Annotated in this window: 56 protein-coding genes and 1 pseudogene (1 of these 57 cut by a window edge); 23 read left to right on the top strand and 34 right to left on the bottom strand. The window is 72.3% G+C overall.

Features of this window, described 5'->3' with window-relative positions; translation table 11 throughout:
• Together ABZ806_RS25825 and ABZ806_RS25820 are read right to left on the bottom strand one after the other, a co-directional pair.
• On the bottom strand, window positions 1–813 hold the 5' portion of the coding sequence (locus ABZ806_RS25825) for a Gfo/Idh/MocA family protein (protein WP_500219958.1). The gene continues 183 nt to the left of window position 1, outside the view; only the first 813 of its 996 coding nucleotides appear in the window; the start codon lies at window positions 811–813; the stop codon falls past the left edge of the window.
• 231 nt (window positions 814–1,044) lie between these two features.
• Window positions 1,045–1,518 carry a CBS domain-containing protein gene (locus tag ABZ806_RS25820; protein ID WP_500219957.1) on the bottom strand — a complete coding sequence of 158 codons (474 nt, stop codon included), beginning with the start codon at window positions 1,516–1,518 and terminating at the stop codon, window positions 1,045–1,047.
• Between the two features lie 115 nt (window positions 1,519–1,633).
• Here ABZ806_RS25820 and ABZ806_RS25815 point away from each other — a divergent pair, with 115 nt between their 5' ends.
• Window positions 1,634–2,659, top strand: a complete 1,026-nt coding sequence (locus ABZ806_RS25815) for an SDR family oxidoreductase (RefSeq protein ID WP_500219970.1) — start codon at window positions 1,634–1,636, stop codon at window positions 2,657–2,659.
• 34 nt (window positions 2,660–2,693) lie between these two features.
• Entirely contained in the window at window positions 2,694–4,502 is a 1,809-nt protein-coding gene (locus ABZ806_RS25810) for a thiamine pyrophosphate-requiring protein (RefSeq protein ID WP_500219956.1), read from the top strand.
• A gap of 6 nt (window positions 4,503–4,508) precedes the next feature.
• Here ABZ806_RS25810 and ABZ806_RS25805 read toward each other — a convergent pair whose 3' ends face one another.
• The 6 genes and pseudogenes from ABZ806_RS25805 to ABZ806_RS25780 form a co-directional block, all read right to left on the bottom strand.
• Window positions 4,509–5,105, bottom strand: coding sequence for an LOG family protein (locus ABZ806_RS25805; protein WP_500219955.1), 597 nt, complete (start codon window positions 5,103–5,105; stop codon window positions 4,509–4,511).
• Between the two features lie 17 nt (window positions 5,106–5,122).
• Window positions 5,123–6,724, bottom strand: a complete 1,602-nt coding sequence (locus ABZ806_RS25800) for an ABC transporter permease (RefSeq protein WP_500219954.1) — start codon at window positions 6,722–6,724, stop codon at window positions 5,123–5,125.
• On the bottom strand, window positions 6,721–7,170 hold the full coding sequence (locus ABZ806_RS25795; protein ID WP_500219969.1) for an ATP-binding protein DrrA1-3 family domain-containing protein: 450 nt from the start codon (window positions 7,168–7,170) through the stop codon (window positions 6,721–6,723). The genes ABZ806_RS25800 and ABZ806_RS25795 overlap by 4 nt, the downstream gene beginning before the upstream one ends.
• Window positions 7,171–7,203: 33 nt before the next feature.
• Window positions 7,204–7,551, bottom strand: a pseudogene (locus ABZ806_RS25790) (ATP-binding cassette domain-containing protein); the annotation flags it as partial.
• Between the two features lie 67 nt (window positions 7,552–7,618).
• On the bottom strand, window positions 7,619–8,284 hold the full coding sequence (locus tag ABZ806_RS25785; protein ID WP_500219953.1) for a TetR/AcrR family transcriptional regulator: 666 nt from the start codon (window positions 8,282–8,284) through the stop codon (window positions 7,619–7,621).
• 115 nt (window positions 8,285–8,399) lie between these two features.
• A complete protein-coding gene (locus ABZ806_RS25780; protein ID WP_500219952.1) occupies window positions 8,400–9,467 on the bottom strand; it encodes a S1C family serine protease in 1,068 nt (355 codons plus the stop codon).
• Window positions 9,468–9,530: 63 nt separating this feature from the next.
• Here ABZ806_RS25780 and ABZ806_RS25775 point away from each other — a divergent pair, with 63 nt between their 5' ends.
• A complete protein-coding gene (locus ABZ806_RS25775; protein ID WP_500219951.1) occupies window positions 9,531–9,743 on the top strand; it encodes a hypothetical protein in 213 nt (70 codons plus the stop codon).
• 7 nt (window positions 9,744–9,750) lie between these two features.
• On the opposite strand, the gene ABZ806_RS25770 is transcribed toward ABZ806_RS25775, so the two are convergent.
• The 7 genes from ABZ806_RS25770 to ABZ806_RS25740 form a co-directional block, all read right to left on the bottom strand.
• Window positions 9,751–10,422 carry a YoaK family protein gene (locus ABZ806_RS25770; RefSeq protein ID WP_500219950.1) on the bottom strand — a complete coding sequence of 224 codons (672 nt, stop codon included), beginning with the start codon at window positions 10,420–10,422 and terminating at the stop codon, window positions 9,751–9,753.
• A gap of 108 nt (window positions 10,423–10,530) precedes the next feature.
• Complete coding sequence (locus tag ABZ806_RS25765; protein WP_500219949.1) at window positions 10,531–11,664, bottom strand: enolase C-terminal domain-like protein; 1,134 nt, start codon at window positions 11,662–11,664, stop codon at window positions 10,531–10,533.
• 93 nt (window positions 11,665–11,757) lie between these two features.
• Window positions 11,758–12,129 (bottom strand): peptidoglycan-binding domain-containing protein, encoded by a 372-nt coding sequence (locus ABZ806_RS25760; RefSeq protein ID WP_500219948.1) that lies wholly within the window; start codon window positions 12,127–12,129, stop codon window positions 11,758–11,760.
• A 65-nt stretch (window positions 12,130–12,194) separates the two neighbouring features.
• Complete coding sequence (locus tag ABZ806_RS25755; protein WP_500219947.1) at window positions 12,195–12,365, bottom strand: hypothetical protein; 171 nt, start codon at window positions 12,363–12,365, stop codon at window positions 12,195–12,197.
• 154 nt (window positions 12,366–12,519) lie between these two features.
• Window positions 12,520–12,867 carry a hypothetical protein gene (locus ABZ806_RS25750; RefSeq protein ID WP_500219946.1) on the bottom strand — a complete coding sequence of 116 codons (348 nt, stop codon included), beginning with the start codon at window positions 12,865–12,867 and terminating at the stop codon, window positions 12,520–12,522.
• Between the two features lie 10 nt (window positions 12,868–12,877).
• Window positions 12,878–13,798 carry a hypothetical protein gene (locus ABZ806_RS25745; protein WP_500219945.1) on the bottom strand — a complete coding sequence of 307 codons (921 nt, stop codon included), beginning with the start codon at window positions 13,796–13,798 and terminating at the stop codon, window positions 12,878–12,880.
• A 112-nt stretch (window positions 13,799–13,910) separates the two neighbouring features.
• Window positions 13,911–14,123: a helix-turn-helix domain-containing protein gene (locus tag ABZ806_RS25740; protein WP_500219944.1), complete on the bottom strand. Its 213-nt coding sequence runs from the start codon at window positions 14,121–14,123 to the stop codon at window positions 13,911–13,913.
• 237 nt (window positions 14,124–14,360) lie between these two features.
• On the opposite strand from ABZ806_RS25740, the gene ABZ806_RS25735 reads away from it, so the two are divergent.
• Window positions 14,361–14,882 (top strand): helix-turn-helix domain-containing protein, encoded by a 522-nt coding sequence (locus ABZ806_RS25735; RefSeq protein WP_500219943.1) that lies wholly within the window; start codon window positions 14,361–14,363, stop codon window positions 14,880–14,882.
• A 109-nt stretch (window positions 14,883–14,991) separates the two neighbouring features.
• A complete protein-coding gene (locus tag ABZ806_RS25730) occupies window positions 14,992–15,795 on the top strand; it encodes a hypothetical protein (RefSeq protein WP_500219942.1) in 804 nt (267 codons plus the stop codon).
• A 186-nt stretch (window positions 15,796–15,981) separates the two neighbouring features.
• On the opposite strand, the gene ABZ806_RS25725 is transcribed toward ABZ806_RS25730, so the two are convergent.
• Complete coding sequence (locus ABZ806_RS25725; RefSeq protein WP_500219941.1) at window positions 15,982–16,182, bottom strand: hypothetical protein; 201 nt, start codon at window positions 16,180–16,182, stop codon at window positions 15,982–15,984.
• A gap of 209 nt (window positions 16,183–16,391) precedes the next feature.
• Here ABZ806_RS25725 and ABZ806_RS25720 point away from each other — a divergent pair, with 209 nt between their 5' ends.
• From ABZ806_RS25720 to ABZ806_RS25690, 7 genes are all read left to right on the top strand, one after another.
• Entirely contained in the window at window positions 16,392–17,843 is a 1,452-nt protein-coding gene (locus ABZ806_RS25720) for an aminobutyraldehyde dehydrogenase (RefSeq protein WP_500219940.1), read from the top strand.
• 55 nt (window positions 17,844–17,898) lie between these two features.
• Window positions 17,899–18,870, top strand: coding sequence for an agmatinase (gene speB, locus ABZ806_RS25715; protein WP_500219939.1), 972 nt, complete (start codon window positions 17,899–17,901; stop codon window positions 18,868–18,870).
• Window positions 18,870–20,489: a N,N-dimethylformamidase beta subunit family domain-containing protein gene (locus ABZ806_RS25710; RefSeq protein WP_500219938.1), complete on the top strand. Its 1,620-nt coding sequence runs from the start codon at window positions 18,870–18,872 to the stop codon at window positions 20,487–20,489. Before speB ends, ABZ806_RS25710 begins: the two co-directional genes overlap by 1 nt.
• A 13-nt stretch (window positions 20,490–20,502) precedes the next feature.
• Entirely contained in the window at window positions 20,503–20,862 is a 360-nt protein-coding gene (locus ABZ806_RS25705; RefSeq protein ID WP_500219937.1) for a cupin domain-containing protein, read from the top strand.
• Between the two features lie 46 nt (window positions 20,863–20,908).
• Entirely contained in the window at window positions 20,909–22,495 is a 1,587-nt protein-coding gene (locus ABZ806_RS25700; protein WP_500219936.1) for a PucR family transcriptional regulator, read from the top strand.
• A 125-nt stretch (window positions 22,496–22,620) separates the two neighbouring features.
• Window positions 22,621–24,099, top strand: coding sequence for an APC family permease (locus ABZ806_RS25695; RefSeq protein ID WP_500219935.1), 1,479 nt, complete (start codon window positions 22,621–22,623; stop codon window positions 24,097–24,099).
• Window positions 24,100–24,115: 16 nt separating this feature from the next.
• Window positions 24,116–26,617, top strand: a complete 2,502-nt coding sequence (locus ABZ806_RS25690; RefSeq protein WP_500219934.1) for a CehA/McbA family metallohydrolase — start codon at window positions 24,116–24,118, stop codon at window positions 26,615–26,617.
• Window positions 26,618–26,650: 33 nt separating this feature from the next.
• Here the strand turns inward: ABZ806_RS25690 and ABZ806_RS25685 are convergent, their stop codons facing one another.
• Together ABZ806_RS25685 and dapE are read right to left on the bottom strand one after the other, a co-directional pair.
• A complete protein-coding gene (locus ABZ806_RS25685) occupies window positions 26,651–27,406 on the bottom strand; it encodes an LOG family protein (protein WP_500219933.1) in 756 nt (251 codons plus the stop codon).
• 41 nt (window positions 27,407–27,447) lie between these two features.
• Window positions 27,448–28,524 (bottom strand): succinyl-diaminopimelate desuccinylase, encoded by a 1,077-nt coding sequence (dapE, locus tag ABZ806_RS25680; RefSeq protein WP_500219932.1) that lies wholly within the window; start codon window positions 28,522–28,524, stop codon window positions 27,448–27,450.
• Between the two features lie 29 nt (window positions 28,525–28,553).
• Here dapE and ABZ806_RS25675 point away from each other — a divergent pair, with 29 nt between their 5' ends.
• Complete coding sequence (locus ABZ806_RS25675) at window positions 28,554–29,228, top strand: 4'-phosphopantetheinyl transferase family protein (RefSeq protein WP_500219968.1); 675 nt, start codon at window positions 28,554–28,556, stop codon at window positions 29,226–29,228.
• Window positions 29,229–29,231: 3 nt separating this feature from the next.
• On the opposite strand, the gene ABZ806_RS25670 is transcribed toward ABZ806_RS25675, so the two are convergent.
• Window positions 29,232–30,230, bottom strand: a complete 999-nt coding sequence (locus ABZ806_RS25670; protein ID WP_500219931.1) for a DUF1963 domain-containing protein — start codon at window positions 30,228–30,230, stop codon at window positions 29,232–29,234.
• Window positions 30,231–30,278: 48 nt separating this feature from the next.
• Complete coding sequence (locus ABZ806_RS25665) at window positions 30,279–31,115, bottom strand: 2,3,4,5-tetrahydropyridine-2,6-dicarboxylate N-succinyltransferase (protein ID WP_500219930.1); 837 nt, start codon at window positions 31,113–31,115, stop codon at window positions 30,279–30,281.
• Window positions 31,116–31,159: 44 nt separating this feature from the next.
• On the opposite strand from ABZ806_RS25665, the gene ABZ806_RS25660 reads away from it, so the two are divergent.
• From ABZ806_RS25660 to ABZ806_RS25650, 3 genes are all read left to right on the top strand, one after another.
• Window positions 31,160–32,077 (top strand): hypothetical protein, encoded by a 918-nt coding sequence (locus tag ABZ806_RS25660; protein WP_500219929.1) that lies wholly within the window; start codon window positions 31,160–31,162, stop codon window positions 32,075–32,077.
• A gap of 83 nt (window positions 32,078–32,160) precedes the next feature.
• On the top strand, window positions 32,161–33,339 hold the full coding sequence (locus tag ABZ806_RS25655) for a glycosyltransferase family 4 protein (RefSeq protein ID WP_500219928.1): 1,179 nt from the start codon (window positions 32,161–32,163) through the stop codon (window positions 33,337–33,339).
• Window positions 33,318–34,616, top strand: coding sequence for an MFS transporter (locus ABZ806_RS25650; RefSeq protein WP_500219927.1), 1,299 nt, complete (start codon window positions 33,318–33,320; stop codon window positions 34,614–34,616). The genes ABZ806_RS25655 and ABZ806_RS25650 overlap by 22 nt, the downstream gene beginning before the upstream one ends.
• On the opposite strand, the gene ABZ806_RS25645 is transcribed toward ABZ806_RS25650, so the two are convergent.
• The 7 genes from ABZ806_RS25645 to ABZ806_RS25615 all read right to left on the bottom strand — a co-directional run bounded on the left by ABZ806_RS25645 (window position 34,582) and on the right by ABZ806_RS25615 (window position 40,617).
• Window positions 34,582–35,616 carry a sulfate/molybdate ABC transporter ATP-binding protein gene (locus tag ABZ806_RS25645; RefSeq protein ID WP_500219926.1) on the bottom strand — a complete coding sequence of 345 codons (1,035 nt, stop codon included), beginning with the start codon at window positions 35,614–35,616 and terminating at the stop codon, window positions 34,582–34,584. The two genes, ABZ806_RS25650 and ABZ806_RS25645, sit on opposite strands and share 35 nt — an antisense overlap.
• Window positions 35,616–36,434, bottom strand: a complete 819-nt coding sequence (locus tag ABZ806_RS25640) for a sulfate ABC transporter permease subunit (RefSeq protein ID WP_500219925.1) — start codon at window positions 36,432–36,434, stop codon at window positions 35,616–35,618. Before ABZ806_RS25640 ends, ABZ806_RS25645 begins: the two co-directional genes overlap by 1 nt.
• On the bottom strand, window positions 36,427–37,272 hold the full coding sequence (cysT, locus tag ABZ806_RS25635) for a sulfate ABC transporter permease subunit CysT (RefSeq protein WP_500219924.1): 846 nt from the start codon (window positions 37,270–37,272) through the stop codon (window positions 36,427–36,429). Before cysT ends, ABZ806_RS25640 begins: the two co-directional genes overlap by 8 nt.
• 5 nt (window positions 37,273–37,277) lie before the next feature.
• Window positions 37,278–38,279, bottom strand: a complete 1,002-nt coding sequence (locus ABZ806_RS25630) for a sulfate ABC transporter substrate-binding protein (RefSeq protein WP_500219923.1) — start codon at window positions 38,277–38,279, stop codon at window positions 37,278–37,280.
• 61 nt (window positions 38,280–38,340) lie between these two features.
• On the bottom strand, window positions 38,341–39,183 hold the full coding sequence (locus ABZ806_RS25625) for an ABC transporter permease (protein WP_500219922.1): 843 nt from the start codon (window positions 39,181–39,183) through the stop codon (window positions 38,341–38,343).
• Window positions 39,176–40,027, bottom strand: coding sequence for an ABC transporter ATP-binding protein (locus ABZ806_RS25620; protein WP_500219921.1), 852 nt, complete (start codon window positions 40,025–40,027; stop codon window positions 39,176–39,178). The genes ABZ806_RS25625 and ABZ806_RS25620 overlap by 8 nt, the downstream gene beginning before the upstream one ends.
• The gene (locus ABZ806_RS25615; RefSeq protein WP_500219920.1) at window positions 40,024–40,617 is read right to left on the bottom strand and encodes an ABC transporter substrate-binding protein; all 594 of its coding nucleotides are present in this window, start codon (window positions 40,615–40,617) and stop codon (window positions 40,024–40,026) included. Before ABZ806_RS25615 ends, ABZ806_RS25620 begins: the two co-directional genes overlap by 4 nt.
• Window positions 40,618–40,680: 63 nt before the next feature.
• Between ABZ806_RS25615 and ABZ806_RS25610 the strand changes: the two genes are divergently transcribed.
• Window positions 40,681–41,910 (top strand): RNA-guided endonuclease InsQ/TnpB family protein, encoded by a 1,230-nt coding sequence (locus ABZ806_RS25610; protein ID WP_500219919.1) that lies wholly within the window; start codon window positions 40,681–40,683, stop codon window positions 41,908–41,910.
• A gap of 8 nt (window positions 41,911–41,918) precedes the next feature.
• Window positions 41,919–42,257, top strand: coding sequence for a TauD/TfdA dioxygenase family protein (locus tag ABZ806_RS25605; RefSeq protein WP_500219918.1), 339 nt, complete (start codon window positions 41,919–41,921; stop codon window positions 42,255–42,257).
• Between the two features lie 57 nt (window positions 42,258–42,314).
• Here the strand turns inward: ABZ806_RS25605 and ABZ806_RS25600 are convergent, their stop codons facing one another.
• Entirely contained in the window at window positions 42,315–42,794 is a 480-nt protein-coding gene (locus ABZ806_RS25600) for a carboxymuconolactone decarboxylase family protein (protein ID WP_500219917.1), read from the bottom strand.
• Window positions 42,791–43,870, bottom strand: coding sequence for an NAD(P)H-dependent amine dehydrogenase family protein (locus ABZ806_RS25595; RefSeq protein ID WP_500219916.1), 1,080 nt, complete (start codon window positions 43,868–43,870; stop codon window positions 42,791–42,793). The genes ABZ806_RS25600 and ABZ806_RS25595 overlap by 4 nt, the downstream gene beginning before the upstream one ends.
• 212 nt (window positions 43,871–44,082) lie before the next feature.
• Between ABZ806_RS25595 and ABZ806_RS25590 the strand changes: the two genes are divergently transcribed.
• The 3 genes from ABZ806_RS25590 (at window position 44,083) to ABZ806_RS25580 (ending at window position 47,696) form a co-directional block, all read left to right on the top strand.
• Window positions 44,083–45,675 (top strand): GMC oxidoreductase, encoded by a 1,593-nt coding sequence (locus ABZ806_RS25590; RefSeq protein ID WP_500219915.1) that lies wholly within the window; start codon window positions 44,083–44,085, stop codon window positions 45,673–45,675.
• A 261-nt stretch (window positions 45,676–45,936) separates the two neighbouring features.
• Entirely contained in the window at window positions 45,937–46,830 is an 894-nt protein-coding gene (locus tag ABZ806_RS25585; RefSeq protein WP_500219914.1) for a DMT family transporter, read from the top strand.
• Window positions 46,827–47,696, top strand: coding sequence for a DMT family transporter (locus ABZ806_RS25580; RefSeq protein ID WP_500219913.1), 870 nt, complete (start codon window positions 46,827–46,829; stop codon window positions 47,694–47,696). Before ABZ806_RS25585 ends, ABZ806_RS25580 begins: the two co-directional genes overlap by 4 nt.
• On the opposite strand, the gene ABZ806_RS25575 is transcribed toward ABZ806_RS25580, so the two are convergent.
• On the bottom strand, window positions 47,674–48,759 hold the full coding sequence (locus ABZ806_RS25575; protein WP_500219912.1) for an MGDG synthase family glycosyltransferase: 1,086 nt from the start codon (window positions 48,757–48,759) through the stop codon (window positions 47,674–47,676). The genes ABZ806_RS25580 and ABZ806_RS25575 overlap by 23 nt on opposite strands.
• 31 nt (window positions 48,760–48,790) lie before the next feature.
• Here ABZ806_RS25575 and ABZ806_RS25570 point away from each other — a divergent pair, with 31 nt between their 5' ends.
• Window positions 48,791–49,501, top strand: a complete 711-nt coding sequence (locus tag ABZ806_RS25570; RefSeq protein ID WP_500219911.1) for a polysaccharide deacetylase family protein — start codon at window positions 48,791–48,793, stop codon at window positions 49,499–49,501.
• A 42-nt stretch (window positions 49,502–49,543) separates the two neighbouring features.
• Here ABZ806_RS25570 and ABZ806_RS25565 read toward each other — a convergent pair whose 3' ends face one another.
• Together ABZ806_RS25565 and ABZ806_RS25560 are read right to left on the bottom strand one after the other, a co-directional pair.
• Window positions 49,544–52,600, bottom strand: a complete 3,057-nt coding sequence (locus ABZ806_RS25565; protein ID WP_500219910.1) for a hypothetical protein — start codon at window positions 52,598–52,600, stop codon at window positions 49,544–49,546.
• A gap of 51 nt (window positions 52,601–52,651) precedes the next feature.
• Complete coding sequence (locus ABZ806_RS25560; RefSeq protein ID WP_500219909.1) at window positions 52,652–53,122, bottom strand: GNAT family N-acetyltransferase; 471 nt, start codon at window positions 53,120–53,122, stop codon at window positions 52,652–52,654.
• A 107-nt stretch (window positions 53,123–53,229) separates the two neighbouring features.
• Between ABZ806_RS25560 and ABZ806_RS25555 the strand changes: the two genes are divergently transcribed.
• Window positions 53,230–53,898, top strand: a complete 669-nt coding sequence (locus ABZ806_RS25555; RefSeq protein WP_500219908.1) for a hypothetical protein — start codon at window positions 53,230–53,232, stop codon at window positions 53,896–53,898.
• Between the two features lie 417 nt (window positions 53,899–54,315).
• Here the strand turns inward: ABZ806_RS25555 and ABZ806_RS25550 are convergent, their stop codons facing one another.
• Together ABZ806_RS25550 and ABZ806_RS25545 are read right to left on the bottom strand one after the other, a co-directional pair.
• Window positions 54,316–54,468: a DUF397 domain-containing protein gene (locus ABZ806_RS25550; protein ID WP_500219907.1), complete on the bottom strand. Its 153-nt coding sequence runs from the start codon at window positions 54,466–54,468 to the stop codon at window positions 54,316–54,318.
• Between the two features lie 37 nt (window positions 54,469–54,505).
• Entirely contained in the window at window positions 54,506–55,153 is a 648-nt protein-coding gene (locus ABZ806_RS25545) for a DUF5753 domain-containing protein (protein WP_500219906.1), read from the bottom strand.
• Between the last annotated feature and the right edge of the window lie 126 nt (window positions 55,154–55,279).

Below are 55,279 nucleotides of genomic sequence, written 5' to 3'. Positions count from 1 at the left end.
GGTCCACGGGTCGCCGGACGGCCAGTCGACGCCGGGTTCGGCCGACCGGAGCGGAGCGCGCTCGTCCAGCCCGACCACCCAGGTGGCCTCCGTGCCGGCCAGCTCCATGCGGACGTCGTAGCCGGCGCCGTTGTACCGGGAGCCCTGCAGCGTGGCGATCGTCCCGTCGTCCATCTCCAGGACGGCGGCGCTCGTGTCCACGTCGCCGGCCGCCGCGAAGTAGGCGTCGCCGCGGTTGGCGCCGACGGCGGTCACCGCCGCGACCTCGCGGCCGGTGACCCAGCGCAGGATGTCGAAGTCGTGGATGTGGCAGTCGCGGAAGATCCCGCCGGAGGAGCGGACGTACTCGGCGGGCGGCGGCGCCGGGTCCGCGGTGACGAGGTGGACGCGGTGCAGGGTGCCGAGGCGGCCGTCCAGCACGGCCCGGCGCGCCGCCGTGTAGCCCGCGTCGAACCGGCGCTGGAAGCCGATGTGCACCGGGACGCCGGTCTTGGCGGTGCGGTCGCGGACCGCCAGCGTCGTGGTCAGGTCGGGGGCGACGGGCTTCTCGCAGAAGGCGGGGACGCCCGCGTCGCAGGCGCGGCCGAGCAGGTCGGCGTGCGTGGTGGTGGGGGTGGCGATGACGACCGCGTCGAGCCCGGCGCCGAGCACCGCGTCCGGATCGCCGGCGCCGGCGCCCATCGGCCCGGCGAGCGCCGCGGCGCGGCGGACGTCGGCGTCGCCGATGAGCAGGGCGTCCACCTGGGGGTGCCCGCCCAGGAACCGGGCGTGCCATGCCCCGATCCGCCCCGCGCCCAACAGTCCGACCCGCATGGTGCCTCCCAAGACCTGTCCGATCGGATGGCGAGTTCGCCGGGTGGACCGATGGTGGACACCGGCCGTTCACCTTCTCGTCATCTTCATGTGGCTTGAGGCACATTTGTAGCCCGCGCCGGACGGGCAGTCAATACTTTGTTCTTACATCTAGACGTTCTGACTTGAAGTCATCGCTACCTGACACTGTGTCCGGCGGCGCGGCGCGGGAGCGGTCCCGGTGGGCGCGGGTCAGCCGTCCCCGGGCGCGGGAAGGAGGCGGTTCAGCAGGTGGGCAGCGGTGACGACACCGAGCACGGCGCCCTTGGCGGGGTGCCGCGCGTCGTCGGAGACCGCGACCACGGGGCTGCGGGCGCCCGCCATGGCGCTCGCGATCTCCATCACGGTGGCGTCCGGGCCGACGACGGGGAGCGGCATCGGCTCGTCCTCGATCAGCTCGGCGACGGTCCGGCCGGCCAGCCGGGCGGCCAGCCGGTCGGCGTGCCGCTCGTCGTAGACGCGGGCGAGCGTCGGGTCGTCGCGGACGTGCGGCGGGACGATCCGGCGCAGCAGCCGCGAGCCGGGGACCACCGCGACCGCGCGCCGCCGCTCGTCCACCACGACGAGGCCCGGGAGCCCCTGACCTGCCAGGAGGCGGGCGGCGTCCATCGCGGAGTCCGCCGGCGTCACGGTCGGGTACTCGGCGGCGAGATCACGGGCGCGCACCCGACGACGGTATCCGAGGTCCGCCGGCGCGCGCCGGGCGGCGCGGCGCGGCGTTACAGAGCCCTGGACGCGGGCAGTGGGTCCCTGTACCCGATCCGGCCACCGTGGGAGCGTGATGAAGCACAAGATCGGCAGGGACGGCGTCGTCGTCGTCACCGGCGCCAGCGGCGGCATCGGCCGCGCCGCCGCGACGGCCTTCGCCCGGCGCGGCGCCGGGATCGCCCTCCTGGCGCGCGGCGAGAAGGGCCTGGACGGCGCCGCCGCCGACGTGACGGCGGCCGGCGGCCGGGCGCTCCCCCTCAGCGTCGACATGGCCGACACCGGCCGGGTGGAGGAGGCCGCGCGGCGGGCCGAGGACGAGCTCGGCCCCATCGACGTGTGGGTGAACGTGGCGTTCTCCTCGGTGCTGGCGCCGTTCTGGGAGATCGAGCCGGCGGAGTTCGAGCGCACCACCGAGGTCGCCTACCTCGGCTACGTCAACGGCACCCGGACCGCGCTGCGGCGGATGATGCCGCGCGACCGCGGCGTCATCGTCCAGTGCGGGTCGGCGATGGCCTACCGGGGCATCCCCCTGCAGAGCGCCTACTGCGGCGCCAAGCACGCCATCAAGGGCTTCCACGAGTCGCTGCGGACCGAGCTGATGCACGAGGGCAGCGGCGTGAAGGTGACGATGGTGCAGATGCCCGCGGTCAACACCCCCCAGTTCGACTGGGTCCTGTCGCGGCTGCGCAAGCGCCCGCAGCCCGTCCCGCCCATCTACCAGCCGGAGGTCGCGGCGGACGCGCTGCTGTACGCCGCCGAGCACCCCGCGCGCCGCGAGTACTGGGTCGGCGCGAGCTCGGTCGGCACGATCCTCGGCAACAAGCTCGCGGGCGGCCTGCTGGACCGCTACCTCGCCCGGACGGGCTTCGCGTCGCAGCACACCGACGAGGACGCGCGTCCGGACCGTCCGGCGAACCTGTGGGAGCCCGCCGACGGCCCCTCCGGCGAGGACCACGGGAGCCACGGCCGGTTCGACGAGCGGGCGCACGGGACGAGCCCGCAGCTGTGGGCGGGGCGGCACAAGTACCTGGTGGGGACCGCGACGGCCGGCGCCGCCGCCGGTGCGGCGGTCGGCGCGGCGAGGCTGCTGCGGCGCTGACGGACACGACGACATCACGACGAAGGAGAGATCAATGGCGCAGCAAGTGGCCGACTACGTCCTCCGGCGGCTGACGGAGTGGGGCGTCGATCGGGTCTACGGATACCCGGGCGACGGCATCAACGGGATGCTCGGCGCGTTCGACCGCGCGGAGGGGAAGCCCGAGTTCATCCAGACGCGGCATGAGGAGATGGCCGCGTTCATGGCGTGCGCGCACGCGAAGTTCACCGGCGAGGTCGGCGTCTGCACGGCGACGTCCGGTCCGGGGGCGATCCACCTGCTGAACGGGCTGTACGACGCCAAGCTGGACCACCAGCCGGTCGTCGCGATCATCGGGCAGCAGAAGCGGCTCTCCCAGGGCACCCACTACCAGCAGGAGGTGAACCTGGAGAACCTGTTCTCCGACGTGTCGGAGTTCTGCCAGATCGTCATGGCGCCGGGGCAGATGCGGCACGTCATCGACCGCGCGTTCAAGACGGCGCTCACCACCCGCGGCGTCGCGACGATCATCGTTCCGGAGGACGTCCAGGAGTCGGAGGCGGTGCCGTCGCCGCCGAAGGAGCACGGCTCGGTGTACTCCAGCGTCGGCTGGAGCCGGCCGCGGGTTCTGCCGAACAAGGAGGAGCTGCACAAGGCGGCGCGGATCCTCAACGAGGGCCAGAAGGTAGCGATGCTGGTCGGCCAGGGCGCGGCGAACGCGCACGCGGAGCTGATCGAGACCGCCGAGCTGCTCGGCGCCGGCGTCGCCAAGGCGCTGCTCGGCCGCGAGGTCCTGCCGGACGACCTGCCGTTCGTCACCGGCCCGATCGGGCTGCTCGGCTCGAAGGCCAGCGACGAGATGATCATGAACTGCGACGTGCTGTTCATGATCGGCACGAGCTTCCCGTACGCCGAGTGGCTGCCGGACGAGGGCAGCTGCAAGGGCGTCGAGATCGACATCGACGGCCGCATGATCGGCATCCGCTACCCGATGGACGCGCACGTCGTCGGGGACGCCAAGGAGACGCTCCGGGAGCTGATCCCGCTGCTCGAACGCAAGAAGGACCGGTCCTGGCGCAAGGAGATCGAGAAGAACGTCCGCGCCTGGGACACGGTCATGGACAAGCGCGCGGGGCAGAACTTCGAGGGGAAGATCAACCCGCAGGCCGTCGCGCACGAGGTGTCCCCGCTGCTGCCGGACGGCGCGATCCTCACCGCCGACTCGGGGTCGGCCACCAACTGGTGGGCCCGGCACATCAAGCTCCGCGACGGGATGCAGGCGTCGCTGTCGGGCACGCTCGCCACGATGGGGCCCGGCGTCCCGTACGCGATCGCGGCCCGGTTCGCGTTCCCGGACCGCCCGGTGATCTGCTTCGTCGGCGACGGCGCGTTCCAGATGAACGGCATGAACGAGATGCTCACCGTCAAGCGGTACGCCGACCGGCTGGCCGGCTCCCCGCCGCTGGTCTTCGCCGTGTTCAACAACCAGGACCTCAACCAGGTCACGTGGGAGCAGCGCGCGATGGGCGGCGACCCGAAGTTCAAGGGCTCGCAGAACATCCCGGACTTCGCGTACGCCGAGTTCGCCGAGATGTGCGGCCTCAAGGGCATCTACTGCGACAAGCCGAAGAAGGTCACCGACGCCTGGAAAGAGGCCCTCGCCAGCGACCGGCCCGTCGTGGTCGAGTTCGTGGTGGACGACGAGATCGCCCCCATCCCGCCGCACATCATGAAGGACCAGGCGAAGAAGGCGGTCAAGGCGGGCCTCAAGGACCCGCAGAAGGTCGGCATGGCGGCCCGCGGCTTCCGGCAGAAGCTCACCGACATGTACGAGAACATGCCGGGCCGCAGGCACGACTCCTAACTACTCCTAGAGCTGGGTCTCGGCGTAGTCCTCCGGGGAGAACTCGATGCGGGGCTGCGCCCGCTCCAGGAGGTCGAACGCCTCGGGGACGGTGGCCGCCCAGCCGATGGCGTCCCAGATCCGGGGGCGGGCGAAGCCCTGCTCGGTGAGCCCGACCATCAGTTCGCGCAGCGGGTCGTACACGCCGGTCGGGTCGAGGATGACGACGGGCTTCTCGTGCATCGCGAGGACCCGGGCCGTCCACACCTCGAACAGCTCCTCCAGCGTGCCGATGCCGCCGGGCAGGACGAGGAACGCGTCGCTGCGCCGGTCCATCTCGCCCTTGCGGGCGCGCATGTCGGGCGTGATGATCAGCTCGTCGTTGTCCTCGTCGGAGATCTCGACGTCGACCAGGCCCTCGGGGATCACCCCGACGGTCCGGGCGCCGCCGGCCCGCGCGGCGCGGGCGACGGCGCCCATGCACGACACCCGGGCGCCGCCGCTGACCAGGCTGTGGCCGCGCCGGGCCAGTTCGGCGCCGGCCTCGGCGGCGAGGTCGACGTGGCGGCGGTCGATCGTGCCGCTGGACGAGCAGAACACGCAGATGGCAAGGGGCTTCGTCACCGGGCCAATCTAACCGCTCAGCGGGTCGCGAGGTCGCGGCGCCGGAAGCCCGCCATGCCGAGCGCGGCCAGGACGGCGGCGAGCGCGGCGAGCCAGACCAGCGGCGCGACGGTGAAGTCCCGCCCGATCTTCGGGACGTGGGTGAACGGCGAGACGTCCATCGCCCACTGGTCCAGGCCGAGCGCGGCGCCGAAGAGCGTGATCAGCGCGCACACCGCGACCGCCGCCCACGCACCGCCGGACACCCCGGGGAGCAGCCCGAACAGCGCGACCGCGAGCGCGGCGACCAGCCAGACGGCGGGCAGCTGCGCCAGCGCGGCGCCGAGGACGCGCGGCACCTCGCGGCCGGGGTCGCCGGTGTCGACGCCGTGCGCCGTCCCCGCGGCGAGCCCCGCGACGGCGAGGACGGCGGCCGAGCCGAGCAGCGGGAACAGCAGGTGGCTCACCGCCCAGCGCAGCCGCCCGGTCGCGGTGGCGAGCAGCGGTTCGGCGCGCTGCGCGGCCTCCTCGGTGCGCAGCCGCAGCGTGGCCGACACCGCGTAGGCGGCCGCGATGAGGCCGAGCATGCTCATCACCGACGCGAAGTAGGCGTCGGTGATTCCGCTCTCGCCACCGATCTGGGTGAAGATCCGCGCGAGGTCGGGGTTGTCCTTCAGCATGTCCTGAACCCCGCCCGCGACCGCGCCGTAGACGATGCCGAGCGCGAGGAAGCCGGCGAGCCACCCGTAGAGGGCGTGGCTCTGCAGCCGCCAGGCGAGCCCGAACGGCCCGGACAGCCGGGCCGGGGCGTCGGCCCGGCCGAGTTTCGGCGGCAGCACGCCCGCGCCGACGTCCCGGCGCGCCGACAGCGTCCCGGCGGCGGCCACCAGGACCGCGACGAGGACGACGACCAGCGCGAGCGTCCACCAGCGCTCGCCGCCGTAGGCGCGGATCCGGTTGATCCAGCCGAACGGCGACAGCCAGCCGAGCCACGACAGCGAGTTCCCGGCGCCGCCGACGTCGGCGGCCATCCGGACCGCGAACGCGCCGCCGAGCGCGGCGAGCGCCGTTCCGCGCGCGGCGCCCGCGCCCTCGCTGAGCTGCGCGGTGACGCCCGCGACCGCCGCGAAGACGCAGCCGCCCGCGGCCATCTGCAGGCCGAACGCCAGCGACCCGGCCAACGGCAGGCCCTGCGCGGCCATCCCGGCGGTGAGCAGGGCGGCGAGGACGAGGTTCGCCGCGAACGTGACCAGGAGCGCGGCGGCCAGCCCGGCGCCGCGCCCGGTGACGGTGGCGCCGAGCAGCTCGCGGCGGCCCGCCTCCTCCTCGGTGCGGGTGTGCCGGACGACGGTGAGCGCGCTGATCAGCCCGACCACGACCGGGATGAACCCGGACCGCTGCGCGATGATGCTGCCGAGGTCGGTGTCGTACATCGGCCCGTAGAGGGCCAGGAACGTCGGGTTCGTCCCGGTGGTCAGCGCGTACTGGAGCCGGTCGGCGGCCTCCGGGTAGAGGCCGTCGGTGGCGCCGACGAAGCCGAGCGGGATCACCGCGATCCAGACCACCCAGGCGGGCAGCAGGACCCGGTCGCGGCGCAGGATCAGCCGGATCAGCCCGCCGGTCCCGGTGAGCGCGTTCACAGGCCCGCCTCCTGCAGCTCGTCCTTGTAGTGGCGCAGGAACAGCTCCTCCAGCGTCGGCGGGCGGCTGACCAGGCTGCGGACGCCGATGCCGGTGAGCACGCGGAGCGCCGCGTCGAGCTGCGGCGTGTCCACCTCGAACGTGACGCTGGTCCCGTCGATCCGGACGTCGTGGGCGCCGGGCAGCGCGAGGCCGTCCGGCGGCGCGGCCAGTTCCGCGTGGATCGAGGTGCGCGTCAGGTGCCGCAGCTCGTCGAGCGTCCCCGACTCGACCGCCACGCCGTTGCGGATGATCGTGACGCGGTCGCAGAGCGCCTCGACCTCGGACAGGATGTGGCTGGACAGCAGGACGGTCCGGCCCGCGCGCCGCTCCTCGCGGACGCACTCCTGGAAGACCTCCTCCATGAGCGGGTCGAGGCCGGAGGTCGGCTCGTCCAGCAGCAGCAGCTCGGCGTCGGACGCGAGCGCCGCGACCAGCCCGACCTTCTGCCGGTTGCCCTTGGAGTAGGCGCGGCCCTTCTTGCGCGGGTCCAGCTCGAAGCGGTCGAGCAGGTCGCTCTTGCGGCGCGGGTCCAGGCCGCCGCGCATCCGGCCGAGCAGGTCGATGACCTCGCCGCCGGACAGGCTCGGCCACAGCGTCACGTCGCCGGGCACGTAGGCGAGCCGGCGGTGCAGCCGCGTCGCGTCCCGCCAGGGGTCGCCGCCGAGCAGCCGCACGGTGCCCGCGTCGGCGCGCAGCAGGCCGAGCAGGACCCGGATCGCGGTCGACTTCCCGGCGCCGTTCGGGCCGAGGAAGCCGTGCACCTCGCCGGGCCGGACGGTCAGGTCGAGACCGTCCAGCGCGCGCGTCCGGCCGAAGCTCTTGACCAGGCCGGATACGGATATCGGGGGCGTGTCAGCGGTCACCGGTACTCCTTGTGGGGGGCTGCCCGCCGGCGGCGAGCATGGACTTCAGGGAGGCGCGCGCCTGCTCGACCAGTTCGGGCGACATGAGGTCGTCGTTCAGGACCTCCAGCGCCGCCAGCGCCATCCGGGGGTAGCCCTCGGCGGTGAGCGTGTCGGCGCCGAGGGCCCGGGACAGGTGCTCGTGCAGGACGACCATGCCGACGCTCATCGCCGTCAGGACGGTGGCGTAGGCGTGCAGGTCATCGGTCTTGGGCTCGTTCATGCCGGCGGTGCCGCGCTCGAGGATCTCCGCGGAGAACGCGACCGCGTCGTCGAAGAGGGTGTTGGCCGCCGCCGAGCCGTCGGTGAGGGAGCGGGCCAGGTACCGCTGGACGGGCAGGGCCGTCCGCATGGCGATCGCCAGGAAGCCGGGGTCGCCCAGCCCGCCGTCGAGGGCCTCCTGCTTGGTCTCGCGGATCACCGCGATGACGTGCTCGTCGCACGCCTGGCGCAGCGCCTCCTTCGTCCCGAAGTGGTGCTGCACCAGGGCGGGCGAGACGCCGGCGGCCCCGGCGATGCCGCGGATGGTCGCGCCCTTCACGCCGTGCTCGGCGAACTCCAGCATCGCCGCGTCCCGGATGCGGGCCCGCCCGGTCAGGTCCTCGTTCCGCTCCATCCACCCCGCCTGTACATATGTTCAGTAGCCTGTACAGTCGTACACTGTACCTCTGTACAGGCCCCCGTCAAGCGGTGCGGTCGAGCGGTGCGGTCTAGCGGTGCCGTCGAGCGGGTCAGCCGCCGCCGGGCAGCTCCCCGAGCTTCACCTGGACGGTCTTCTTCGAGCCGTCCTGCTTCTGCACCTCGACCTTGACCGTGTCGCCCGGCTTGAGGTTCGCGAGCACCGACGACAGCGCCGTCTGGTCGGGCGTCGCGGTGCCGTTCACCGACAGGATCAGGTCGCCCGCCGCGATGCCCGCCCCGGCCGCGCCGCCGCCCCGCTGGACCTCCACGACGGCGACCGCGGAGCGCTGCCCGCTCTGCGGGTCGACGATCGTGCGGACCGTCACGCCGAGCGCCGCCCGCCCCGAGTTCGACACCTTCCCGCTCTGCACGAGCTGCGGGACGATCATCTTGACGGTGTTGCTCGGCGTCGCGAACCCGATGCCGGCGGCCTGCCCGCCGACCGACGGGTCCGACGCGGCGGCCGTCGGGACGCCGATCACCTGCCCGCTCAGGGTGACGAGCGCGCCGCCGCTGTTGCCCGGGTTGATCGCCGCGCTCGTCTGGATGGCGTCGGCGATCGTGGACCCCTGGAAGGCACCCTCGCCCTTGGTCGACACCGTCCGGTGCAGCGCGGACACGATCCCGTTCGTCACGCTCCCGGCCAGCCCGAGCGGGTTGCCCATCGCGAGGACGATCTGCCCGACCCGCGCCTTGCCCGAGTCGCCCCACGACGCCGGCTTGAGGTTCCCGCCGTTCACCTTGACGACGGCGAGGTCGTCGGCCGCGAACGCGCCCACGAGGTCGGCGCCCAGCGTGGCGCCGCCGCCGGACGACGTCACCTCGATCTTGCGCGCCCCGGCGACCACGTGCGCGTTCGTGACGATGTGGCCCTGCCCGTCGTAGACGACGCCGGACCCCTCCCCCTGGTCGGTCTGGATCTTCACCACCGACGGCAGGACGGCGTCCACGACCTTCTCGTACTGCTGCTGCAGGTCCGTCGCCGACCCGGACACCGGCGCCGACGTCCGCGCCGACGTCGACGCGGCGTTCTCGGCGTCCCCTCCACTGCACCCCGCCAGCGCCAGCAGCCCCGCCGCCGCCACCGCGCAGGCCCTGACCATCGCGTTCCTGTCCACGCTCCACCTCCAGAGTGGACAGTTCCCCCCGTCCGCGGATCAGCCGCCGAAGAGGTCACGATTTTGCTTCACCGTGGCCGCCCGGCGGGGGCGGCGACCTGCGGGCACGCCGCCGTGTCCGACCAGGAGCGCGCGCGGGAACTGCTCGGCATCCCCGATGACCGGATCTGTGCCCTGCTGATCGCGCTCGGCCGGCCCGCCGACCGTCCGCTGCGGCCCATCCGGCGGCCCGACCGCAGGCCGTTCGGCGAGGTCGTCCACGCGGGCCGCTGGTAGGAGCCGGTCACCCCTCCCGTTCGGGCGGGCGGACGAAGGCCGCCGCCATGACGACCGCCACGATGCCGAGCGGGACGACGGCGGCGGTGCCGCCCCAGTGCCGGAACGCGTAGCCGCCCGCCAGCGCGCCCGCCAGGAAGAACACCACGACCAGGCCCTGGAGCACGTGGTCCGGCGGGTCCTGCCGCGGCGGCGGCCCGCCGCGCAGGCGGCCGGTGAGCCCGACGGTCAGCGAGGTGAGGGTGCCGGTGATGAAGACGGTCGTCACGCCGCGCACGCCGAGCCGGGTCACCGCGCCGCTCTGCAGCCCCATCGCGATCCCGGCCAGCACGATGTAGCCGTAGCGCGGCAGCCCGTGCGCGGGGTCGCCCCCGGCCTGCCACCAGACGAACCAGGCCGCCAGCGGCAGCGTCTCCGCCGCCAGGCAGGACGCGAGCGCGCGGCGGTGGCCGGCGAACACCTGGCTGGCGGCGGCGCCGAGGACGAAGCCGCCGAGCGCGCACACCGAGCGCAGGACCGCGCCGGTCTGCGCGGACGCGATGCCGATGCCGAGCAGCGCGGTGTTCCCCGTCATGTTCGCGGTGAACACGTGCCCGAGGCCCAGGTAGCTGATCACGTCGGTGGATGCGGAGGCCAGCGCGAGCACGGGCAGGATCGTCGCGCGCCCCGCGACGCTCACCCGCGCCTCGTCCCCGGTATCGCCGGCGCCTGCCGCGTCTCGGCCGCACGGGGCTTCGCCATGTACGTCGTCTCCGATCGTCGTTCGCCGGCCCGCGGGACCGGGCCGCTAGGCCGCCGGGCGGGCGCCGTGCACCCGGTACGGCTCCGCGTCGTCCCACTTGACCTCCAGGCCGAGGCCCGGCCGGTCGGCCGCGGGGCGGAGCGCGCCGTCCGCCGGGCTGAGGTTCCCGTCGAAGAGCAGGTGCTCCACGCGGACGTGGTCGTGGAAGTACTCCAGGTGGCGGAGCCGCCGCACGGCACAGAACGCGTGCGCGGACACGGCGGGCGCGCAGTGCGCCGACAGGTCGATCTGCCGCGCCGCCGACAGACCGGCGACCTGCAGCAGGCCGGTGACACCGCCGCAGCGGGTGACGTCGGCCTGGAGGCAGTCGACCGCCGGGCCCTCCAGCAGGTCGGCGAAGTCCTTCAGGACGAACCCGTACTCGCCGGCGGCGATCTCGGTCCGGCCCGGCCCCTGCTCGCGCACCTGCCGCAGCCCGGTGGTGTCGTCGGAGGGCACCGGCTCCTCGAACCAGCGGACGTCCCACTCGTCGCCGAGCCGCCGCGCCCAGTACAGCGCCTCCTTGCGGGTCAGGGCGCCGTTGGCGTCGGTGAACAGCTGCGTCGCGGCGCCGACCGCCTCGCGGACGGCGGTGAGCCGCCGCGGGTCCTGCTCCGGCCGCCGCGAGATCTTCAGCTTGACGCGCGGGATGCCCTGCTCCGCCCAGCCGCCGAGCTGGGCGGTGAGCCGGTCCAGCGGGTAGTTCGTGAAGCCGCCGCTGCCGTAGACCGGCACCCGGTCGTGGAAGGCGGGCAGCACCGCGGCCAGCGGAAGGCCGAGGAGCCTCGCCTTCAGGTCCCACAGCGCGATGTCGACGGCGGACACGGCCATCGCCCCGACGCCGGGACGCCCGGCGTTGCGGATCCCGGCGAACATCCGGGCCCAGGTCGCGGGCGGGTCGAGCGCTCCGGAGCCCCGCACGGCCGGCGCGAGCTTCGACTCGATGAACGCGGCGACGGAGGTGTCGCCGTAGGTGTAGCCGATCCCCGTCTCACCGCCGGCCCGCGCCTCGACGAGCACCATGGTGGTCGAGTCCCAGGTGAGGGTGCCGTCCTCCTCCAGGCCGTCCGGCCCGTCCGTCGGCACCTCGAAGGCGTGGACGGTGATGCTCTCGATCTCCGCGTCGGCGCCCGCTCGCATCGCCCCTCCCTTCCACGAGCGTCTCCTACCGCGGAGGGAGGGGCCGAAACGAACGGGCGGGCGAGGCCGGCCTCCGGGCCGGCCCGCGGCGGATCACTGCCAGCTCGCCGCCCAGGTCGAGGCGTCGATCTCGCCGTCGTCGGGGATGCCCGCGCGCTGCTGCAGCGACTTGGCGACCTTGCTCGACCGCGGCCCGTACCAGCCGTCGACGCGCAGCGTGTACCCCTTCTTGCACGCCTGCCGCTGCCACTGCTCGACGTCCATGCCGTGCATGATCGGCATTCCGGGGCCCGCGTACTTCAGCGTCCGGCGCGGGAACGCCGGCATGCCCCTGACCAGCTGGACGATGGTGCGGCGCGGCCGGCGGTGCTTGCCGCCGAACCCGCGCTGCAGCCAGGGCGCCCACTGGATCGGCGCGGCGTACTCCGGCGCCGCGGCGCCCGTCCCCATCACGTCTTGACTCATTGAATCCACCGTTCGTTTCTCTCTGTGCAGATGTTCGGCGCGGGCCGGGCCGGGCCGCGCCCCGGTCAGCGCGGTGCGAGGCAGGGCCCCGGCACCGCGGCCAGCCGGGACATCTCGACGCCGATCACGATCGCGCCGACCAGGGCCAGCGCGATGACGCACACGATGACCGCCAGCTCCGTCCACACCCGGGAGCGCCCCGGGACGGGCGCGATCTCGGGCTCGTGCAAGGTCATGTCTCTGTTCCGTCCATGTCTCAGGCCGGCGGCCACGCCCGGGTGGCCGGCGTGGCCGCCGGCGGCGGCGGATCTCCTCCCCCATCCGAGACCCGCCTCCGAAGGTCGTCCCCTTCCCCCCACGGCGGGGGACGACGTGGTCCTCAGCGGCGTCTCACCGCCCGTCCCAGCTGTGCAGCCGGACGAGGCGGCGGAGCTGCTCGGCGTGCGCGCCGGAGCCGTCGCGCGACAGCGACTCCCAGCGTTTGGCCAGGTCGTAGCAGGCTTCGGTCAGCGAGCGGTGTTCGCTGAGCGCGGCCGTCCCGAGCGCCTCGGCCCGGTGCCGCGCCGCCACCGCCTCGTCGCGCTGCGAGGCGATGAGCCGGACGGCCTTCTCCGCCCGGCCGAGCCGCGCCAGCGTCTCCGACGCCTTCCAGGCCAGCCGGCGGCGGCGCCGCACGGCGTAGGCCAGCAGCCCCAGCATGATCGCCGCGACCAGTGCGGCGGCCTGCTCCCCGCTCACCGCGTCCACCTCACGTTCCGGCGGCGCTCTTGGACCGTCCGCTCCGCCGCACCAGGGACACCACGCCCCCGGCGCGCGACTGCGCCCGCGCCGGCTCCCGCTGGGGGGCCTGGTGATCGGGGGGCTGCTGGCCGGGGGCCTGCTGGACGGAAGTCTGCTGGCCGGCCGCGTCCAGCGCGTCACCGTCCGGCGGCTCCGCGTCCTGCATGGGCGCGTCCTGCATGGCCGGGGTCTGCGGGTCGGTGTCGGGCAGGGCGGTGTCGGGCAGGGCGGTGTCCGGTTCGGGCGCGTCGCGCGGGTCCGGTTCGCCGGCGGGCGGCCAGGCGCGGACCGCGAGGACCTCGTCCAGCAGCGGCCACGCGCTGGGGACGCCGTCCTCGTCGAGAAGGGTCAGCTGCCCGCCCTCGACGGAGCTGAGCAGGCCGATCTCGCGGGTGCCGTCGGCGTTGTCGACGCGGACCTGGCGGCCCAGCAGCGAGGCGAAGGCGCGGGGCACGCCGACCGGGACGTCCGGCTCCGGCATGCGGGGCGGCGGGGCGCCGGTGCGCGCCCGCTCGTCGGCGTGCAGGGCGACGACGTGCGCGGCCGCGTAGAGGGCGCGCATCGACTCGGCCAGGTGCCCGAACTGGGCGGCGGAGGCGTCCGCCGGCAGCGCCATCCGGATGCTGCCGATCGCCAGGCCGAGCCCCTCCTCCTCGCCGGCGACCTCGCGGATCTCACCGGGCGACGGGATGGGCGCGGCACCGTGCGCGATCGTCAGCAGGAATTTGGCCTCGGCGGCCAGCCCCTGGTGCCGGTGCAGGACCTCCATCACCTGGAAGGCGGCCCTGCGGTGGTTCTCGAGTTCCTCGTGGGCCCGTTCGACGGCGACCTCGTGCTCGGCGACGGACGCGGCGAGGCCGTTGACGGTGCCCTGACTCAGCCAGTTCATCGGACGCCTCCGGGGAGGCCGGTCCCGGATGCGGCATAGGGAGAGGGTGGTGCGGTGTTCATGTGGCTTTCCTTCTGCGGGGCTTCTTACGGGTCTCGGCACCCGTGGGAGATCAGTTCGACCGGTCCCAGCGCTCGGCCGGCTCGACCGGGCACGCGCCCATGTCCTTGATCGCTTCAAGGTCCTCGTGGGCGAACCGGAACAGGCGCTTGCCGTAGCGGCGATGCGGTATCTCTCCCCGGCTCGCCGCCCGGACGAGCCAGTCACGGGTGAACGACGTGATCTCTGCGGCTTCCTGCGGTGTGTACAGAAGCCGTCGGTCCACGGGGATCTCGCTGCTTGGAGAGCTTGACATGACGGGAAGCGTAACGCATCTCAGTGCGTCGTGCAGCTTCAAGACGCGTTTTAACCATGTCATGTGTTGTTCGATGCCCTCCGTTGTGCAGGCATCCGATGGCAGGGCCCCAAAACGCGTTACGACTCGTCAAAGTCCGTTTTGCTCCGCTACACTTACGCACCGTGTCAGGCCGTCACCCCGCGACACGAGAAGGAGCCTGATCACGTGGACGACCTCGACGACATGGACGACATGGACGCCCTCGGCCACCCGCCGGAGGCGTGGCGGAGACTGGGACAGATCGTCCGGCAGCGCCGGATCGAACTGGGCTTCGGCTCCCAGGCCAGCCTCGCCGCGGAGGGCGGCCCGTCGCTGTCGGTGGTGAACAAGATCGAGACGGGACGCGGCCGGGACTACACCGACCGCGTCATCATCCCCCTGGAGGACCGCCTCGGCTGGCGCCGCGGCAGCTTCCGCACCATTCTCGACGGCGGCGACCCCGTATCCGCGGACGCCACCGCTCCCGCCACCGCCGCGCCGGCCACCGAGCACACCCAGGACGGGAACTATCCGGAGGAGGTGGTGGGCGACGCGTTCCTGCGCTTCATCTGGGACGCCCCCGAATCGCTCGCCGACGACGAGGACAAATGGGCGGCGGTGACCGGTGTCCTGTTGAAGCGCATGCGACCGGCGCCGAGATCTCTTGATGTGCAGCCGGACCGCCAGCAGAAGGCCGACAACATATAGCGTCGGTAACTGGGTAGCAGGCGAACCTGCAATCCAGTTTTTCTGTCTGAGCGGTCGTGCTGCCGGGGGCGCGGAACGGACGCGGATGACGTGATCGGGAGACGACGTCATGGATGTTCCTGATGAACAGCGCCTCAAAGAGACCATCGACCGTCTGACCCGCGAGAACGCCAAACTGCGCACACAACTGGCAGTGGCGCAGCAGTGGAACCCGCCCCTCGACCTGGAACGCGCGTTCCGGTCGGCACGGGGCTGGCAGTGCCTCGCGGTACCTCTCATGCCCGAAAAACCGACGCTCATTCTCATCAGCGGAAGCAAAGCCGGAAAGGACGACATCGAGGAGGAGGAGGACGAGGCGGGCGAGGTGTGGCGCCACCTGCAGACCGCCGCCGCTCCGGGCGGCCGCATCGGCCCGTTCGCGCGCGCCAGGATGCCCAGCCGCCTGCTGGGCTACCTGCGCGAACAGAGCGGCCGCACGGTCATCGTGCTGAATCGCGACCTGCGCCGCGGCCAGGTATCGCGGGCCGCGCGAATGCTCCGGGAGGGCTCCAAAAGGAGCCGTCCCGCCCGCCTGCTGGAACTGTCGGCCATTCCGCTCCTGAGCCTGTGCGCGCTGTTCCACGGCGACATGGCCAAGAGCGCGGTCGGAATCTCGGCCGCGGCCGCCGCCGGCCCGGCCGCGACTATCATACTTCCGGCGGCGGTGGCATCCGCAATAAGTCCGAACCTGGACGTCCATACGGTGACCCTGCGGTCGGCGCCGCCATCGCACAGCAGATCCGTCGATAGGCCGCCGATGTGGCCGCCCGATGCCGCCGCTCCGCCGGGCATCATCCCTTCGCCCGTCTATCCGAGTTCCCCGGTCTATCCGAGTGGCCCGGTCTATCCGGACACCAGGGATCCGTCGCGCTGACGGAAAAGCGACCGACCGACCGATCAACCGGGGTGTTCGCTTCTTTCACTCCGCGTGTTTCTCGCACGACGGGGTGTTGACGATAAATCCGACCGAGCCCTGCACGTCCATCCGCGCGTCCAGGAAGAGGCGGACACCCTCGGTTTCGACCACCTCGTCGGTCGCGGCCGGACCGGCCGCCCCGGCCTACTCGAAGTCGTCGGGACTGAGATCCTCCATCTGGCCGCCGCGCCCCTCGGGAGAGTCGGGCCTGAACTCCCCGGGGTGCACCTCCGGGTGCTCCTCCTCGGCCGTCGCCGCCGGCGGCATCGGCCAGGCCCCGTGGACCTGCTCCTCCGGCTCTCGCCGGGCCTCGCCGGCGCTGCCGCCCGGTGTCCGCTCCGTCATGATCTGTCCCCCCTCTCGACCGTTCACCGCCGCCCTACCCGGCCAGGCCGCCGCCACACGCCGCATCCCGGCCCGGACACTGTCGTAACTGCACAACGAGTCGCCGCCGGCGGGCCGGTCGGCACAACGCGCGCAGCGGCCGGCGGTTCCTAGCATGACCGCGGAACGCCGCAGCCGAGCGGCATCGCGACGCGGGACCAGGGGGCGCCATGAGCGGCAGGACGGAGCTGCGGAACTTCGTCGGCGGGGAGTTCGCCGCGGCGGCCGGCGGCGGCGCGATGGAGATCACCGACCCCGCCACCGGCGAGGTGTACGCGACGGCGCCCCGGTCGGACGCGCGGGACGTCGACCTGGCCTGCGCGGCGGCCGAGCGCGCGTTCGCCGGATGGCGGCGGACCACCCCCGGCGAGCGGATGGCCTACCTGCTCCGCATGGCGGACGCGATCGAGCGGCACGCGGACGAGCTGGTCGCGATCGAGTGCCGCGACACCGGCAAGCCGCCCGCGCTGACCCTGCGGGAGGAGATCGTCCCGATCGTGGACCAGATCCGCTTCTTCGCGGGGGCGGCGCGGATGCTGGAGGGGAAGGCGACGGCGGAGTACGTGCGGGGGCACGTCTCGTCCGTCCGCCGGGAGCCGATCGGGGTCGTCGGGGCGATCGCGCCGTGGAACTACCCGGCGATGATGGCGGTCTGGAAGTTCGGTCCCGCGCTGGCGGCGGGCAACACGATCGTGCTGAAGCCGTCCGACACGACTCCGGCGAGCGCCGTCTACCTGGCGGGGCTGTTCGCCGACATCCTGCCGGCCGGGGTGTTCAACGTCGTGTGCGGCGACCGGGAGACCGGCGCCGCGCTGGCCGCGCATCCCGTCCCGGCGATGGTGTCGATCACGGGCAGCACGGCGGCGGGACGGGCGGTCGCCCGGTCCGCGGCCGACACCCTCAAGCGCGCCCACCTGGAGCTGGGCGGCAACGCCCCGGTGGTCGTGTTCGGGGACGCCGCGATCGAGGCGGCCGCCGAGGGCATCGCGTTCGCCGGCCTCTTCAACGCCGGTCAGGACTGCACCGCCGCCACCCGGGTGATCGTGGCGGAGGAGGCGCACGACGCGTTCGTCGACGCGCTCGTCGCGCAGGTCCGGCGGGTGGGCCTGTCCCCGGACGAGTCCGGCGACGGCGCCCTCTACGTCCCGCCGCTCAACAACCCCGGGCAGCTCGCGCACGTCGGCGGGCTCGTCGCGCGGGCGCCGGCGCACGCGAAGGCGCTGGTCGGCGGCGCGCCGGCCGGCCGCCCCGGATACTTCTACCTCCCGACCGTCGTCGACGGCGTGACCGCCGACGACGAGATCAGCCGCACCGAGATCTTCGGCCCGGTCATCACCGTGCAGACGTTCGGCGGCGAGGCCGACGCGATCCGGCAGGCCAACGACTCGCCGTACGGGCTGGCGTCCAGCGTGTGGACGCGCGACCACGGCCGGGCGCTGCGCGTCTCCGCCGCCATCGACGCGGGTCACGTCGGCGTGAACTGCCACCTGCCGCCGGTACACGAGATGCCGCACGGCGGGGTGAAGCAGTCCGGCTACGGCAAGGACCTCTCCCTCTACTCCGTCGAGGAGTACACGCGCGTCAAGCACGTGCTGTCGGCGCTCGGCGAGGACGCCCAGTGACCCGCGTGACCCCGGCGACCCGCCCCACCCATCCAGCACTTGGAGGCTGCACCCCATGACGGACGCACCGAGGATCGGCCCGGTGGACGCGACGAAGATCCCCCGCTACGGCGAACCGGCCACCTTCGCTCGGCTGCCCCGGACCGACCAGGTCGACCACGTGGACGTGGCGATCGTGGGGGTGCCGTTCGACACCGGTGTCTCCTACCGGCCGGGGGCGCGCTTCGGGCCCGGCCACGTCCGCGCGTCCTCCAAGCTGCTCCGGCCCTACCATCCGCCGCTGGACGTCGAGCCGTTCGCCGCCCAGCAGGTCGCCGACGCCGGCGACATCGGGGTGAACCCGTTCGACATCGACGAGGCGATCCGCACCATCCAGCGGCGGTCGGACGAGCTGCGCGCGGACGGCGCCAAGCTCCTCACGATCGGCGGCGACCACACGATCGCGCTCCCGCTGCTGCGGTCGCTGCACCGCGACCACGGGCCGGTCGCGGTGCTGCACTTCGACGCGCACCTGGACACCTGGGACACCTACTTCGGCGCCCCCTACACGCACGGCACCCCGTTCCGGCGGGCCGGCGAGGAGGGCCTGCTGGACCCCGAGCACTGCCTGCACATCGGGATCCGCGGGCCGCTGTACTCCCGCGAGGACCTGGCCGACGACGGGACGCTCGGGTTCCAGATCGTCCGCGCCGACGACTACGAGAGCGGCGGGACGGCCGCGGCCGTCGAGCGGATGCGGGCCCGGCTCGGCGACCGGCCGGTGTACGTGTCGGTCGACATCGACGTCCTCGACCCGGCGCACGCGCCGGGCACCGGCACCCCGGAGGCGGGCGGGCTCACCAGCCGGGAGCTGCTCGGCACGCTGCGCGGCCTCGCCGGGCTGAACGTCGTCGGCGCCGACATCGTCGAGGTCGCGCCCGCCTACGACCACGCCGAGATCACCGGAATCGCCGCAGCTCACGTGGGGTACGAGCTGCTGAGCGTGCTCGCCCTGGACCGGTCCGGCGACGCATCGGAGGAGGACTGATGAGCACCCACACCACCAAGCCCGCGTTCGCGTGGTCGCCCAAGGGGTGGCCGTCGGAGACGGCCTACGCCGTCCCGGACGCCGAGGAGGTGTGGTGCTACACCGACCGCTTCTCCTACTTCCCGGGCGAGACGGTCGCGTTCCACCTGAGCGCGAGCGTCCCGTCCTTCACCATCGAGATCACCCGTGACGGACTCCGCCCGGAGACGGTCTGGACGCGCGGGGGCGTCACCGCCGGGCGCCACGAGGCCCCCGCCGACGCCTACGCCAACGGCTGCGGCTGGCCCGCCGGGCTCACGCTCGACGTCCCGGACGACTGGCGCCCCGGCTTCTACATCGTCACGGTCCGCGCCGTGCGGAGCGACGGCGAACTGTGGGAGCGCGAGCACTTCTTCGTGGTCAAGGCCGCCCCCGCGCGGCGTCCGAAGGCTGCGCTCGTCCTCACCACGGGCACGATGCTGGCCTACAACGACTGGGGCGGCGCCAACCACTACCGGGGCCTCGGCGACGACCCGCGCGACGATGCGGGCAGCGCGGTGTCCTCGACGCTGCGGCCGATCGCCCGCGGCATGATCCGCAAGCCGGCGGGCGCGCCCCGCGAGGCGAACCACATGACGCCGCCGATCGGCGGCGCGCCCCGGTACCCGTCCTACGAGTGGGCGCGGCTGAACGGGTACAGCCGGCACCACGCCGACGCGTTCTGGGCGACCTACGAGCGGCTCTTCGTCCAGTGGGCGGAGGAGCGGGGCTACGAGCTGGACTACCTCGTCCAGCACGACCTGCACGTCGACGAGGCGGTGCTCGACCCCTACCAGTGCGTGATCATGGTGGGGCACGACGAGTACTGGAGCTGGGAGATGCGCGACGCCGTCGACCGGTTCGTGGACGGCGGCGGCGGCCTCGCCCGGTTCGGCGGGAACTACCAGTGGCAGGTCCGGCTGAGCGACGACCTGACCACGCAGTACTGCTACCGGCTGCCCTCGCTCGACCCCGACACGGCGCGGTCGCCGCGCACGGCCACCACCATGTGGGAGGCCAAGTCGGTGGGACGGCCGGGCGCCGCCACGGTCGGGCTGAACGGCCTCGGCGGCGTCTACACCCGCTACGGGGCCGCCACCCCGCGCTCGTCCGGCGGGTTCACGGTCTACCGCCCGCACCACTGGGCCTTCGAGGGGACCGACCTGTACTACGGCGACCAGCTCGGCGCCGCGCCGACCTTCCTGGCCGCGTTCGAGGTGGACTCCGTCGAGTACACCTTCCGCCGGGGCCTGCCGTACCCGACGTTCGAGGACGGCGCGCCGGAGACGCTGGAGATCCTCGCGCTGACCCCGGCGGTCCGCGGCGAGGAGGACCGGTTCGGCGGCCTGCTGCCGATGGGCGGCCCCGAGGAGGAGGTCTACGCCTACAACCGGGAGCTGGGCGCGGACCTGCCCGACTACGTGAACGAGGGCGGAATGCACGGCGCCGGCATGATCGCGGCGTTCACCCGGGGGCGCGGAGAGGTCTTCAACGGCGGCTCCACCGAATGGCCCTACGCGCTGCACGTCGGCGATCCCTTTGTCGACCGCATCGTCCGGAACGTCCTCGACCGGTTCCTCTCCCGCGATTCCGAAAGCTGAGCCACCACCGCATATGGACATCACCGACATCGTCCGGCTCTCCCCGCGGACCGGGCGGCCGAACGTCCCTCCGCTGGACGGCTACGAGGTCCTCTCCCCCGAATGGAAGGAGACCGAGTACCTCGCCTACGGCGGCCCTGCCAGGGAGTACACCGGCGGATACTGGACCGGCGAGCCGGGAACGGTCCGCATCGACCCGTGGCCCTACGACGAGATCTGCGTCATCATCAGCGGCCGTGTCGCGGTCGCCGACCTGGACGGCGGCCGGGAAGAATTCGGCCCCGGCGAGGCGTTCTTCATTCCGCAGGGTTTCGCCGGCGACTGGATCACCGTCGAGCCCACGAACAAGATCTTCGTCGCTGTCACGCGCTGAATCCGGCATTGCCCGCCGGTAGCCGGCGGGTGCATACGGTTGTCACGTGGTTCCTCTCCGCCTTTTCATGACACGGCTGTCGCTGCGGCCGCTCGGCACCGCCGATCCGTCGGACCGGTGGGTGCGCTGGGTGCACGTCAGCGAGCTGGCCGACCCGTCGCCGTTCCTGCGCGGAGGGGAACTGCTGCTGCTCGCCGGGACGGGGTTCCGGCCCGCCGAGAGCCGCGAGTACGTGCGGCGGCTCACCGAGATCGGGGTCGTCGCGGTCGGGTTCGGGGTGACGCCGGTCTTCGACGCGGTGCCGCCCGAACTCGCCGCCGCGTGCGACGAGTTCGGCATGGTGCTGCTTGAGGTGCCGGCGCGGGTGCCGTTCGCCTCGATCGTCGAGCTGCACCACGCCGAACTCGTCCGCGCCGAGACCCGGGACCTGAAGCGGCTGTCGGACGGGCAGGCGGTGCTGATCCGCGCGGCGGCCGGCCCCGGCCCGCTGAAGGCCGTGGTGGAGCGGCTGGCCGAGCTGCTGGACGGCTGGGCCCTCGCCGTCGACCGCAACCGGGACCGGACGTGGCCGGCCGGGCCGGTGCGGCGCAGCCCCGAGCTGAGCCTGGCGCTGGACCGCGCCTGCGCGAGCCGGGCGCCGCTCAGCGCCGCGTTCGCCGCCGCCGACGAGCACATCGAGGTCCAGCGGCTGCTCGGCCCGGCCCCGGCCGGGTACGCGATCGCCGTGGCGCGGCGCCGCCCGTTCACCGTCGCCGACCGGGGCATCGTCGGCGTCGCCGCGTCGGCGCTGTCGCTGCTGTTCACCGCGCCCTCGGCGACCGGTTCGCCGGAGGCGCTCGGCGCCGCCGCCGTGGCCGGCCTGCTGCGGCTGCCCTCGCTCGCGCGCGGCCTCGCCGACCCGCTCGACCTGGCGGAGGACGTCCGCTGGCGGGTCGTGCGGGGGTCGCTCGGCGCCCCGCCCGGCTCACGGGAGACGATCATCCAGCGGCTGTCGGCGCTGCTCGGCACGCCGTTCGTCGAGCAGGACGACGATCGCTTCGTCGCCCTGGTGCCGGACGGCCGTGGTGCCGGAGCCGGGGCCAGAGACGGTGACGGAGCCGGGGCCGGTGACGGAGCCGGGGCCAGAGACGAGGCCGGGGCCGGGGCCGGGGCCGGGGCTAAAGACGGAAACGGGGCCGGGGCCGCCGAGTTGGCGCGCGTGTTGGACGACGCCGGTTACCGCGCGGGCATCAGCCGCCCGCATCCCGCCGCCGGCCTCGACCCCGCGTGGGGCGAGGCCGGTTCCGCTCTGGACGCGGCGCGCGTGCGGGGCGCGAGCGTGATCGCCGGAGCCGATCCGCGCGGTGTGCTGGCGCTGCTCGACTCCGCGCGGGCGTCCCGGTACGCCGACCGGCTGCTGGCGGCCCTGGACGCCGAGCCGTCCAAGGACGCCGCCGTGCTGCCCGGCACGCTGCGCAGCTGGCTCGCCCACCACGGCAACTGGGACCGGACGGCCGCCGACCTCGGCGTGCACCGCAACACCGTCCGGCACCGGATCCGGCAGATCACCCGGCTCCTCGACCGCGACCTCAACGACCCGGACGTGCGGATGGAGCTGTGGTTCGCGCTGCGATGGCGGAGCCAGGTCCACTGAACCGGCCGGGACGATCCGCACAATATGTCCGCCCGCCCGGGGTGGAACGTCCACTTCTACGGCCCGGGACCGGTACATACCTTTGGCGCAGCGAGCTCCCGTGGACTCCCGGAAGGCGAAAGACCATGTCAACCACCCCGACTCCAGGCTCCGGCGGCCGCCTGGCGACGAACGCCATGGGGACGAACGACCTCGTCTTCACGGTCCTGGCGGCGCTGGCGCCGCTGACCCTGATCGTCGCCGTGGCGCCGCTGCACTTCCTGAAGGGCGGCGCCGCGGTCCCGGGCGGCTACCTCGTGGCGGGCGGCGTGATGGCGCTGTTCGCCGTCGGCTTCATGACGATGAGCAAGTACGTCCGCAACGCCGGCGCGTTCTACGCCACGATCACCCGCGGCCTCGGCCGGCCGCTCGGCTCCGGGGCGGCCACGCTGGCCCTCCTCGCCTACAACGGCCTGCAGATCAGCACCTACGGGGCGCTCGGCCTCTACGGCGCGGACTCCTTCGAGAAGTACACCGGCGTGTCCGTCCCCTGGTGGGCGTTCGCGCTGGTGGCGATCGCGCTGGTGGCGCTGCTCGGCTTCCGCGGCATCCAGACCAGCGCCAAGATCCTCGCGGTGCTGCTGGTGCTGGAGGTCGCGGTGCTGGTGGTGCTGGCCGTGTTCGTGCTGGCCAAGGGCGGTGCGGGCGAGACGTCCTTCACCTCCTTCAACCCCGGCACGGTGCTCACGCCGTCCAACGCGGCCATGTTCGCGCTGGTGTTCGGCGCCTTCATGGGGTTCGAGTCCACCGCGATCTTCAGCGAGGAGGCGCGCGGCGGCATCCGCACGGTGCGGCGCGCGACCTACATCGCCGTCGCGTTCATCGGGATCTTCTACGCGTTCATCACCTGGACGATCGTGCAGGCGGTCGGCGCGGACGGCATCAAGGGCGCGGCCGAGCAGGACACCGCCGGCCTCGTCACCGGGATCTTCGACCGGTACACGCCGGGCGCCATCGGCTCGGTGATGGAGATCCTGCTGCTCACGAGCGCGTTCGCGGCGCTGCTGGCGCTGCACAACGCCGCGAACCGGTACCTGTTCGCGCTGGGCCGCGAGGGCCTCATGCCCGCCGCGTTCGGCCGCACCCACCCGCGCACCCGCTCGCCCTACCTGGCCGGCGGCGCGCAGACGGCGCTGGCCGCGGTCGTCGTGGTGTCCTGGGCCGTCTTCGGCCTCGACCCCTACCTGGAGCTGCTGCTGTGGGGCAGCTCGATCGGCTTCCTCGGGATCATCGCGCTGTGGGCGCTGTGCTGCCTCGCCGTGATCGTCTTCCTGCGGCGGAACGCCCCGGAGAGCGGCCTGTGGCGCTCGCTGATCGCCCCCGGGCTCAGCTTCGCCGCGCTCTGCCTCATCCTCGGCCTGACGATCGCGAACATCTCGCTGCTGACCGGCGCGGGCACGACCACCAACGCGGTGCTGCTCGGGCTGTGCGCGGTCGCGTTCGCGGCCGGCATCGGGTCGGCGCTGTCGCTGCGCTCGCGGAACCCGCGGCGGTACGCGGGCCTCGCGACGACCAACTTCGACGAGCAGGCGAACGAGAAGGCCGTCCCGGCGGGGCGGGTCTGAGGAAGCGGGGGCGGGCATGACGTGGGAGCGCGGCTACCGGGCACTGGACCTGGCGGCGTCATGGAACGCGCCGCTGACGCTGCTGGACGACGTGGACGCCTCGTTCACGGGGGACCGCCGGCTCTACGGGCTGCCGTTCCGCTTCGGCGGCGACCTCGCCGGGCCGTCCCTGCTCCGGGTGGACGGGGGCTCCCCGACCGCCATCCCGGTGGACGAGGAGTTCGAGTGGGTCCTGTTCGCCCACGCCCTGGAGCAGCCCGACCTGTTCGAGGGCGCCCCGGTCGGTGAGGCGGTCGCCCGCTACACGCTCCGGTACGCCGACGGGACCGCCGAGACGGTCCCCGTCCGGCAGCGGTTCGAGATCGGGCCGACGCCGCGCCTATGGGAGGGGCGCCCGATCCCGCTGGACTGGGGCCAGACCCCGTTCCTAGCGCTGCCGGACGCGCAGCACCGGCTGATGCACCGCACCTGCGGGCGCTACGACGCGGCCGGGGCCAGGTTCGTCGACATCGACGACCCGCAGGCGCGCTCCCCCTACGTCCTGCCGTACCGGTTCTACCTGTGGCCGTGGCGCAACCCGCACCCCGGGCGCCGGGTGGCCGCGATCGAGATCGCGTCCGCCGGCCCGAGCGTGCTGATCGGCGCGGTCACGCTCAGCCGGCTGGCCGAGGACCCCTTCGGCCGGACGGTGTCCCGCGAGCTGGTCTTCTCCCTCGCCGAAGGTTCGGTGGACGAGGACGTGGCCGTGGTCGTCGACCGCGGCACCGCCACCTACGCCTACCGCACGGTCGACGACGCCAGCCGGTCGACCCCGCCCGGCTGGGGCGGCGCGACGGACCCGCGCACCGGCTACGTCCGGGTCGCCGCCACGCCCTCGGCGACCGTCTCGCTGGAGGTCGGCGGCACCGTGGCGGCCGCCTTCACCTGGGGCGACATCCTCGGCCGGGGCGAACTCACCACGGCCGACGGCACCGGATGGCGGCTCCCCGAGGCCGGACGGGCCTGGATCAGGGGCACCGTCGTGGACGACGCGACCGGCGAGCCCCTCGCCTGCCGCCTGCACTTCCACACCCCCGACGGCGTCCCGCTCGCCCCCTACGGGCACCACGCGCACATCAACTCCGACGGCAACACCTGGAACCTCGACATCGGCGGCGACGTCCGGCTGGGGCAGCGGACCTACGCCTACGTCGACGGCGAGTTCGAGGGCTGGCTCCCCCACGGGCGGGTGATCGTCGAGGCCGCACACGGCTTCGACTACGTCCCGCTGCGCGAGGAGGTCGTGATCAGCCCCGGGCAGCGCACGCTCGAACTGCGGCTCAGGCCGTTCCACGACCCCGAGGCGGACGGGTACGCGGCCGGCGACACCCACGTCCACTTCGTCTCCACGCACGGCGCGGAACTGGAGGCGCGCGGCGAGGGCGTCCGGGTCACGAACCTGCTGATGAGCCAGTGGGGCCACCTCTACACCAACACCGAGGACTTCACCGGCCACCCGCACACGTCCGCGGACGGCAGGACGCACGTCTTCGCCGGCCAGGAGAACCGCACCGCGATGCTGGGCCACATCAACCTGCTCGGACTGCGCACGCAGGTCCGCCCCTGGACGACGGGCGGCGCGGAGGAGGCCGACCTCGGCGGCGGGCTGGAGACCACCCTCGCCCACTGGGCGGACGAGTGCCGCGCCCAGGGCGGGACGGTCGTCCTCGCGCACTTCCCGGTGCCGAACGGCGAGGCGGCGGCCCTGATCGCCACCGGCCGGCTCGACGGCGTCGAGATGATCGCCTACGACGACTACAACATCACCCAGTACTACCGCTACCTCAACGCCGGCTACCGCCTGACCCTCGTCGGCGGCACCGACAAGATGAGCAGCGAGGTGCCGATCGGCCTCGTCCGCACCTACGCCCGCGTCCCCGACCCGGCGGCCATGGACTACTGGGACTGGTGCGCGGCGGTCCGCTCCGGCGACACGGTCGTGACCAGCGGACCGCACCTGCGCCTGTCGGTGGACGGTTCCGCGCCCGGCGCCGTCCTCACCGGCACCCGCACCGTGCGCGGCACCGCCGAGTTCCATTCGATCTTCCCGGTCGACCGCCTGGAGATCGTGGTCAACGGCGTCGTCGCGGACTCGCGCCGCTGGGACGAACCGGTCGAGACGGGCACCCTCGAATTCGACCTGACCGTCGAGGAGTCGTCCTGGGTGGCCGCCCGCTGCTACGGGCCCGGCGACGGCATCGCCCGCCACCTGGACGTCTGGGAACGTCCGATCATGGCGCACACGTCCCCGGTCTACATCGCGCCCGGCGACGCCTACGAGCGCACCGACGAGGCCGTCCTGCGGGAGATGCTGCACCTCATCGACGGCGTCGAGCAGCACATCCGGACCCGGGCCCGGACGGACTGGCCCGGCCCCGCCGACCACCGCCACGGCGAACCCGACCACGCCCGCTTCCTGCTCGCGCCGCTGGCCGAGGCGAGGGAAACGCTCCGGCACCGCCTCCCCCGCGACGCCTGACCCCACCCGGCCCCACCCGGCCACCCCCGCGGGTCAGTCGCCGGCGGCCTCCTCGGTCTCGGCCTGGGCGCGGGCCTCGAGGATCTCCTGCTCGGCGCGGGTGTGGCCCTCGACGATGATCTGGACGACCTCCGCCGGGTCGTCGGTGAGGTGGATCAGGTCGATGTCCTGCGGGGAGATCTTGCCGCTGGGCAGCATCGACGTCTTGATCCAGTCGAGCAGGCCGCCCCAGAACTCCGTCCCGACGAGGACGATCGGGAAGCGGGTGATCTTCGTGGTCTGGACGAGGGTGATCGCCTCGAACAGCTCGTCCAGGGTGCCGAAGCCGCCCGGCAGCACCACGAACGCCTGCGAGTACTTCACGAACATCGTCTTGCGGACGAAGAAGTAGCGGAACTCCAGGCCGATGTCGATGTGGTCGTTGAGCTTCTGCTCGAACGGCAGCTCGATGCCGAGGCCGACCGACAGGCCGCCGCTCTCGTCGCAGCCCCGGTTGGCCGCCTCCATGATCCCCGGGCCGCCGCCGGTGATGACCGCGTAGCCGGCCTCGTGCAGGCGGGCGCCGATGTCGATGCCGAGCTTGTACTCCGGCGAGTCCGGCTTGGTGCGGGCGCTGCCGAACACGCTGACCGCCTTCGGCAGCTCGGCCAGCAGGCCGAAGCCCTCGACGAACTCCGCCTGGATCCGCAGCACCCGCCACGGGTCGGCGTGCACCCAGTCGGCCGGGCCGCGGCCGTCCAGCAGCCGCTGGTCGGTGGTGGTCTTGGGGACGGCGCGTCCGCGGAGCATGGCCGGTCCCTGGCGTCGCGACGGGGAATTCGCGTTCAAAGTCATGGAGCCACGGTAGTAGGACCGGCCAGCCACGTGCGCATACGTTCTTCGCACTCGCCGATGAGAGATGTCTCGACGTACTCGTCCCTGGTGTGGGCGAGGGTGGGTTCGCCGGGCCCGTAGTTGACGGCCGGGACGCCGAGTTCGGCGAAGCGGGCGACGTCCGTCCAGCCGAGTTTGGCGCGGACCTCGGCCCCGCTCGCGGCGACGAACGCGGCAGCCGCCGGGTGCGTCAGCCCCGGCCGGGCGGCGGACGCGGCGTCGGTGACCGCCACCTCGAAGCCGTCGAAGATTCCCCGGACGTACGCCTCCGCGTCGGCGGCGGACTTGTCGGGCGCGAACCGGTAGTTCACCGTGACGACGCACTCGTCGGGGATGACGTTCCCGGCGACGCCGCCCGAGATGAACACCGCGTTCAGGCCCTCGTGGTACTCCAGGCCGTCCACAACCGGCCGCGCCGGCTCGTAGGCGCGCAGCACGTCGAGGATGCGCCCGGCCGTGTGGATCGCGTTCGACCCCATCCAGGCGCGCGCGCTGTGCGCCCGCTCCCCCTTCGCCGTGACCTCGACCCGCAGCGTCCCCTGGCAGCCGCCCTCGATCTGCCCGCCGGTCGGCTCCATCAGCACGGCGAAGTCGCCCGCGATCAGCTCGGGGCGGGCCGCCGCGAGCTTCCGCAGCCCGTTGCGCTCGGCCTCGATCTCCTCGCACTCGTAGAAGACGTAGGTGATGTCGCGGTTCGGCTCGGGGACGGTCGCGGCGAGCTTCAGCGCGACCGCGACGCCGCTCTTCATGTCCGTGGTGCCGCACCCGTAGAGCCGGCCGCCCTCCCTGCGGGACGGCAGGTTGCCGTTCAGCGGGACGGTGTCGAGGTGCCCGGCCAGCACGACCCGCTCGGCCCGGCCCAGCTCGGTGCGGGCGACGACGTTGTTCCCGACCCGCTCCACCGCCAGGTGCGGGAGCGCCCGCAGCGCCTCCTCGACGGCGTCGGCGAGGGGCCTCTCCGCCCCGCTGACCGATTCGACGTCGACGATCGCCGCCGTCAGCCCAACCACGTCCGAGAACAGATCAAGCCCCATGCCCAAGTCCTATCATCACGGTTGTGGAGATGCTGGAGTGCGCCGTCCGCTGGGCGGTCCCCGTGGACGAGCCGCCTATGCGCGCCCTGCTGGACGACCGGGAACGCGACCGCTACGACCGCTTCATCCGCGCCGAGGACAAGGCCCGCTTCGTCACCGGCCGCTTCCTCGCCCGGACCGTCCTCGCCGACGCGGTCGGCCTGGCCCCGGAGAGCATCCGGTTCACCACCGACTGCCCGCACTGCGGCGGCACGCACGGCAAGCCGCGCCTGCCCGGCAGCGGCCTCGACTTCTCCCTGTCCCACTCCGGCGACCGCGTCGTCATGGTGCTCGCCGAGGGCGCCGAGGTCGGGGTGGACGTGGAGCGGGAGAGCGACCGCGACATCGACCGCCTCGCCGAGATGGTCCTCACCCCCGCCGAACGCGAGGCCCTCGCCGCCATGGCCGACCGGCGGCGCGGCTTCCACGCCTACTGGTCGCGCAAGGAGGCCCTGCTGAAGGCCACCGGGCACGGCCTCGCCGCCCCGATGACGGCCATCCACGTGTCGGCCCCCGACGACCCGGCCGAGGTCATCGCCTGGAACGACGACGCGGCCGTCTCCCCGGTCCGCCTCACCGACCTGACCCCGGGCCCCGGCTACGCCGCGTCCGCCGCCGTCCTCACCGACCGCCCCCTGAAGATCACCGAGACCCGCTTCGACTGACACTCACTGCATACTCGTCTGCGGCGGATGCTCGAACGAGACCGGGCAGATGAAGATCCACAGCGAGTACCCGCGCCCGATGGTGACCTCGGTCGGCCTCGACCGCGACGGATGCTCGTGGAACTCGCTCTCGGCGCCGGAATCCTCCACGGGACGCCAGCTTTCGTTCCCATCCCATTCACTGGAGTCGACGGCCATGAGCAGTTCCATGTCGGCGCCGCAGTCGCAGGCCATCGGGTACGGGTCCGTGAGGCTCCACGACGAGTAACCGCCCACCTTCCAGCCCGTGGCGATCGACAGCTCGTACTGGTACCGGTGCCCGGCGGCCTCGTCCCACTCGTCGAGCCGTTCCCGCAGATCGCGCGGCAGGAAGTCCGCGTACGGGTACTCGGTCACCTGCTCCGGGTGCAGGACGCAGGCGTTCGGGAGGTACTCGTACTCCATGACCTCGGGCTCCGGCTGCTCGGCCAGGACGTCGGTGACGTCGGCCGAGGTGCGCCAGCGCAGCATGATCTCGGGCGCGCAGTGCGGCTCGTGGTCGCGCGGGCACCACAGAAGCTGCAGGACGTCCGCTCCGGGCGGCCCGGCCAGGTCGGGAACGTCCTTCAGGTAGAGCTGGGCCACCGCGAGCATCGTGGCCGGCGTGCCGGGGTCGGCCGTCTTGTCGAGCTCTTCGAGGCGCCGGAGTTCGGCCCGTTGCTCGGGGAGGAAGTCGAATCGGCGGTCAGCGAGCCTGATCCGCCCCCAGGCGGCCGACAGAACGCGCCTGCGCTGCCGCTCGACGTCCAGACGCGTGAAGTCCCCGTACTCGTTGTCGTGCTCCGCTTCGCAGACGGGCCACGGCTCGTCTGCGGGCCAGAGCAGCGGGCCGCCGACGGAACTGTCGTGGACGCCCGGGGCTCCCGGTCGGGGATGCAGGCGGGTGGAGGTCCGGGCGAGCGGCGCGATCTCGGGGAACAGCGCCGCGATGTCCACGGGGCGCGGCGGTGTGGTGCGTGCCATGACGCCGAAAAGTAGCGCGCCCCACCGACAAGGGGCGCGCCCGTCGCGTCAGGTGTTGATGCCGTGGTCGCGGAGGATGTCGTTCAGGGACGCCTTGTCGTGGCGCTGCCCCTCCTCCAGCCGCTTCAGGATCAGCACGGCGGGCAGCCCGAACGTGCCGCCCTTGAACTCCTTGTAGCGGGTGCCGCCGACGGCGACGCACCAGTCGGGGATGCGGCCGCGGCTGATCTCCTCGCCGGTCTCGACGTCGATGACCGGCATGGACGCCGACAGGTTCGTGCCGGAGCCGACGACGGCGCCCTTCCCGACCCGCGCGCCCTCGACGATCATCGAGCGGCTGCCAATCATGGCCTCGTCCTCGATGATCACCGGCTTGGCGTTCGGCGGCTCCAGCACCCCGCCGATGCCCACGCCCCCCGACAGGTGGACGTTCTTGCCGATCTGCGCGCACGAGCCCACGGTGGCCCAGGTGTCGACCATCGTCCCGGAGTCGACGTAGGCGCCGATGTTGGTGAACGACGGCATCAGCACGACGCCGGGCGCGAGGTAGGCGCCCCAGCGGGCGATGGCGCCGGGGACGACCCGGACGCCGTCCAGCCGGCTCTTCAGCGGGATGCGGTCGTGGTAGCGGAAGTCGCCCACCTGGGCCCGCGCCATGCCGAGGACCTTGAAGCTCAGCAGGATCGCCCGCTTGGCCCGCTCGTCGACGAGCACGTCGTCGGTCGCGGGGTCGATGCGGGCGACGCGGGCCTCGCCCGTGTCGATCTGGTCGACGGCGGCCACGATGGCGGCGCGGGCGTCGGCGTCGTCCGGGGTGAGGTCGGCGCGCCGCTCCCACAGCTCGTCGATCGCTCCGGAGATCGGGCTGGTGAACGTTTCGGTCATGCCTCATGAGCTTAGTGGGACCGAACTCCCGGTACCTTCTTCGCGTGGCTGTTTGGGCGAGGTTGAAGGAGCGCCCCGGGGAGGGGTCGGACGGCGGCGGGCGCCGCCGTGGCCTGCACTGGGCGGTGGGCCTGGCCGTCTTCGTGATGCTGGCGGCGGTCGGCGGGTTCGTGCTGTACGACCGGGCCCGCCCGTATCTGCACGGGTCCGGCTGCGAGGTTCGGACGAGCCAGGGGACGATGCCGCTCGATCTGGAGCAGGCCGCCAACGCCTCGACGATCGCGGCGGTCGCGTTCCGCAAGCGGCTGCCCGAGCGGGCGGCCGTGATCGCCTACGCGACGGCGATCCAGGAGTCGCACATCCGCAACCTGCCGGGCGGCGATCGCGATTCGGTCGGCATGTTCCAGCAGCGCCCGTCGCAGGGCTGGGGCACCCCCGACAAGCTCCGCGACCCCGTCCTCGCCACCAGCAAGTTCTTTGACGCCCTCGTGAAGGTCAAGGATTACCTGGACCGCGACCTGCACGACGCGGCGCAGCTCGTCCAGCGCAGCGCGGACGGCACCGCCTACGCCCAGCACGAGCCGGACGGCACGCTGCTCGCGACGGCGTTCACCGGCCGGGAGCCGGCCACGGCCCGCTGCTGGTACCCGCCCGACAAGCAGACCGCGTCCCGCCGCCCGGCGGCGATCCTGGAGATGCGCCGCGCGTTCGGCAGCCGCCTCAAGATCGGCGGCCCGAGCCCGCTGACCAAGGGCGCGAAGTCCGACCCGGACTCCTGGAACGCGGTGAAGGCGTCGAGCACCCGCGAAGGCTGGGCCGTCGCGGCGTGGGCCGTCACCCACGCCCAGGTCTACGGCCTGACCGAGGTCCGCTACGCGGGCAAGCACTGGCAGGCCGACGCCGGCCACGACGGCTGGACGGCGGACAAGGACGCCCCGAAGGACGCGGTCATCGTCAAGTGATCCCGGCGCGCGTGCGACACGCGCGCGCGTGCGACACGCGCGCGCGTTGGTTGGAGCGCGTCTGTGCGGGAAGCTGTGAACGCATGGAGATCCCGCGGACCTTGGTGCTGACCGGGCACTTTCCTCCCGAGCCCGGCGGTGTGCAGACGTTCACGTGGGAACTGGTGCGGCGGCTGCCCGCGGACCGCGTGGTCGTGGTGGCGCCGGCGCGGCAGGGGGCCGCGGAGTTCGACGCGGGGCTGGACTTCCCGGTGGTCAGGCGGCACGGGTACCTGCTGTTCCGGGGGCTGCGGCGGCTGGTGGCGCGGCACCGGATCGAGGCGGGGTGGATCACCGCGGCGGCGCCGTTCGGGATGTACGCGCCGCTGGTGCGGGCCGCGGGGGTGCGGTGGCTGGTCGGGTCCGCGCACGGGCAGGAGCTCGGCTGGTTCCGGGCGCCGCCGACGCGGGCGGCGCTGCGGGCCGCGTGCCGGTCGTTCGACGTGCTGACCCATCTGTGCGAGGCGACGCTGCCGGAGGTCGCGGGCGCGGTCGGGGACCGGACGCGGCTGGTGCGGCTCGCGGGCGCGGTCGACACGGTGCGGTTCCGGCCCGGCCTGGACGGTGCGGCGGTGCGGCGGCGGCACGGGCTCGGCGGCGGCCCGGTGGTGCTGAGCGTGGCCCGGCTCGTCCGGCGGAAGGGCCACGACATGCTGATCCGCGCGTGGGGCGACGTGGCGCGGCGGCGGCCGGACGCGCGGCTGGTGATCGTCGGGGACGGCCCGATGCGGCACCGGCTGCAGGAGATGGCGGACCGGTCCGCGCCCGGAACGGTCACGCTGGCGGGCCTGGTGCCCGCCGCCGACCTGCCCCGCTACTACGCGGCCGCCGAGGTGTTCGCGCTGCCGTGCCGCGACGACCGGCGCGGGCTGCAGACCGAGGGGCTCGGCCTGTCGGTGCTGGAGGCGTCGGCGTCGGGCCTGCCGGTCGTGGTCGGCCGGTCCGGCGGCAGCCCCGCGTCGCTGATCGACGGGCGGACCGGCGTCCTGGTGGACGCGACCCGCCCGGACGAGCTGTCGCTGACCCTGCACCGGCTGCTGGCCGCCCCGGAGCGGTCCGCCGCGATGGGGGCGGCCGGGCGCGCGTGGACCTGCGAGAACTGGAGCTGGGACACGGCCGCCGCGCGGCTGGCCGCCCTGCTCGCGGACGCTCCCCGCCCGGATCCGACGCCGCGCCGGGCGAGACCGGGGATGGAGCCCGCATGGGACTCAAGGAGCAGCTGAGCCGCCGGGACTTCCGGCGGCTCATCCTCGGTCAGACGGTCTCCTCGTTCGGCGACTGGATGGGCACGCTCGCCCTGATGTACTTCGTCCTGGAGCTGAGCGGCTCCACGACGGCGGTGGGCGGGGTCCTGGTGCTGCGGCTGCTGCCGTCCGCGGTGGGCGCGCCGCTCGCCGCGCGGGTCGTGACGCGGTGGCGGCGGCGCAGCGTGATGCTGTGGTCGGACATGATCCGGATGGGCATGGCGCTGGCGCTGCCGATCGTGCCGTGGCTGGTGTGGGTGTACATCTGGGCGTTCCTCATCGAGGTGGTGGGGCTGATGTTCCTGCCCGCCCGGGACGCCGCGATCCCGTTCCTCATCGAGGACGAGGAGGACCAGCACGACACCCGCACGCTGGAACTCGCCAACGGCATCACGATGGCGACGTCCTACGGGATGATCCCGCTGGGCGCGGGGGCGTTCGGGCTGCTGCTGTGGCTGTCGAACATGGCCGGCTGGGAGGGCCACTGGCGGTACGTCGTCGTCTTCTGGCTGAACGCCGTGACCTACCTCGTGTCGTACTTCATGATCCGCTCGATCCCCGACCTCGGCCCCGGCCCGGTCGAGCGGGCGGAGATGGAGCACACCGAGAAGGAGGCGCAGGGCGGCTTCTTCTCGGCGCTGCGGCTGCCGGTGGTGCGCGGCGTCCTGCCGGGGGTGGCGGTGGTGGCGCTCGGGCTGGGCGCGCTGTTCTCGCTCGGCGTGGTGTTCGTGAAGAACACCCTCGACGCGGGCGCGGTCGGGTTCGGCGCGCTGGTGGTGCTGTTCGGCGTCGGCGCCCTCGCGGGGCTGCTGCTGATCCACCGCAAGGCGGGCAGCCTGATGACGCAGGTCCGGATCGGGACGGCCGCGCAGGGCATCGTGATCGCGCTGATGGGCGGGCTGGGGTCGATCACATTGTCGTTCATCGGCGCGGTCGTCTTCGGCGCCGCCGCGACGAGCGCCCTGGTGGGCGGCATCACCTACCTCCAGGAGGCGCTCAGCGGGGTGGAGCGCAACCTGGCGCTGACCGCGTTCCACGCGGTGCTGCGGTTCGGGCTGGCGCTCGCGGCGCTGCTGTCGGGCGCCGCCGCCGACCTCCTGCAGGAGGCCGGCGCGTCGCCGCTCGGCCTGGCGCCGGGCCAGTTCGTGCTGGCGGCGTCCGGCCTGGTGGTGCTGGCCGGCACGTTCCTGATCCGGGCGCCCGGCGCGCGGGAGATGTCCCCTACCCGAGAGGCGCGGGCTCGGGATCGTTCCTGATCTCCACGGCGGACGCCTCGGCGGCGGGCCGGACATGCACCTCCGCGCCCGGCCCCGCCGCCAGCCGCCGGGCGGCGCCCCTGGTCAGCTGCGCCCAGGAGACGTCCTCCCCACCCGATCCCTCCGACCCGCCCGGCCCGCCCGGCCCGCCCGGCCCGTGCACCCGGAACTCGACCCGCACCTCGAACCCGAGCCGCACGACGCGGGTGACCACCGCCGGGACCGTGCCGGGCCCCGGCTCGGCGGCGACCTCGACGTCGTGGGGCCGCAGCAGCCGGCCGCCGATCTCGGTCACCGGCCCGAGGAAGCGCATCACGAACGGGCTGGCCGGGTGGTCGTAGATCTCGCCGGGCGGCCCGACCTGCTGAACGGCGCCGTCGGCGAGCACCACGATCGAGTCGGCGACCTCGATCGCCTCCTCCTGGTCGTGGGTGACGAACACGGTGGTGACGTGCACCTCGTCGTGCAGGCGGCGCAGCCACGCCCGCAGCTCCTTGCGGACCTGGGCGTCGAGCGCGCCGAACGGCTCGTCCAGCAGCAGCACCTCGGGGTCGACGGCGAGCGCCCGGGCGAGGGCCATCCGCTGCCGCTGCCCGCCCGACAGCTGCGCCGGGTACCGCCCGGCGAACCGGTCGAGGTGGACGAGGTCGAGCAGCTCCCCGACCCGCCGCCGGATCTCGTCCTTGGACCTCTTGCGGATCTTCAGGCCGAACGCGACGTTGTCGAACACCGTCAGGTGCTTGAACGCGGCGTAGTGCTGGAACACGAACCCGACGCCGCGGCGCTGCGGCGGCGTCGACGTCGCGTCCCGGCCGGCGATCAGCACCCGTCCCGAGTCGGGGGTCTCCAGGCCCGCGACGACGCGGAGCAGGGTCGACTTGCCGCCGCCGCTCGGGCCGAGCAGCGCGGTCAGCGACCCGGACGCGATGTCCACCGAGACGTCGCGCAGCACCGGCGCCTCCCCGAACGACTTGCTCACATCGCGGATCTCGATCGCCATCAGGTGCCGTCCTTGGGGCGCAGGAGCCGGGTCGCCAGCAGGCTGGCGACCGCGATCGCCGCCAGCGCGAGCGCCGCGGCGTACGAGGCGTGCACGTCGAAGTTCTCGAAGCGCTCCTCGACGAACAGGGTCAGGGTCTGGGTGTGGTCGACGGTCCGGCCGGACACCACGGCCACCGCGCCGTACTCGCCGAGCGCGCGGGCCAGCGAGAGGACGATGCCGTAACCGAGCGCGGCGCGGATGCCGGGCAGCGTGATGCGGCGGAACGTCTGCCAGCCGCCCGCGCCGAGGGTCCGCGCGGCCTGCTCCTGCTCGTCGCCGAGCTCCTCCAGGACGGGGACGATCGCCCGCACCACCAGCGGCAGGCAGACGAACACCGTCGCCAGCACCATCCCCGGCGTGGAGAAGATGATCTGGATGCCGCGGCCCTCCAGCCAGCCGCCCACCGGGGTGAACGCGCCGTACACCAGGACCAGCGCCAGCCCGACCACCACCGGGGACACCGACAGCGGCAGGTCGATCAGCGCGCTGAGCAGCCGCCTGCCCGGGAACCGGTGCCGGACGAGCAGCAGCGCGGCCAGCACCCCGAACAGCGTGTTGAGGACGATGGCCCACCCCGCGACCACGGCCGTGACCTGGAAGGCGTGCAGGGCCGAGTGGGAGGTGAGCGCGCCGAGGAACGCGCCGAGACCGTCCTGGAACGTCCGCCAGGCGATCAGCCCGACCGGCACGATCAGCAGGAGGGCCAGGTAGGCCAGCACGATCAGGCGCAGCGCGTACTTGGCCGGCGCGTACTTGGCCGGCGCGTGCTCAGCCATGGCGGGCCCCCCAGCGGCGGACGAGGTCGATCGCGAGCAGGAACACCAGCGACAGCACCAGCAGCGCGGTCGAGGTCGCCGCCGCCGCCGCGGTGTTGTCGCTCTCGATCTGGCCGAAGATGTGCACGGCGGCGACCTGCGTCTTGAACGGGACGTTCCCGGAGATCAGCACCGTCGACCCGAACTCGGAGATGGCGCGGGTGAAGGCCAGCGCCGTCCCGGTCAGCATCGCCGGGACGAGGTTCGGCAGGATGATCCGCCGGAAGACCGTCCAGTTGCCGGCGCCGAGCGAGGCGGCGACCTGCTCCATCTCGCGGTCCAGCTCCATCAGCACCGGCTGGACGGTCCGCACGACGAACGGCAGCGTCACGAACAGCAGCGCCACGACGACTCCCGCGCGGGTGTAGGCGAGCGAGACGCCGAGCGGGCTGTCGGTCCCGTACAGGGTCAGCAGGACGAGGCCCGCCACGATGGTCGGCAGCGCGAACGGCAGGTCGATCAGCAGGTCGACCAGGCTCTTACCGGGGAAGGAGTCGCGGACGAGCACCCAGGCGATCAGCGTGCCCATGACCAGGTTGATCAGCGCCACCACCAGCGAGGCGACGACGGTCAGCCGCAGAGCGGCCCAGGCGTCCGGGGTGGTGATCGCGTCCCAGAACGCGGCGGGGCCCTGCGATGTCCCCTTCCACAGGACGGCGCCGAGCGGGATCAGCACCACCGCGCTCAGGAAGATCGTCGCCGTCCCCACGCCGACCGCCGTGCCGCCCCAGGTGGGCGGGGTGATCCGGCGGCCGGGCGAGGGAGTTGGCGCGGCCCTCGTTTTCTCGATGGTCGGCACGGGACCTAGCCCTCCACCGACACGCCGATGCCCTTCTCGACATCGGCCATGACGCTGCCCTTCGGGTCGAAGAACTCCTTCTTCACCTTGGGCCAGCCGCCGAGGTCGGCGATCGTGAAGAGCCCGGACGGCGCCGGGAACTTCTCCGCGCCGGGCACACCGTCCGCGACGGGCCGGTACCCGTTCTTGACGAAGATCTCCTGAGCCTTCTTGCCGTACAGGTACTTCAGGAAGGCCTGGGCCTCGGCGGGGTGCTCGCTCTTCTTGGTCACCGCGACCGGGTTCTCGATCAGGAGGGTGGCGTCGGGCACCGTGTAGTCGAGCGGCTGGTTGTTCTGCTTGGCGAAGATGGCCTCGTTCTCGTAGGCGAGCATCACGTCGCCCTTCCCGCCCGAGAAGGTCTGCAGCGCCTTGCGCGCGCTGGAGTCCTGCACGGGGACGTTCTTGAAGAGCGCGTGCAGGTAGGCGGTCCCGGCGGCCTTGTCGGCGCCCTTGTTCGCCTTGGCGCCGTACGCGGCCATGATGTTCCACTGCGCCCCGCCGGAGGTGAACGGGTTCGGGGTGATGACCTGGACGCCGGGCTTGAGCAGGTCGTCCCAGGTCTTGAGGTTCTTCGGGTTGCCCTCGCGGGTGGCCAGGACGACGACGGAGTTACTGATCATGCCCTTCTGCGGCCCGGAGTTCCACTTCGCGTCGACGAGGCCGGCATCCACCAGCCGCGTCATGTCCGACTCCAGGGAGAACTCGACGATGTCGGCCTTCAGCCCGTTCGCCACCGCGCGGCTCTGCTCGCCGGAGGCGCCGAACGACTTGGTGAAGGTGACGTTCTCGCCCTCGGGCGTCTTCTGGAACTCCTTGATGATGTCCTCGAACGCGGCCTGGGGCGTGGAGTAGGACACCAGCGAGAGCCGGACCTTCCCGCCCGAGTCTCCCGACCCCCCGCAGGCGGCCGCCCCCAGGGCGACGGCGGCCAGCCCCAGTACGACCCCTGTCTTGCGCACGCGCATCGATCTCTCCATCTTTCCTACATGTTTGGTCGGGTAAGCATGTTATATCGGGGCGCCGCCGTCAAGACGTGTCCGTGCGCCAGCGGGTGAACCGGCGCTCCAGCAGGACGAGGACGTAGTTGAACGCCAGCCCGAGCGCCGAGATGGCGAGGATCTCCGCGTACATCTCGGTGATCGCGAAGTTCTGCTGCGCGGAGCCGATGAGGAAGCCGAGGCCCTCCTTGGCGCCGACCATCTCCGCGACGATCATGACGAGCACGGAGATCCCGCCGGCCAGCCGGACGCCGGTGAAGACCGACGGCACCGCGGCGGGCAGGATCACCTTCTGGAAGACCCGCACGGCGGGCAGCCCGAGCGACCGCGCGGACTTGACCAGCGTCGCGTCCACCGTGCGGACCGCGCTGATCGTGTTCAGCAGGATCGGCCACGCACACGCGTACAGGACGATCGCGATCTTCGACGTCTCGCCGATGCCGAGGACCAGGACGAAGACCGGCAGCAGCGCGATCGCGGCGGTGTTGCGGAACAGCTCCAGCAGCGGGTTCAGCAGGTCCGCGACCGGCCGGTACCAGCCGATCAGCAGGCCGAGCGGCACCGCGAGGACGATCGCCAGCCCGAACCCCGACAGGGCGCGGACCAGGCTGGCCTCGGTGTCGCTCCACAGCCGGCCGCTCCCGGCCAGCTCCCCCAGGGCCGGGAGGACGTCCGACACCGGCGGCAGGAAGACCGGGTCGACGAGCCGCGCGCGGGGAGCCAGCTCCCAGACGGCGAAGAACACGGCGAGCGCGATCGTGCGCCGGAACACGACGGCGGCGAGCGCCCTGAGGCGGCGACGCCTCGCGGGCGGGGGCGCGGCCTCGATCCAGGGCTCGGCGGGCGCGGGCGCCTCCACGGTGCTAGCCACGGGTGACCGCCTCCTCGCGCGGCGCCGGGACGGACGGCCGCCGCGCCGCCCGCATCTCGTCCTTCAGCAGCGACCAGACCCGGTGCCGGTGGGCCGCGAACTCGGGGCTGGAGCGCAGGTCCTCCCGCTCGTCGCGGCGGCCGAGGTCGATGCCGACGATCTCCTTCACCCGGCCGGGCCGCGAGGTCAGCACGGCCACCCGCCCGCCGAGGTACACGGCCTCGTCGATGCCGTGGGTGATGAACACGACGGTCTTGCCGGTCTTCGCCCAGATGCGCAGCAGCTCGTCCTGGAGGGTGTCGCGGGTCTGCGCGTCGAGCGCGGCGAACGGCTCGTCCATGAGCAGCACGCCGGGGTCGTAGGCGAGGCTGCGGGCGATCGCGACGCGCTGCTTCATGCCGCCGGACAGCTCGTGCGGGTAGCGGTCCTCGAAGCCGGACAGGCCGACGAGGTCCAGGTGGCGCCTGGCGACCTCGGTGCGCTCGCGGCGCCGCAGCCCCTTGGCCTCCAGCCCGAACTCGACGTTGCGCAGCGCCGTCCGCCACGGGAGCAGCGCGTACTGCTGGAAGACCACACCCCGGTCGAGGGCCGGCCCGGTCACCTCCGCGCCGTCGATCGCGACGCGTCCGGCGGTGGGCCGGGAGAGCCCGCCGATCAGGTCGAGCAGGGTCGACTTGCCGCAGCCGGACGGCCCGACCACGACGAGGAACTCGCCCTCGGCGACGTCCAGGTCGATGCCGCTGAGCGCGGTGAACGCGCCGCCGCCGCGAACCGGGAACGTCTTGCCGACGCCCGTGAGACTGATCTTCGCGGTCTTCGCGGTCTTCACGTTCTGCGCGGTCATCGCGGGGTGCCTCCGTTCGCGTAGGGGTTGAACTCGTTCGTGTACAGGTCCCGGGGCCGGACCTTGACCTCCTTGATCTGGCCGACGTCCTTCAGCCAGCCGCTCCAGGTCGCGAACTCCCGGTCGGTCATCAGGCCGCCCCGCCCGGCGACGCCCCACGACTTCCAGTACTTCAGCGCGTCGGGCCCCTCGTTCCGGCCGCGCGCCGTGAGGATCTCCGTCTGCCGGGCGATGACCTCCTCGCGCGGCGTGGTGCGCGACCACTCGATGGCCTTGGCGATCCCGGTGGTGAAGGCCCGCACGGTGTCGGGGTTCCGCTCGATGAAGTCGTCGCGGAAGACGTAGGAGCCGGCGGTGAAGGCGCCGAGGAAGTCGTAGTCCCGGAAGACCCGGCGGACCCCGCCGGCGGCGAGCGCCTTGTCCTGGAAGATCCCGGTGAGCGCGGCGACGTCGATCCGCCCCTGGCGCAGCGACTGCTCCAGGGAGACCGGCGGCACGGCGAGCGCCTCCACCTTCGCGACATCGCCGGCGCCGAGTCCGTTGCGGCGCAGGTAGAGGTCCAGGACGGCCTGGGAGTGGCCGCCGAGCACCGCAAAGCATTCGTGTCACGGACGTAGAAGATCGCGCGCCCGGTCGCTTTGTCGGTCCTGGGAATGTCGGTGGCGGTCGGTAGGTTGCGGGGCGTGTCCCGGTACCGGTTGTGTCCGACCCCTGCTCAGGAGGCGGGGTTGCTGGGGCATTGCTCGCATGCCCGGTATGTGTGGAATCTGGCGGTGGAGCAGCATGCCTGGTGGACGCCGCGGCGCGGTCCCGCGCCGGGGTATGTCGCGCAGGCCCGCCAGCTCACCGAGGCTCGCGCCGCGAACCCGTGGCTGGCGGCCGGTTCGCAGACGGTGCAGCAGCAGGCGCTCAAGGACTTCGCGCAGGCCATGGTGAACTTCTTCGCCGCTACGCACCGGCGCCCCACCTGGCGCAAGGCCGGGCTGCACGAGGGATTCCGGATTGTCGGCGTCCGTGGCCGCGCTTGGGAGGTGCGGCGGTTGTCGCGCCGCACGGGTGAGGTGCGGGTGCCGAAGGTGGGGTGGGTGCGGTTCCGCTGGTCGCGCCCCGTCCCGCCGGACATGAGGTCGTTCCGGGTGACCCGTGACCGCGCCGGGCGCTGGCACGTCGCATTCGCCGCCATCCCCGCCCCAATCCCCGCGCCCGGCAACGGTGCGGCAGTTGGCGTTGACCGGGGCGTGGCGGTGTCGGCCGCGCTGTCCACCGGCCAGACCAGCAGCGTGCCGGGGTTGACGCCGGGTGAGACCGAGCGGTTGAAGCGGCTGCTGCGCCGCCTGGCCCGCGCGAAGCGCGGATCGAATCGGCGTGCCCGGGTCAAGGCCGCCATCGCGCGGCTCAAGGCGCGTGAGACCGACCGCCGCAAGGACTGGGTGGAGAAGACCTCGACGGACCTGGCGCGCCGCTTCGACGTCATCGCCGTCGAGGACCTCAACGTCACTGGGATGACCCGGTCGGCGCGCGGCACCCTGGACGCGCCCGGCACGGGCGTGCGCGCCAAGGCCGGGCTCAACCGGGGCATCCTGGCCAACGGGTGGGGACAGCTCGTCACCCGGCTGGAGCACAAGGCGCCAGGACGCGTGGTCCGGGTCGCCCCGACGTACACCTCGCAGACCTGCAACGCCTGCGGGCACCGCGCACCCGGCAACCGCGAGAGCCAAGCGGTGTTCCGGTGCACGGCCTGCCGACACTGCGACAACGCCGACGTCAACGCCGCCTGCAACATCCGAGACTCCGCCGTGGGACGCACGGTGGCCGCGCGGGGAGGCACGCCGCTGGGCGGGCCGGCGAACCGCGAACCCCGACTCGCTCTCCTCTCCGTATAGGGGACGGGTTGGAATCCCCCCCGCTTCAGGTGGGGGAGGACGTCAACGGCGGCTTCGCGCAGAGCGTCGTCGGGCTGCCTCCGCATGAGGGCCGCACGCTCCTCGACATCTTCCAGCGGCAGGTCACCCGGCCGGAGAACATCCTGCGCTGGGCGTGGGCGCCGGGCGACCTCATCGTGTTCGACAACCGGATCACCCAGCACTACGCGTCCGACGACTACGGCGACCTGCCGCGGCTGCTGCACCGCGTCACCGTCGCCGGCGACGTCCCGGTGGGCGTGGACGGGCGGGAGAGCTACCTCGTCGAGGGCGACGACGCCTCGCACTACACCCCGTCCGCGGCCTGAGCCGGGCCGTCCGGAGACCAGGGCCCGGGGAAGGGGTGACCCCGGGCCCTGCCGGCGTCACAGCTTGGGCAGCACGCACATGGCGTCGAGGCCGAGGACGTGGTTGAGCCGGCCGAACGCCAGCCAGGAGCCGATGCACATGCTCAGCTCCACGATCTCGGCCTGGGTGTAGTGCGCGGTCATCCGGCCCCAGAACTCCTCGTCCAGGCCGTGGTGGTCGAGGGCGTACCGCTCGGCGTACTCGGCGGCGAGGCGGGTGCGGTCGTCGAAGCGGTCGGTGGTGCGCCAGTCGGTGACGGCGTCGGCGAACTCCCCCTCGACCTTCTCGCCGTCGCGGTCCGTCCGCCAGTCGAGGCAGAACAGGCACCCGTTGATCTGCGCGATGCGCAGGCGGGCGGCCTCGAACTCGCGGAGCCCGAGCGTCGTGTGCGCGTACACCGCGAGCGACAGGTTGGACGCGGCGGGGCCGATCCCGGGCACCATCTCGCCCCACGCGTACTGGATCGGGTCCTTGCCGTCGGGGATGTCGAGGTTCATCGGGTCTTCCTCCCCAGCCTGCCCACGGCGGGACGCAGCGGGACGTCGAGCGCGTCGTAGAGTCCGGGTTCGGCGTCCACCAGCCAGTCGACGGCGCCGACGAGGCGCCCGACGGCGGTGGCGTTGCCGCCCGCCGCGCGGTTGCCGTGCTCGTCGGTGGCCTCGACCGTGACCTCGATGCGCGGGTCGCCCTCGATGATGACGCGGTGCGCGCCGTCGCCGTCCGGCGGCACCGGCCAGTCGGGCGCGCAGGACGCGTGGATGCGGGTGACGTGCTCGACCACGATGCGGGGCTCGCCCTCGACGATGCCCTGCACCTCGAACCGCACCGCGCCCTGGGTGCCCTTCTCGAAGTCGCCCATGGACGCGGTGGTGATGGTCTCGTCCAGCGGCCGCCGCTCCACGGTCTCGCGGACCTCGTCCAACTCGACGCCGAGCGCCCGCGCCATCAGCCGGACCTGCCCGCCCCACACCATGGTCGGGACGGTCGCCGCGAGCATCGGCGGCTCGTAGTCCATGGGCTGGCCCATGCCGACCAGGTAGCGGACGGAGTCGGGCTGGTCGTAGGTGGTGTAGTCGAAGATCTCCTGGCAGCGGACGACGTCGACGACGCCGCCCAGCCCGCTGATCATCAGCGGCAGGACGTCGTTGCCCCAGCCCGGGTCGACGCCGGAGACGAACAGCGAGCCGCCGCCCTCGGCGACGGCGTCCAGCACCGCCGCCCGCATCTCGGGCGGGGCGTTGCGCTGGTCGTAGAGCGCGTACAGCGCGGGCGACACGACCACGGCCCCGGCCCGGATCGCCCGCAGGATGTCGGCGAGGGCGTCGTCCGGGCGGATGTCGCCGGACGCCGCGTAGACCACGGCCTGCGGGCCGGTGCCGAGGACGGCCTCGATGTCGGTGGTCGCCGCGACGCCGAGGTCGCGGCCGAGACCGGCGAGGTCGCCCGCGTCCCGGCCGGCCTTGCCCTCGTCGTGGACGATCACGCCGGTCAGTTCCAGGCCCGGATGGGCGTCGACGGCGCGGAGGGCGAGCCTGCCCACGTTGCCGGTGCCCCAGACGATCGCGGAGATCATGCGCGGAATGTAACAAAGCCCGGCCAGAATGCCAAGCAAGCACTTGGTTAACTGCCCGTGACCTGGCAACACGCATGCGTAACGGACCGTAAGTTACTTTTGCGTAGCTAGTGACTTCCCTCTCCCGGCGATATAGAACCTGTTCCAGTCTCAGCGAGAGTGAGGGAGGTCACATGACGGACTCCGCCATGCCCACTGGGAGACCTAGTGGCATGTCACGACGCGGTTTCATTGTTGGAACCGGTTCCATTCTGGGGCTCGGGGTGCTCGGCGGCACCGCCGCCACCACCGCCCGGGCGGCCGGCCCGATCGGCGACGGCGCGCACGTCCCGGCCCTGATCATCGGCACCGGCTACGGTGGCTCCGTCGCCGCGCTCCGGCTCGCCCAGGCCGGCGTCGACGTCCACATGGTCGAGATGGGCCAGGCATGGGACACGCCCGGCTCGGACGGCAAGATCTTCGCCAACACCCGGTCGCCCGACTACCGGTCCTTCTGGCTGCGGACCCGGACCAAGCAGCCGCTCAGCAACTTCCTCGGCTTCCCGATCGACAAGGACGTCCCGCGGTACGCCGGGATCCTGGACGCCGAGGAGTTCGCCGGCATCACCGTCTACCAGGGACGCGGCGTCGGCGGCGGCTCGCTCGTCAACGGCGGGATGGCGGTCACGCCGAAGCGCTCGCGGTTCAGCGGCGTCCTCCCGTCGGTGAACGCCGACGAGATGTACGCCAAGTACTACCCGCGCGCCAACGCCGGCCTCGGCGTCAACGAGATCGACCGGGCCTGGTTCGACTCGACCGACTGCTACCAGTACGCGCGGGTCGGGCGGAAGCACGCGCAGCGCTCCGGGTTCGCGTGGGAGTACGTCCCGAACGTGTACGACTTCGACTACATGGAGAAGGAGGCGGCGAACACGGTGCCGAGGTCGGCACTCGCGGCGGAGATCCTCTACGGCAACAACTACGGCAAGAAGACGCTGCCGAAGACCTACCTGGCGCAGGCCAAGGCGACGGGCCGGGTCTCGATCTCGGCGCTGCACCGGGTGACGTCGGTGACGCCCGCCTCCGGCGGCGGCTACACGGTCGCGATCGAGACGCTCAACACGTCCGGCGACGTCACCGGGACGAAGACCGTGCGGGCCGACCGCGTGTTCTTCGCGGCAGGCAGCGTCGGCACCAGCAAGCTGCTGGTCAAGCTCAAGTCGACCGGTGCGCTGCCGAACCTGAACGGCGAGGTCGGCAGGGGCTGGGGCGACAACGGCAACGTCATGTGCGGCCGGGCCAACCACCTCTGGGACCCGACCGGCAGCCTCCAGTCGTCCATCCCGACCGGCGGCATCGACAACTGGGACGCCGGCGGGGCGTTCGCCGAGGTCGCGCCGCTGCCCACCGGAATCGAGACCTGGGCCTCGTTCTACCTGTCGATCACCAACACCCCGCACCGGGCCGACTTCTCCTGGAACGCCGCGGCGGGACGGGTGGACCTGAACTGGCAGACGGCCTGGAAGCAGACCAGCATCGACATGGCCAAGTCGATCTTCGACAAGATCAACAAGAAGGAGGGGACGATCTACCGGACCGACCTCTTCGGCGTCTACAAGATCTGGGGCGACCACCTCACCTACCACCCGCTCGGCGGCGCCGTCCTGAACAAGGCGACCGACAACTACGGCCGGCTGCGCGGCTACTCCGGCCTCTACGCCATCGACGGCTCGCTCATCCCGGGCAACACGAGCGTCAACCCGTTCGTCACGATCACCGCCCTCGCCGAACGCAACATCGAGAACATCATCGACAACGACCTGTAGCGGCGCGCTGACGGGATCCGGCCACGGGCGCGTGTGGCCGGACTTTCACTTTCCCGGGCTCACGGGGGCACCGGCCGAGGACGGGCACGGGCACGGGCACGGGCACCGGATTGTCGATCCTCTATCCGGGTAGCGGCTGGTCAACGGGGGGTTCGGTCTCGGCTGGACGAGGCGGCCGGCCGCGGGGGCACCCGGTTGCGCCGGACGACCCCGGGTAGGTGCGGATCCTGACGAATCAGCCGGGGGAGATCGTGGATTCGGATGAGCATTCTCGGCATGGCCATCGCGGTGGTGGCCGCTGCCTTCATCGGGCTCGGCTTCGTGGCGCAGCAGCACGCCGCGTTCCGCGAGCCGCTGGAGGAGATCCTGCATCCGCGGCTGCTGCTGGACCTGCTGCGCAGCCGGCTGTGGCTGACCGGCATCGCCTCGATGATCACCGGCCAGATCATCTTCGCGTTCGCGCTGAACATGGCCGATGTCGCCGAGGTCACGCCGGTCCTCACGATCAACCTCATCTTCGCGCTGTTCGCCGCGCACGTGATCTACCGGGAGCGGCTCGGCCGCAACGAGTGGCTCGGCGCGCTGCTGCTGACCGGCGGCGTCGCGCTGTTCCTCGGGATCGGAGTGCCGCACGGCGGGTCGCTGCCCGGCGTGCACTCGCCGCGCTGGCTCGCGGGCGGGGCCGTGCTCGCCCTCGTCGCCCTGTGCGCGATCGGCGGCCTGCACCGGGACCTGCGCGTCCGCGCGATGCTGCTGGCGTGCGGCGCCGGCCTGCTCTACGGGCTCCAGGACACCCTGACCCGCAGCGTACTGCTGGTCACCGACGAGAACTTCGCCCACGTCTTCGTCACCTGGCAGCCGTACGGTCTCGTCTTCATCGGGGCGCTCGGGCTGCTGTTCGCGCAGAGCGCCTTCGACGCGGCGCCGCTGCGGATCTCGCTTCCCGCGACGACGGCGGCCGAGCCGCTCACCGGCATCGCGCTCAGCATCGTGATCTTCGGGGAGCGGGTGCGGCTGGAGATCTCCGACCTCGCCCTGGAGGCGCTCGGGCTCGCCGCGATGGTCGGGGGCATCATCGTCCTCGGCCGGTCGCCCTACCTGGGCAAACCCGGCGAGCGCGCGGCCGCGCCGCCTGACGGGGTGGAGGCCCGATGATCCCGGTCGTCCTCGCGCTGTTCGCCGGCGCCTCGAACGCACTCGCGTCCGTGCTGCAGCGGCGGGTCGCCAAGGCCGCGCCCGAGTCGGACGCGTTCAAGCCCGCGCTCATCCTGGACCTGCTCCGCAAGCCCATGTGGCTCGGCGGCATCGCCGCGCTCATCGCCGCCTTCGTGCTGCAGGCGGCGGCGCTGTCCATGGCGGGGCTGTCGCTCGTCCAGCCGCTGCTGGCCGTCGAACTGCCGTTCACCATGATCCTCATCGCGTGGCTGCCGCCGCGCGGGCTGCACCAGGTGCCGTGGACCGCCGTCATCCTGCTCAGCACCGGGCTGGCGGTGCTGCTGTTCGCGCTCTCGCCCGACGAGGACTACGACGTGCCGAGCACCGCCGCGTGGATCATCGCGACGGTCGGCACGGTCGCCGTCGTCGCCGGCCTCATCGCGCTGGCCTGGCTCGTCCCGGGGCCCGTCCGCGCCATCCTGCTGGGCATCTCCACATCGGTCGGGTTCGCGCTGACGGCCGCCTTCATGAACACCGCGACGCGCAAGCTGGAGCGCGGTTTCGGCGTCGCCTTCACGTCCTGGCAGATCTACGCGATGGCCCTGGCGGGCCTCGCCAGCCTCTTCCTGCTGCAGAACGCGCTGCAGAGCGGCAGCCTCGTCGCCGTGCAGCCCGCCCTGACCATCTCCGACCCCGTCGCCAGCATCATCCTCGGGGTCTACCTGTTCGGCGAGGACGTCCAGGGCGGGCCGTGGGTCATCCTGGAGGCCGCCGGCATGGGGCTGATCCTCCTCGGCAGCATCGGCATCGCCCGATCCCCGCTGCTGCACGAGGAGCACGACGTCAGCCGAGCGCAGCCCGGATGACCCGCTCGGCGGGGACGGCGTCGAACAGCGCGGCGGCCTTGCGGGCCCGCGCCGCCCGCACCGCCCCGTCCGCCAGCCCGTCCAGGGCCTCGATCAGCTCGCGCGGCGAGCGGGCGTAGCAGCTCAGGCCGTCGCGGGCCATCGCCGCGGCGCCGTCGCGGCCGTGCCCGGGGATCGGCCGGTAGGAGATCACCGGCAGCCCGCACGCGAACGCCTCCCGGCAGGTCAGCCCCGCCGCGTTGTCGATCAGCGCGTAGGCGCCCGCCATCAGCTCGGCCATGTCGTCGCGCCAGCCGAGCGCGGGCCCGTAGACCCGCTCCCGCAGCCGCTCGTTCCGCCCGCACAGCACCACCGGGATGTACCGGCCGGACGCGGCGAGGCCCTGCGCCGTCTCCACGACCCGCCCGACGCCCCAGGCGCCCGCCGAGATCAGCACGATCCGGTCGCCCGGCCGCGCCCCGGCCTCCTCCCGCAGCCGGTCGCCCGCGCCCCGCAGCCGGTCGCCCGCGCTCCGCGCCCGGCGGAACTCGCGCCGCACGACGGGCGCGTACACGCCGGCGTGGCGGCCCGTCCGCTCCAGCACCGTCCGCGCGGCCCGCTCGTCCGGGCACAGGTAGCGGTCGTTGCCCGCGTGCAGCCACATCCGGTGGACGGCGAAGTCGGTCACCAGCACCAGCGACGGCGCGGCGAGCCGCCCCGAGTCCCGCAGCCGCCCCGCCGCCTGCGCGGCGAGGTGGAACGTCGACACGACCGCGTCGGGCGGCAGCTCCCGGATCCGCGCGTCCAGCCGCCGCGCGATCAGCGCGGTGAGCGGCGACGCGGGCGGCGGGCGCCGGGACACGAAGAACGCCCGGTAGATGCCCTCGTACAGCCAGGGCGTGGACCGGACCATCCCCTCGTACATCCGCCGCAGCCCCCGCCCGAGCCGCAGCGGCACGAGGTCGAGCACGTCCAGGACGGACGCCTCGACGTCCTGCGGCGCCATCCGGCGCGCCAGCTCCTCGGCGACCGCGTCATGCCCGGCGCCCATGCCCGCTGTCAGAATTAAGAGTCGTTTGCCCATTCGTTGAGCTCCCCCCAGTGAAAATGTCTTCATGTCCCGCCGCGTGCCCGCCACCCTGACCGCCGTCGTGCTGGGTCACGCCCTGCCCGCGGCGACCTGGCTGCCCCCGGTCCGCCGGCTGACGCCCCGCATCGCCGGCCGCGGCGGCCCCCGCCACGTGGCGCTCACCCTCGACGACGGCCCCGACCCCTCGTCCACGCCCCTGTTCCTGGACGAGCTGGCCCGCCTCGACTGCCGCGCGACGTTCTTCGTCCTCGGCACCATGCTGCGGCGCACCCCGTCGCTCGGCCGCCGCATCGTCGACGAAGGCCATGAGATCGCCGTGCACGGCTGGCACCACGACAACACCCTGACGACGCGTCCCGGCCGGGTGACCGGCGAGATACGGGACACGGTGCACCTGGTGCAGGACGTGTGCGGCGTGATGCCGTCCTGGTACCGGCCGCCGTACGGGGCTCTGAGCACCGAGGCGTGGGTCGCCGCCCGCCGCAACGACCTGCGCCCCGTTCTGTGGACGGCGTGGGGGAAGGACTGGACGTCCTCCGCTACTCCGTCCTCCGTGCTGGAGACCCTGGCACCGGGCCTCAAGGGCGGCGCGACACTCCTCCTGCACGACAGCGATGTCACTTCGGCACCCGGCGCATGGAAGGCGACCCTCGGCGCGCTGCCCCGGGTCGTGCAACGATGCCGCGCGTCCGACCTGACCGTCGGCCCCCTGCGCGACCACGGAGTGCACCCGTAACGACCGCTGTCACACGGCTACTACTCCCCCGGCATGCGTCCTCTATGTGGCGCGACCAGCCCGTTTCTGCATCCTCGCGAGGACGCCGCCGGTGATCAGAACGAGGCCGAGCGCCGCCGCCGCGGCCGGGAGGGCGGTGGGGATGCCGAGGTAGGTCGTGATGCCGAGGATCCGGGAGAGGCCCCAGGGCAGGAGCGCCATCTGGTCGTTCCAGATGGTGAGAACGCGTTCGAGGCCGATCGCGGCGATCAGGGCTCCGAGCAGTGCGAGGGGCACGCCTATCTGGATCATCGTCGCGCCGGTCGCTTCTCGCTTGCGTAGGCCGTAGGCGTCGCGGAGCACCCGGTAGGCGACCGCGAACGTCCAGCAGAAGGCGGCGAACGCGATCGTGATGTAGAGGGAGCGGAGGCCGGGCTCGGTCCAGAAGTCGTACCAGTACCGGCCGGGGCCGCGTCCCGCCAGCGGGACGAGGAGGATCGCGGTGCGTCCGAGCGCGACCCCGCCGATGGCTGCGCTGAGCGCGAACCTGTCGTGGCCGCGCATCAGCCGGCGCAGTGTGAGGGCGAAGATCAGCCAGGCGCCGAGCACCAGGATGAGGTGGGCGGGCGCGGCGAACCAGGTGTAGACGGCGCGGCTCACGACGAGGACGGCGAGGGGCAGGGCCCACACGAGCGTCCGGTCGGCCCGTCCGGGGGTGACCGACGTGACCTGCCACGGGCGCGTCATGCCGAGCCAGAGCGCCCGTAGAGCGGCCGATCCGGGAACGCCTCGCAGCAGCCTCGGGGCGGCGCCGAGGATGAACACGATGGCGAGGACGGCGAGCAGGGCCCTGGCGAACCAGGCCATGGCCTCGTCGCGGTCGGCGTGCTTCATTCCGATTTCGGCGGCGGTGAAGTTGTAGGCGGGAAGGGCGGTGTCGTGACCGTAGCGCTTTTCGTGTGCGGCGGCGGCCGTCCTGAACCGCTTCTCGGCCGCGCGCCATTCCGCCTTGGCGTCGGCCGAGCCCGTGTCGAGCCATTGCGCATGCCGGAGCACCATCGTCCGGTAGGCGGCCAGCGTCTCGAAAAGATCGACCTGATAGGCCATGGTGTTCGCGAACTGCTGCCGCAGGGCCGGATCGCGCCATTTCGAAGCCCCGGTGCCGTCGATGAGCGCCTGCATCCTGCGGGCCAGTTCCACGGCCTCCGCGCCCTCTTCGATCGCCTCATCGAGCTTGGGACGGGCCACCTTGTAGATCGTGTCCAGCGCGGCGCTGTCGCCGGTCACGATGTCCCACTCGAAGATCCACATCATCGGCGGCGGTTCCAGCCCGAGCGCCTTGACCCTGGTGTCGGCATAGGGGCCGATGTAGAGGCCCTTGCCGATCGCGCTCCGGGACAGGGCCATTACCTGGGCGATCGCCGAGATCGTGCCCGGGTCGTCGGAGAACGTCTGCCGGATCCAGTCGTTCGTGGCGGCGGCGACGTCCGCGTCCGGGTCCCATGCCAGGCGGGCGGTCAGGTAGACGTTGAGGTCCCACATCTGCCAGAACCCGGTGCGCAGGTAGAGGGTCATCGGGCCCGCGCGGAGCGGCCCGCCGTCCTGAGTCCAATTCCACAGGCCGACGACGTTGGGATTCTTGGCGAGGAACGTCCGGAGCGCCTGCTGATGCAGCCCGCCGAGGTCGTTCGGCAGCGCCCCGAACCCCTCGAACTCCCGCCGCGACTGGAACTCGACGATCCTCCTCTGCTCACCGGTCAGCAACGTCGTGTTGAGCGGAAGGTGACTGTAGAAGTCCCCCAGCGAGTACTTGGTCGACACGATGAGGTGTTCGCTCTCGATGCCGTCCAAGACCTCGTGATAGGACGCCGGATTGGTGTGCATGTCACCGACCGCCCCGACGCCGACGCTCCAGGTACGGAAGACGATGTCCTTGTCGTCCGCGTCGGCCTGCCGCAGGAACGCGGTGAGCATGGCCCGCACCTGCTGCACCGTCGTGACCTTGATCTCGGAATGGTAGTCCCACCCGGCGAGCTTGTACTCCTCACCGCCCTCCCCGATGCGGACGACGACCCCGTCCACGTACGGCATCGCCGTGAACAGCTCATGCAGCCCGGCCCGATAGACAGACCAGAGCCGCGCACTAGAGGTGTCGAGATCGCCGAGGTACGCCTTCAACGGTGGTGACAGCGCCAGTATGTCGGTCTGGAAGTAGACCTTCATCCCCATCTCATGGGCGTACTTCCAAGCGGGCCCGAACGCCCGCCGCATCGCGAGCGCCCGCGCGATATGCGCATCACCCTTCCGATAAACGGCATGGCCGTCCCCGACCTCACCGAAGGTGACGTACTCGAGAAACCCAGGCACGACGACGCCGTTGTACCCGTCCGCCAGCGCATGGTCGACGAACTGCCGGAACTGCGCGCCAATACTCTCGGCCTGCTTCGCATCGACCCATGGCGCACGCCCCAGCAGCGCCGGCCCGACGACATCGGTGTTGAGCCCGTAGTCGTCCCCCGCCGCGAAGGCCGCCTTGTCAGGCGTCAACCCCACAGACCCGTGGTCGGTCAACCGCAGCGGCAAGGTCGGCTCAACAACCCGCCCGTCGTCCTCCTTGGGCAGCACATCGGCTCCCGGCCGAATCCGGTCGGCAACCGCATAGAGCCCATTAGCGACCCCACCGGCCGTAGCCGCCTCAAGCAACAGCCCACCACCCTGCCGCCGCAGCCGAAACGCCTGTTCCGCCGACTCGGACGAGATCGAAGCGCCCCGCACTACTCGCAGTGCGGCCTCGCCCTCCCCCAAGCCGACCTTGGGCCTCGGCAACCCGCGCCCCGCGAACGCCGAGGCGACCGCCTCCGCCGCGAGCCGCTCCCGCCGCCGCTGCACGTCCGTCCCACCGACCGGCAGCAGGATCGACTTGAGATGCGGCGGCTCGACCATCGGCGCGACCTTCGCCACCGCAGCCCGCTCGACAGGAACCGCGGCAGGCGCGACCTCGACCTTCAGCAGGGCCCCGACCTGCGACGCGACGGCCGCACCGAGGACGAGCACCAGAACGCCCGCCACCAGGTACCACCGCCGCCGCGCCCCGCTCCACCCCTCACCCGCGCCCGACATGCGGCAAATCGTAGATCTCGCCCACCAAATGAGGAATCCGGTTCGTCCGGTTCACTCCCCAGTGCCACCGAGCGCCTTCGTCATGAAGACGCTGTTCGGGTCGGGGCGGTAGTCGGCGAAGGGGGCGCAGTAGTCGAATCCAAACTTCTCGTAGAGCCGCCGCGCCGGGAGAAAGAAGTCGTCGGACCCCGTCTCCAGGCTCAGCCGGGCGAGCCCCATCCGCTCGGCCTCGGCGATGACGTGCCCGAGCAGCCTGGACGCGATACCGCTCCGCTTGCGCGCCGGAGACGTGCGCATCGACTTCAACTCGCCGTGGACGGCGTCCAGCCTCTTGATCGCTCCGCAGCCCACGACGAGTTCCCCGTCCATCACCGTCCAGAACGTGACGTCCGGGCCCCGCAGCGCGTCGAGGTCGAGCGCATGCTTGCTCTCCAGCGGCGTAACAGAACGCATCTGCCGGACGTGCTCAGCCAGGAACTCCGCGATCTGCGCCCCAGACAGATCGTCAACGACAATTCTCATCTCACTCACCCACACAATTATCCGCTGACGGGCCCACACCACGAACGCGCCACATCGGTTCGATCACGTTGCTCGTCCGGGCTGCTCCGGGCCCTAGGTTGCGGGGCATGACGACCACTCCCTCCGCCGTAGTACGCCGCGCGCACGCACGGCGATGGCTCGTCGCCACCGCCGTCCTCTACAACCTCACCCACCACTTCGGCTTCGCCCTCACCCCACTCGGTTCCGTCGGCCACACCCGCTGGGCCGACTGGATCGACGTCCTCACGCCCTACTCCGTGCTGCTCACCGCCGCGGCAGCCCTCCACGCCGCCGGCACACACCGCCGCAGTTGGACGCTTTACCTCGTCGGCGCCATCACCTATACCGAGGGCCACGGCATCCACCTCGCGGCCAATTCCGTTTACAACACCCACCCGAACCCCACCGCACACCTCTGGGACGAGACCGTCGGCCATTACGTCTGGTACGCGGGAACCGCCCTCGTCTTCGCCGCTCTCGTCACCGCGTTCGCTCGCATGCCACCGCCGCGCACCGCTCTTCACCTTCCGCTCAGCCTCGGCGTGGCCATTACCTGGACCACCAACTCCATCGAAGGCACCACGGGGTTCATGGGCATCGCCATCGCCGCCGTATTCACCGTCTGGGGCTGGCGGACCCGGCACCACCTCGGCCGTGTCCTACTCCCCGCCTTCGCGCCCGCCCTCGTCATGCTCACGGCCTACGGCACCTGGTACCGAGGCTTCCCCCAACCCTCCGACATGGGCTGGCTATAACCCCGCCGCCCCACCCGCCACAGCGAACGAGTCACTCTCCAGCCGGACGGGGACATGGCGGCACCGTCCACCCACCCGCAAGCAACTAGCCGGACATGTCCCGCCAGAGACCCGGTTCCCCGCACTTCACCCACACCCAGCCACCCAACTCCGCCAGTTCCACATACCCCCAGCCCACATCGCCGAACGACTCAAGCAACGGGGCTTCGACCTGAAGGTATTCGGTCCGGACACCGGCGTCCCCCATTCGCGTCAGCGCATGGCACGCTCGCCGGAATCCGGCATCCCGCCCCACACCCCCACGTGCCACAATATTCCGAACCAAACGGACATTCATCGCTGTACGGCGTCCACGAACCTCGACCAGGCCGCTACATTGTTGATCTGCGGCGTGTTGTTGTTTTCGACGCGGCGGTGTCAAGTGGTTGTTGCAACGAGGTACTGGTTGAGTGTTTGGGCTGGATTGGTGAAAATCCCGGCGAACGCGTCCCGCCCGAACGCCAGCCGCTCCCCGTCCGGATCCTTGGAGTCCCGCACCCACACCCGCCCGCCCGACTCCGCCAACTCCACACACGCAGGATCGCTGTCACCACCGCTGCGAGAACTCTTACGCCACTCGATCATCCGCATATGTCCCCATCGTCCGCTCGATCAGATCCCGAGAGTCGCTCTTCGAGAGCGCGACGGCGCCGATCTGGGCGAATCGAATCGCAAGCTTGGCAATCTCGTCTCCGCCTTCGATGAGCCGTCCGCCAAGCTGCGCGCCCACGTAGGCCACTTCCCGGGAGCCTACTCGAAGTATCTGGATCGCCCCGTCATGCCCGGGATGCCGACCGGCCGATCGTGGGACGATTCGGATGGCCGATCGCGGTGACCTGCCGACTTCGACGAGATAGGCAAGCTGCTCCTCCATCATTTCAGGTCCACCGACGTAGCACTCCAACACCTCTTGATCGAGAAGGATCCAGAGATAGGGCGGCTCGTCCTTGGCAAGGATCTCCTGACGCTCCAACCGCGCTGCGGTCTCCTTGGCCACGTCCAACTTCTGATCGCTGTCCGCCACCAGAGCGCGGGTGTACGCCTCGGTCTGCAGAAGCGCGGGGACGGTCTTACCGTGGTAGACCTCGATGTTCGTGGCACCCCGCTCGTACTGAAGGTACTGCTTGTACCAGTCGGGGTCGTGCCCGCTGCACGCGAACATGAAAAGCCGCTCGAAGTGACCACCGGTGTTCCACGCCTCATCGAGCCGCTTCATGTAGACGTCGCGTGGACGCAGGCGACCTGCCTCCCAGTTAGCCTCGATTTTTCGTGAGGTCGGTTGGGGGGGGGGGGGGACCCCCCCCCGCGGGGTTTTGGGTGGATGGGGGTGGAGATTGAGGGG

The sequence above is a fragment of the Spirillospora sp. NPDC047418 genome, assembly GCF_040643275.1.
Classification (GTDB): domain Bacteria; phylum Actinomycetota; class Actinomycetes; order Streptosporangiales; family Streptosporangiaceae; genus Spirillospora.
The sequence above is the reverse complement of the archived record's forward strand: the minus strand, read 5'-3'. Positions and strand labels throughout refer to the sequence as shown.

Excerpts from the sequence above, each read along its gene's own strand:
- ABZ806_RS25815 (WP_500219970.1), top strand. The coding sequence starts at position 1,634 with ATGAAGCACAAGATCGGCAGGGACGGCGTCGTCGTCGTCACCGGCGCC.
- ABZ806_RS25810 (WP_500219956.1), top strand. The coding sequence starts at position 2,694 with ATGGCGCAGCAAGTGGCCGACTACGTCCTCCGGCGGCTGACGGAGTGG.
- ABZ806_RS25785 (WP_500219953.1), bottom strand. The coding sequence starts at position 8,284 with ATGGAGCGGAACGAGGACCTGACCGGGCGGGCCCGCATCCGGGACGCG.
- ABZ806_RS25765 (WP_500219949.1), bottom strand. The coding sequence starts at position 11,664 with ATGCGAGCGGGCGCCGACGCGGAGATCGAGAGCATCACCGTCCACGCC.
- ABZ806_RS25760 (WP_500219948.1), bottom strand. The coding sequence starts at position 12,129 with ATGAGTCAAGACGTGATGGGGACGGGCGCCGCGGCGCCGGAGTACGCC.
- ABZ806_RS25755 (WP_500219947.1), bottom strand. The coding sequence starts at position 12,365 with ATGACCTTGCACGAGCCCGAGATCGCGCCCGTCCCGGGGCGCTCCCGG.
- ABZ806_RS25745 (WP_500219945.1), bottom strand. The coding sequence starts at position 13,798 with ATGAACTGGCTGAGTCAGGGCACCGTCAACGGCCTCGCCGCGTCCGTC.
- ABZ806_RS25730 (WP_500219942.1), top strand. The coding sequence starts at position 14,992 with ATGGATGTTCCTGATGAACAGCGCCTCAAAGAGACCATCGACCGTCTG.
- ABZ806_RS25725 (WP_500219941.1), bottom strand. The coding sequence starts at position 16,182 with ATGACGGAGCGGACACCGGGCGGCAGCGCCGGCGAGGCCCGGCGAGAG.
- ABZ806_RS25720 (WP_500219940.1), top strand. The coding sequence starts at position 16,392 with ATGAGCGGCAGGACGGAGCTGCGGAACTTCGTCGGCGGGGAGTTCGCC.
- speB (WP_500219939.1), top strand. The coding sequence starts at position 17,899 with ATGACGGACGCACCGAGGATCGGCCCGGTGGACGCGACGAAGATCCCC.
- ABZ806_RS25710 (WP_500219938.1), top strand. The coding sequence starts at position 18,870 with ATGAGCACCCACACCACCAAGCCCGCGTTCGCGTGGTCGCCCAAGGGG.
- ABZ806_RS25705 (WP_500219937.1), top strand. The coding sequence starts at position 20,503 with ATGGACATCACCGACATCGTCCGGCTCTCCCCGCGGACCGGGCGGCCG.
- ABZ806_RS25695 (WP_500219935.1), top strand. The coding sequence starts at position 22,621 with ATGTCAACCACCCCGACTCCAGGCTCCGGCGGCCGCCTGGCGACGAAC.
- ABZ806_RS25690 (WP_500219934.1), top strand. The coding sequence starts at position 24,116 with ATGACGTGGGAGCGCGGCTACCGGGCACTGGACCTGGCGGCGTCATGG.
- ABZ806_RS25685 (WP_500219933.1), bottom strand. The coding sequence starts at position 27,406 with ATGCTCCGCGGACGCGCCGTCCCCAAGACCACCACCGACCAGCGGCTG.
- dapE (WP_500219932.1), bottom strand. The coding sequence starts at position 28,524 with ATGGGGCTTGATCTGTTCTCGGACGTGGTTGGGCTGACGGCGGCGATC.
- ABZ806_RS25675 (WP_500219968.1), top strand. The coding sequence starts at position 28,554 with ATGCTGGAGTGCGCCGTCCGCTGGGCGGTCCCCGTGGACGAGCCGCCT.
- ABZ806_RS25670 (WP_500219931.1), bottom strand. The coding sequence starts at position 30,230 with ATGGCACGCACCACACCGCCGCGCCCCGTGGACATCGCGGCGCTGTTC.
- ABZ806_RS25665 (WP_500219930.1), bottom strand. The coding sequence starts at position 31,115 with ATGACCGAAACGTTCACCAGCCCGATCTCCGGAGCGATCGACGAGCTG.
- ABZ806_RS25655 (WP_500219928.1), top strand. The coding sequence starts at position 32,161 with ATGGAGATCCCGCGGACCTTGGTGCTGACCGGGCACTTTCCTCCCGAG.
- ABZ806_RS25650 (WP_500219927.1), top strand. The coding sequence starts at position 33,318 with ATGGGACTCAAGGAGCAGCTGAGCCGCCGGGACTTCCGGCGGCTCATC.
- ABZ806_RS25645 (WP_500219926.1), bottom strand. The coding sequence starts at position 35,616 with ATGGCGATCGAGATCCGCGATGTGAGCAAGTCGTTCGGGGAGGCGCCG.
- ABZ806_RS25640 (WP_500219925.1), bottom strand. The coding sequence starts at position 36,434 with ATGGCTGAGCACGCGCCGGCCAAGTACGCGCCGGCCAAGTACGCGCTG.
- ABZ806_RS25630 (WP_500219923.1), bottom strand. The coding sequence starts at position 38,279 with ATGCGCGTGCGCAAGACAGGGGTCGTACTGGGGCTGGCCGCCGTCGCC.
- ABZ806_RS25620 (WP_500219921.1), bottom strand. The coding sequence starts at position 40,027 with ATGACCGCGCAGAACGTGAAGACCGCGAAGACCGCGAAGATCAGTCTC.
- ABZ806_RS25610 (WP_500219919.1), top strand. The coding sequence starts at position 40,681 with ATGTCGGTGGCGGTCGGTAGGTTGCGGGGCGTGTCCCGGTACCGGTTG.
- ABZ806_RS25600 (WP_500219917.1), bottom strand. The coding sequence starts at position 42,794 with ATGAACCTCGACATCCCCGACGGCAAGGACCCGATCCAGTACGCGTGG.
- ABZ806_RS25595 (WP_500219916.1), bottom strand. The coding sequence starts at position 43,870 with ATGATCTCCGCGATCGTCTGGGGCACCGGCAACGTGGGCAGGCTCGCC.
- ABZ806_RS25590 (WP_500219915.1), top strand. The coding sequence starts at position 44,083 with ATGTCACGACGCGGTTTCATTGTTGGAACCGGTTCCATTCTGGGGCTC.
- ABZ806_RS25585 (WP_500219914.1), top strand. The coding sequence starts at position 45,937 with ATGAGCATTCTCGGCATGGCCATCGCGGTGGTGGCCGCTGCCTTCATC.
- ABZ806_RS25580 (WP_500219913.1), top strand. The coding sequence starts at position 46,827 with ATGATCCCGGTCGTCCTCGCGCTGTTCGCCGGCGCCTCGAACGCACTC.
- ABZ806_RS25575 (WP_500219912.1), bottom strand. The coding sequence starts at position 48,759 with ATGGGCAAACGACTCTTAATTCTGACAGCGGGCATGGGCGCCGGGCAT.
- ABZ806_RS25570 (WP_500219911.1), top strand. The coding sequence starts at position 48,791 with ATGTCCCGCCGCGTGCCCGCCACCCTGACCGCCGTCGTGCTGGGTCAC.
- ABZ806_RS25565 (WP_500219910.1), bottom strand. The coding sequence starts at position 52,600 with ATGTCGGGCGCGGGTGAGGGGTGGAGCGGGGCGCGGCGGCGGTGGTAC.
- ABZ806_RS25560 (WP_500219909.1), bottom strand. The coding sequence starts at position 53,122 with ATGAGAATTGTCGTTGACGATCTGTCTGGGGCGCAGATCGCGGAGTTC.
- ABZ806_RS25555 (WP_500219908.1), top strand. The coding sequence starts at position 53,230 with ATGACGACCACTCCCTCCGCCGTAGTACGCCGCGCGCACGCACGGCGA.
- ABZ806_RS25545 (WP_500219906.1), bottom strand. The coding sequence starts at position 55,153 with ATGAAGCGGCTCGATGAGGCGTGGAACACCGGTGGTCACTTCGAGCGG.